The organism is Brevibacterium sp. HMSC08F02, assembly GCF_001807555.1.
GTDB lineage: Bacteria > Actinomycetota > Actinomycetes > Actinomycetales > Brevibacteriaceae > Brevibacterium > Brevibacterium ravenspurgense.
The window spans coordinates 67,392-120,209 of the sequence record NZ_KV789367.1; the positions used below are offsets into that span (position 1 = coordinate 67,392).

Genomic DNA, 52,818 nt, shown 5'->3' on the forward strand with positions numbered 1-52,818 from the left:
TGAGATGCGCCGCTTCTTGCGCACGGTCGCGTCGACCATTGAGATTGTGTATAAGAACGGTAGCCCATGGGCCGACTTTCCAAAACCCAAGGCGTTCCTAGAGAAGCTACAGAAGTTGCAGGGGGATTTTACTGGGGACGGCCGCTTCACTCCAGACGAATCAAAGGCACTTGAAGCGCTCTCGACATACGTGGATTCACTAGTAGACGCAAGATCAGCAAAGTACGCGCCCGCTGATTTCAGCCGAGCCGAGATCCAGGAACTCTTAGCGCGGGCTCGTTCGGCCCATAGTGCTTTCGGCGGGAGTGACAAGGATGCGCTACCCATTGATGCCGACGTGCCTCGTCCTTTCACTGGCGATCAGTTCATCCGAAGCCTGGAAGCACATGCAGAGCTGCTAGGCGTCACAGAGCATGTGGAGACGCTTCTCATGCGTGTTCGCACTTTGCTCGCAGATTCTAGGCTGCAGCCTGTCATCAGTGACCAGGAGAATGTCGGCCTTGATGAGTGGCTAAGTGAGTACATTGGCAACGCAGTCTCCCCCGGCATCACCGTTATTGACCTTTCGCTTGTGCCTACAGAAGTCGTCCATGTGGTTACGGCCGTTGTCGCACGCATGACGCTGGAAGCCCTACAACGATACAGGAAAGAAGAGGCAGGTAAGACACTTCCCACAGTTCTCGTGATGGAGGAAGCACACACCTTTATCAAGCGGTATCACTCTGACAGTGAGTCAAAGTCCGCTCAAGAAATTTGTTCGGGCACATTCGAAAAGATCGCCCGCGAGGGACGGAAGTTTGGACTGGGTCTGATCCTTTCGTCTCAGCGACCAAGCGAACTGTCCCCAACAGTCTTGTCCCAGTGCAATACGTTCTTGCTCCATCGATTGAGCAATCATAACGACCAAGATCTCGTGCAACGTCTGGTCCCTGACAATCTGCGCGCGCTCTTGCGGGATCTGCCGTCCCTGCCTTCTAGGAATGCGATTCTGCTCGGCTGGGCGTCGGAACTACCAATCGCAGTTGAAATGAGGAAGCTTGGGCCAGATCAGAGACCAAAATCAGATGACTCTGATTTCTGGGACGTATGGTCCGGCAAGAATGAGGCCGGAGAAGAGGTTGTTCGGGAGGTTGACTGGTCTGACGTCTCACGAGAATGGCAGCAGCATTCAAACGTTTCGGAGTAGTCCCAACCACCACGAACACCTACAGGCGATTCATATATCTTATGCGAACATTCTGAGTCTTACTGTGCCTGCCACGCTCAACCACTCAACCGTCACAAGTGCCTGATGTTGAAGCCGCGGTCGAAGACTATTACCGGCGCATCCAGATCCCTGAGCACACCGTCCAGGCATTGCGTAGCCTCATCACGGCGCAATTCTCACAGCTCCACGCCACCGTGAAGCAGGCACGTAACGCACACGTGCTCGAACGAGATGATCTCCAGGCGGAGCGTTCCAAACTTCTGCAACCCCACTATGCAGGAGCGGTGCCGCTTGATCTACTCAAGTCGGAGCAGGATCGCATCGGCAGACGGCTCGCGTTCCTTGAAGCTCAGATCGAAGCCGGTGACATGGAGTACGAACTGGCAAGTGCCCACCTCGATGACTGTCTCGCACTGGGCAGAGACTGCTACAAGCTGTGCATGAGCATCGATGACTCGCTGCGGCGCATCGCCAAACAGGCGTTCTTCGACAGGCTCTACCTCAGTGAGGAGGGCACCGTTATAGGTGAACCAGGGAACCGTTCAACGCGTTCTTCGACCCTGGTGTGCAGACGATAGCGGCCCGCCACGAGGGGCGGGCCGCTGAGTCGAGGTCTCAAACCGGTGATGTCGCCGTTTTGAACAACGACCTTCTGGTGAGCCACTCGCATATCCAAACCCACCCCACCCGCAAAGCCACACTCACCCCCATACCGCACCTCCACCTCGTCATCCTTCAGGACCGGCGCAGGGGGCATGCAGAATCAGCCCAGACTCCGGTAGTACGTTCTTCCAGGATCTTTTCGGCAGCGCACCACAACCAGCGCGTGGGCGCTGCCGCTGTCACTGGAAGGGAAGTTTTGACGTTCGTAGGCAGAGCCTGGCGCTACTGTGTTCGCAAGCCAGTAAAAACACTCATCATCTTTGCTGTTCTGGCCATCATGGCCACCGTGGTCATGGCCGCCAGTGCCGTCACCCGCTCAGCTGACCACGTGTCAGGCGAAATCGAAGCAAAGACTGGCCGCGGGTTCGTCCTGGAGAACAACCCCCAGCACAACCTCGGAACACCACGAGGCGCCGGCACCGTCAAACCCGCTGACATCGACAAACTCGCGGGGCTGGAGGGTGTCGAATCGCACGTGGCCCGCCAGAATGTCACCGCTGACCTCGTGGGTGCGAAAGTGCAGAAACTCGACCACGACGACTACGACAAACAACGCGAAGAACAATTCGGCAATGCCGTCAACGTGTGGGGTGTCAACAACAGCGAAATCGACAACAACTTCCGCAGCGGCACACTGAAACTCACCGAAGGCCGCCACCTGAAGTCCGATGACAAGAACAAAGCCGTCATTCACGAAGACCTCGCAAAAGCCAACAACCTCAGCGTTGGCAGCAAACTCACCCTGAAGGGCAACAAGTACGACGTCGACAACGAACGCCAGTCCACCGAAGAGGTCACAACCGAAATCGTGGGCCTCGTATCCGGCGACAACCCCCGCCCGGCAGCAACACGCAATGAGCTTTTCGCCAACACCGTGTTCACTGACCTTGAAACCACTCGCGCACTGTACAAGTTCACGCCGGACAACGAGATCTACCAGGACGCGAACTTCTTTATCAGCAAAGACGCCGACCTCGACCAGGTGACAGAAGCCGCCAAGAGCGAGGGCATCGACTGGCAGAATTACCAGATCTCGCCATCCGCCCAGTACCTTTCGGGCATCACCGGCGCTGTTGACGGCATCAAGAGCATCATGCGCAACACCACCGTTGCCGCCACCATTTTCGCCGCCGCGGTCGTCGCCCTGGTCCTGTTCCTGTGGTTGCGCGAACGCAACAGAGAAACCGGCACGCTGCTGTCCATCGGGGTGACCAAATCCAGCATCGCCGCGCAGTACTTCACCGAGATGATCCTGATCGCGGTACCGGCGTTCATCGCCGCCTACTTCGCCGCCGGCCGATTCGCCCAGTGGATGGGTGAGACCACCCTGGCCAGCGTCAACAAATCCGCCGCACAGGACATGGCCCAAGCCGGACAGTTCGGTGCCGACATGGAATCTTCCGCATCCGCCCAAACACTGGACAACCTGACAGTGGGCCTGACGTCAGGCTCGGTCATTCAGGCTGCGATTATCTGTGTTGCCGTCATCGCCATTGTCGTTGCCATCACCACGGTGCCGATGATGCGCAAGAGCCCCCGCGCGATCCTGGTGGACGCCGCATGACCAGCCCCTGGTCACGCGCAATCCGCTGCGTCACCCGCAAACCCGGCCGCACCCTGCTCATGACCCTCATCATGACCGTGGTCTTCACCGCCCTCGTCGCCCAATCCGGCGTCCGCTCCACCATGGCTGAGGTCAAAAACGCCATCAACACCAACGTCGGTGCCGGATTCACGGCAACCGGGTCGGCAGGTGAGACTGCTGACGAGGTGGAGTCCGGTTCGGCAGGTGACCCGGCACCTCGGGAGGATGGCCAGGTGACACCCGGTTCAGGTGAGACACCTGGGGCGGGCGGGAGCCCGGCTGTCCAGCCGGGCGGCACCTCGGGAGGTTCCGTTGGAATCGATCGGGAGGTGGCTGAGCGTTTGGCAGCCCTGCCCCAGGTGGCGCGGCACAGTCTTGAAGCGGCCGTCTTAGCCCGGCCCGAAGGTGCGCAGCCGGTGTTGGGCGCCAGTGGAGTTCAGCTGGACCCGCAGTTCGCAGGCGATGTCAGTGTGACCGGCACCAGCGATTCCTCGCTCAACCCGGCATTCCAGGGCAAGCTGTACCGGCTCGTCGAAGGGGAGCATGTAGGTGCGAAGGGTGGCGCGGATGGTGGTTCGCAGGCGATCATTCATCGCGAGTTCGCCGATCACAACAAGCTCGGGGTGGGGGACAGGCTCACGCTTACGCGCGATGGTGAAAAGGTCACGGTCACGATTGCCGGCATTCTCGACGGCAAAACCGACAACCCCACGGGTCTGCCATCCGGAGCATCTGAGAACCACGTTTTTGTGGATCTAGCATCTGCGCAGAGGCTCGGTGCGTCCCTGACCACGGGCCGTTATTTCATGCAGAACGCGCAGCAGCTGCCGGAAGCGCTCGAAGCTGCCAAAGGCATCGCACCGGAGCTGACGCTGGAGGACAACTCGGCACAGTTCGCCCCTGTTCTGCAGGCGATTACTGGTGTGGACCGACTGCTGGGAATCCTGCTGCTGGGCCTGTGCGTGGCCGGCGCGTGCGTGCTCACGCTGGTGAGCACTTTCTGGGCGCGCGAGCGGATTCACGAAATCGGCATCCTTTTGTCCCTGGGCAAAAGCAAAGGCAATGTGCTGTCGCAGTTCGCAATTGAAGCGGGCATTTTCGCCGGTGTCGCGGCAGTGATTGCCGCGGTTGTCGGAACGGTTCTTTCCTCCCGGTTGGGACAGGCGGTCTTCGCCCAGGTGGGTGGGGAGGCGCTGTCGTCGCTTCAGCCAAGCACCGGAGTCGGTGATGTTGTCCTGGCGTTGGTGCTGGGAGCCGTCATTGTGCTTATCGGAGTGTCCGTGGGAGTTCTGCCGCTTGTTATGCAGCGCCCCAAACGAATTCTTGCAAAACTCAGTTAGGAAACATCATGGCCATCATGCAGCTTGATCACGTCAATTTCAGCTATCCCAATTCTGCCAAGCGGGTGCTGAGCAATGTCACCTATGACTTTGAGGAGGGCACGTTCTACGCGATCGTCGGTTCGTCCGGTACGGGCAAAACCACCATGTTGAACCTGCTGGCGGGACTCGATGCACCCAGTCAGGGCACCGTCCGGTTTGACGGCGATGACATTGCCGAAACCGGGTACACCCGTCACCGCAAAGACCAGATTGCGCTGGTGTTCCAGAACTACAACCTCATCGACTATTTGACGCCTCTGGAGAACCTGCGCCTGGTCAACCCCAAGGCCAGCGTTGACGACCTCACCCGGTTGGGCATTGATGCCGCTGCTGCGAAGCGGAATGTGCTTGCGCTGTCCGGTGGTCAGCAGCAGCGAGTGGCCATTGGCCGCGCGCTGGTGTCCTCCGCACCGGTCATCTTGGCTGATGAGCCCACCGGCAACCTCGATGAGGAAACCGCCGAAGGGGTTATTGAGATCCTGCGGGACGCAGCCCATGAGCAGGGCAAATGCGTCATCGTCGTCACCCACTCGAAGCAGCTTGCACGAACCGCCGACGTCACGCTGCGCCTTGAACAGCGCAAACTGATCGAACGCAAAAAGGCCTAGACGGACGAGGTGGGTGGTGCCCGGGCGAGACAAAACAGGGGGCGGCACTTCTTGAGTGCCGCCCCCTGCCGGTTCGGTTTGCCGTTACTCAGCCAGTTCTTGCTGCTCCAACTGGCCAAGCGGGACACCTAATTCGGTTTTCCACTGCAGTTTGCCGTTGGCGGATGTGCCCATGAGGAACTTCGCATCGGGTGCGGGGGCCGGGGCTGCAGCGGCAGATGCCTTGTCGTCATCGGCCTTTTCAAAGATCCTGTACCCCAGCGACCCGATGGCGATAGTCGCATAGGCGATGAACTCCTCGAGGTCCGCCTTCTTTTCCTCCGTCACAGTGCCCGGTGACGGGTCATTGCTGTTGAGCGTGCGCACGCGGCCAGCCGCGAGTGCTCGGCTGTGGAAAGCATTCTCGAGGTACGAAATCTCTGTGGGGCCAAGCGAATCGTCCGACGTGACCAGCATGACCGCATGAGTGAAGTACTCGTTTTTCTCCTGCCGGAAATGCTCCATGACCCGGTCCCTGGCCGCTCTATTCGCGTAAGGCTTCGCCAACCATGGGGCGTTGGTTTACGACGAACGCAGGTCACTGGTGTTGTGATGTGGGCCGCTGGGCGATGACATCGAGCACCCGAGAGTGGGCGGCGATCCAGTCTGCCGCGCCGGGATTGATGTTGCGGGCGACGGTGTCGATTGCTGTCACGTAACTGGCAAGCCTGCGAACCTCCGCTTGTTGGTCAAGATCCGCGTTGATGAGGGGTTCTTGGTGGGAGGCGCGGTTACGAACGCAACGGATGAGCTCCACGTTAGTTTCGAAATCGGCTCGGCTACGGCCCGGGTAGTAGGGCATGCCTCCGTTGCGAAGGTCGGTGAGGACTTTCCACACGGTGGCTTCTAAGCGCTGGGTGAGTAGGAAGCGCCAGTTGTCGAGTGACAGGCTAGCCACAATCTGATCCGGGGTTGCTTTCAGTTTCGCGCGCTGGAGCCGTTTCTTGGCCTTATCGACGTTGTTCCGGAAACTACCGATCTGATATTTCGGCGAGTCCCACCAACACCGTATGCCAGCATCAGCGTTCAGTCGCACGTCAATGAAGTTTCGAAGTAATACCTCCACATGGCTGATGTCTTCCAAGAATGCTTTCGAGACGCGGGTATTCCACACGTACCACGCATCGACCGGCTCGATCCGGTAGCGGCTGAGCCTGGCGGATGAGAACCACTCCTGTAGCGTCTCACGGCTCACCGTAGGATCGTGGTAGGATTGACGCCGATAGGCCTCGGGAAGGTCAATGCCGCGAAACATCGGTACACCCCCGGGGTCATTGCTTTGCCCATGCCCTTCGCCGCGTGCCTGCGGGGCATCGTTGGATGGCATCATCCCGCCTCCTCCCTGTGCGCGCTCAGCCATGTTCGCGGGCAGGTGCAGCAATGAGATTCATCAACTGATTCTGCATACGAACCTCCAACGATCCTATGCTGGCCAGCACGCATACCTTTCTGTTTGGCCCCACCTCAACTCTGTTCGGCCCCACCTCAACTCGACCATTTTCGCTGGGTTGAGTTGAGTAAATCGAAAAGGTCATTGGCAACGAAACCGCGTTTGCCTTTGCCGATGCTGCGCCGATCAAGCACCCCGGTCTCGACAAGATGCTCAAGAGCATTCTGCGCCGAAGTGGAGCTTGTCCCGGTCAGCCGAGCAGCCACATCGACAGTCAGTGCCGGAAGCTTCGGCAGGACATCGAGGATTTTCCACACCGATGAATCGCTGCGCGGAATCCGCGTTCCGGTCCGCTCCGCATAGGCGGTGATGAGGGCGCGGCTATCGCGATCGAACTCATCAAGCTCATCCTTAAGGGCAGACGCCAGATCGACAGCCTCATCCGCCGCGGAAATGAAATGCCGAAGCCAGGCATTGATGCCGTCGCTGACGCTCAGTTCGCGGACTGGTTCAGCGCTCGTGGCAAGTTCGGCGCCATGTGGGATGCCGCGGAAAGCCATGAGTCCCGCGACGTATTCGTCTGACCGGGTCAGAAGAACCTGACTGATGGGCAGAACCGACCCCTCTGTCAGACCACCGCGAACAAACACCGTGTGAATGAGTGCTCGCCCAATGCGCCCATTGCCATCAGCAAACGGATGCAGCGTTTCGAACTGCGCGTGCACAAGGCCCGCCTGAATCAGGCATCCCGTCGCGGCCCCGCTCATGAACTCCACAAGATCCCCAACCGCGGGAGCCAGCGCCTGTTCAGTCGGAGGAATGAACTCCGCCTGGCCGGGGTGAATCTCACTTCCTCCCACCCAGTTCTGCCTGTCACGAATGCCCGGCGCGCTCAGGCTGGGCAACAGCTCTTTCTGCAGCTGTTCGATGTCGGCCCATGTGGTGCGCTCAGCCGTACCCAAACGTTCAACAGCGCTGGTCAGAGCGGCAATATTGTCGGCAACCTCAGCTGCTGTTGACGAATGTGCGGCAGAGCTTCCCAAGGATAATGCTTATCCTTGGACGAATCGTCGGATTGCTCAAGGATAAGCATTATCCTTCGGCGGTTTCCGTATTTGGCTAAGGCTACGGGCGAGCCTTGACTGGGCTCGGCTCCAGCGCACATTCCAACCGGTCGCTCGGCGCTTACCTGGGCATCCGCCTCGGCGACCGGCACCTCGACGACCGGCAGCCCGCCTCGGCGACCGGCACCTCGGCGACCCGCGCTCGCCCCAGTTTGAACAGGGAACGTCTTAGCTACGATGAGGGGCGTTGCCGTCCGGCAAGCCGTAGTCAAGGAGCACCATGATTCGTCGTCAGGCCCTGCGCGCCACCGCGGCCGTCGTCTTTGCCAGTTCGCTCGTTCTCACCGGGTGTGGAGGGTCCGGGGGCTCTGGCGATTCGGCCAACCCAGACAAGAGTGAGCCCAAGCTCGAATGGGGTTCCTGGCAGAGGCTCGATGCGGCGGCAACTGTCTTCGCTTCGAGTGATAACTTCGCGGTGCTCTATGACGGTGTCGCGCAGAAAATGCGCGCTTTCGACGGTGACGGCAAAGAGCTGTGGTCTAAACCAGCAGCCATCCCACCCACCGATGCCGGAATCACCGGCCCAGAGTCCTACATCAAGGGCGACACTTTCATCTACCAAGACCCACAAACCGGCAAAATCCACGGTCTCAACACGGCAGATGGTGAAGAACAGTGGACCTTCGACCCCGGTTCGCTGGGCAAATGCTCCGCCAAGGCGTACTGGCTTCTTGACGACAAACCCGTCACAGATTCCGACACGATCGTCCTTGCGCTCCAAGGACTTGGCCAGGACGCACAGCAGGTCGCCGCTTGCTCAGGTGAGTCACCGGCAGTCGTGGGCTTGCAGTCGCCAGATGGCACCTCGGGCGCTCAAGAGATCAAACCCAAGTGGCAGTCGCCCGCACTGCCCAAGGGCAGCCAGGTCAGCATGCCGACCGTCGACCCCAGCGGCCAATACCTGACGCATGTGGGCTCGGCACCTGACAAGCGAGTCCTGCAGAGGACCTCCCTGAAAGACGGCAAAGCCCAGGCGGCCGTTGTGACCAGGCTCGATGGCGGGGACACCAACCCCGATGCCATTGGCAACATCTACCGACTGTCCGCCGTTGACGCTGACAACTACGCGCTGGAGCGGGAAACCCCCGACCTGTCGACAACATCTGACATCTACACCGTCAAGGAATGGTCGGACGTCGATGATGCAAAGGACCCCGCCGTCACAATCAACACCGATGCCGATGGCGCCGACTGCATTGCCGGCGGCATGCGCGAACTCGGCGGTAAGAAGTACTGCTACTCCGCAACGGAAGAGGGCGCGGTCTTCGCAGAAGTCGGTGACAACCTCACCGGCGGCAAACTCGAAGGCGTGCAGCGCAAACCCGTGAGCGACGAATTCTCGCAGGGTCTGGCCGGCGCCGGACTGCCGTACGAAACGCCCGCCGGCATCACGAAGGACGGGAAGCTGTACGGGCTCGTGCCCAGCCCTGACAACACACTCGATGCGGTCTCCATGACCGATGGTGAGGTTCTCTGGTCAGCCCCCGCCGAGGCGGAAGCAAGTTCCGCTGCCCGCGACGCCGGGTACTTGGCGGGTGCGGACGCTGTTGTTTTCGCCCAGGATGATTCAGCTGTAGCCGTTGACGCCAGCACGGGTGAAGAACTGTGGCGCGAAGGCGTTGGCGCCGGTGAAGGTTCTGCTGGCGAGCTGCGACTGGGATGGCTGTCGATGACCGATTCAGCTGTGGCGCTGAAGATCGATGGTGGCGACAAACCGAACGGGCAGACGAAGTTCCGTGTGCTGAGGTCTGAGGAAGGGTGAGGCGCTCAGGTGCGGTGGGTCGAATGACGCGGCCGTGGGACCGGGGTGGTTTGGCCCCTTGGAGTCAGGCTACTGAAGGCTAGTTCTCTGACCTGAAATGCCGGTGGGGTATGCAGAAGTGCATACCCCACCGGCATTTTCTGTTGGACGTTTGGGCGGATGCGAGCCCGGTGTGTTGCTGGCTCCGTCAACGGGCCTTGTTGTCCTGTTTACTTGTCTGTCACTTTGGGTGTTTAATTTACCGAAAGCAACAGGGTCTACCCGCGTAGAATAGGAGCGCCAGATGGCCGAAAACCTCGCAGCTGATGCAGAGCTGAAGTCCAAAGAAGGGAGATCGAATTTCATAACCGCTGTCGTTTCTTCCTGGTTGGGAACGACGATGGAGTACGTTGACTTTGCGCTTTACGGCCTTGCGACTGCTTTGGTGTTCAACACCCTGTTCTTCCCCTCGGAGTCGCCGGCAGTGTCCCTGCTCGCGGGCTTCTCCACCTACGCGGTCGGTTTCTTCGCGCGGCCGTTGGGGGCGATTTTCTTCGGCCGCCTGGGTGACAAGAAGGGGCGGAAAGTCGTCCTGGTCGTGACCGTTGCGCTCATGGGCGGGGCCACTACCGCTATCGGCTTGCTGCCGACGTATGAGCAGATTGGTCTTGGCGCACCGCTTCTTCTCTTGTTGATGCGCGTCCTTCAAGGCTTTGGTGCTGGCGCTGAGCTGTCGGGCGCGGCGATCGTGCTGACTGAGTACGCCCCCGCGAAGAAGCGCGGGCTTGTTGCGTCGATTGTTGCCATTGGCTCGAACAGCGGTACGCTCCTCGCTTCAGGCGCTTGGCTCCTTGTAGTCCAGATGCCAGATGAAGCGCTTTACTCCTGGGGCTGGCGAATTCCATTCCTAGCCTCGATTCTCGTTGCTCTTGGTGCACTTCTGATTCGCCGCACTATGAAAGAAACTCCGGTTTTCGCTCAGCACAAGGAAGAGCTCGAACAGCGTACGCAGAAGGTTCAGTCGGTTGCCGAGGAAGGCAGCTTTTGGCAGCGGAACCGCGCTTTCTTCGTCATGCTCGGTCTTCGCATCGGTGAAAATGGGCCGTCATACATGGCGCAGGGATTCCTTGTCGGCTATGTCGCCAACATCCTTCTGATCGACAAATCTGTTTCAACGACGGCGGTGCTCATCGCTTCATTCCTCGGATTCGCCGTTATTCCGCTGTCAGGGTACCTATCCGATAAGTTCGGCCGTCGCATCGTGTACCGCTGGTTCTGCTTCGCACTCGTTTTGATGGCAGTCCCCGTCTTTTGGATCCTTGAACTTCGCGATCCCGTGGTGACCGTTATCGTCATTGTTGTTGCTATGTGCGTAGCCTCGTTGGGAATCTTTGGTGTGCAGGCTGCCTATGGCGTGGAACTGTTCGGCGCAAAGAACCGCTTTACCAAGATGGCGGTCGCGAAGGAACTGGGATCAATTCTGTCCGGCGGTACCGCCCCGGCAGTCGCGTCTGCTCTCTTGGCCATGGCTGGAGCTTGGTGGCCGCTCGCCATTTACTGGATGGTGATGGCCGGAATCGGTCTGGCTACGACTTTCGTGGCGCCGGAAACGCGCGGACGCGACCTCAACGATATTCGAGACGCAGTCTGAGTCTGTTAGCTATTGTTGGTGCCCATGCTGGGAAGCTGGGATTGCGAGGCCGAGTATGCATGACCGTGGGGGAAGAGTCACCCGCAAAGACGTGGCCCGTGTTGCGGGAACTTCCGTCGCTGTCGTCAGCTACGTAGTCAACAACGGCCCGCGCCCAGTTTCCAAAGCGCTGCGAGAACGCGTCATCGAAGCCATTAAGGAAACCGGCTATCGCCCCAATGGGGTGGCCAAAGCCTTGGCTTTGGGTACGACGGGCACAATTGGACTGCTTGTTCCCAACATCAAGAATCCGTACTTGTCTGAGCTGGCACACGCGGTGGGCAACGCGGCGCGGCAGCGGGGCTTGAACATTCTGCTGGGCGATTCTGCCGATGATCGCCAGCAGGAAGCCAGCCTTTTGGAAAACTTTGTTCTGAACCGGGTGGAGGGTCTTCTTTTCTACGGTGTCGATGGGTGCCCTCCGGAACTGGAGAAGTTAAGAGACACAACCCGCGTGCTGGTCTTTGACTCTTGGGATAGCCCGTCCTTCGCGCACTGCATGCGGTTGGATGAGGGTGCGGCGGCGTTCAAAGCGGTTGATCACCTTGCCGAACACGGTCGGCAAAGAATAGCGATGATCACCGGACCGCTTGACCAGCGCAATTCGCGAATTCGCATGCAGGGGTGGGCCGAAGCGCTCCGGGCCCGAGGGCTGCAGGAAGACTCAAACTTGTTGCAAAGTGCGCCTTATAGCCGTTCAGGTGGATATCAGGCGGGAGAAAAGCTGATTGAGTCTGCTGTGGATTTCGACGGGCTGTTTGCGGCAAACGAATCCCAGGCTGTTGGATTCCTTGCGGCGTGCTCTGAGGCTGGCGTTTCTGTGCCGAAAGATGTCGCAGTCGCAGCTTTAAACGGAACCTCGATGGGTTCATTCACGATCCCCTCTTTAACGACGTTTGAGCAGCGCGTTGCGGACAACGCGGAGAGCGCAGTCGAGTGTCTGCTCCAAGCGAAAGAGCCGCAGCTTCTGGCAGCCCAAGGGGACCTGATTCGGCGGTCTTCTTGCGGTTGCGAGAGCAGTTACGTGTAGCGGACATGATGGAACGGGAGAACAGTTCTTTGCGTTTGGTGATTGATACCGATCCCGGAAATGGGATTCCCGGTGCGAATACCGATGACGGAATCGCCATCGCTCTCGCTGCGTATTCGCAGTTGGTTGACCTCGTCGGGGTTTCGACTGTCAGTGGTAATACTTCCCGTGAAGAAGGCGCAGCGGCTGCATCATGGCTGCTGAAAGAACTCGCGGTGGACGCTCCGGTTGTGTGTGGGGAGCCCTATGTGAACGCGCGGCGAGTGCGCGAATGGGTAGAGGAAGCACAGCGTAAGCGAACCGGGGAACTCGCTCAGAAGCTGTGGGGGCCTGCACCGTTCGCCGTGAGTTCAGCGGATGCTTTCAACGAAGGGGCCGTCGATTGGCTAGCGCAGACGGTTTTGGCTGACCCTGGAGAAATTACGATTGCAGCGATTGGGCCGCTGTCCAATATTGCATTGATGCTGCGGAAGTATCCTGAAACAGCTGATGCCGTCCGAAGAATTGTCGTAATGGGCGGGGCCTTTGACGCAGATCGGTTCCCGGTTGATACCAACTTTTTCTTGGATCCGGAAGCCGCGGCTGCCGTGATTGCCAGCGGAGCGCCGATGACGCTCGTCCCGATGGATGTCACGACGACAACCATGCTTACGCACGACGACCTTGATGCTTTCGAACGTTTAGACAACTCCCTCACGCGGGCTTTAGTGCCCACGCTGCGCCCGTGGGTCAGCTTCTCATCTGAAACCCGAAACATTCCGGGAATGTGGGTACATGATGCACTGACGGTTGCAATGCTGATTGATCCGACGCTCGTCAGTTCGGAGCACGCAGAGGTCGGGGTTGTCGTCAGCGACGATCGGGAAAGCGGCCGAACCGTGCGTCTAGATGGCGAAACGCCGCAACCCCTCAGCGAATACGCGAGTATTCACCAAGGGGTTGTCGAGCTCGTGACCTCAGTAGATAACAGTCGGCTTTTAGCTCTTCTGCGGGAGAGCTTTCAGCGGCGGTTCTGAAGTTCCGCGCGAATGTCCTTGAGGATTCGGCACAAGCGCTGCAGCAGCTGGGCTACAACACCGAGACCGCCGACGACGACTGCTGAGCCCCACAGGGGAGCAGCCTGCAGGGGTTCGCTGGCTTCGCTGCTGATGACAAGTGCGATGACAACCATGAGTGCAGCAAGGATGTACAGGATGAATGCGAACATCGGTCGTCTGCTTTCGTGGTCGTATGCGACCAGGCGCGGTGCGGCGTCGATGTTGCCGTTGATGTGTGCGGCGTCAGGGGTGCCGTGCGACGAGTGCGAAGCCGATTCAGACAAAGCGGACCATTCTTTCTTATTCTGCCGAGGTGGCTGCCGGGACGAGAGTCGGGGAGCCCGTCGGGAATTACAGTGCCCAGCATGCAGGTGAGCGCTGTGTTGTTTGAGCGGGCTCATTGTACTCGAGCCCCGTCATGCCGGGCTTCGTTGGGCCTTGTCAGCGCGGGTGGGAGTGCATCGTTGCTGCGCCGGAGCGGCCAGCCCAGCCAGCTCAACTTGCCCACCTCGGGCGGCGCGGGCGCAGCCTGGCCCGACCTCCGCCTCGTCCGTTTACTCGCGCGTTCTCACGCAGTAGTGCAGATTTGCGGTTTAATGCAGCGCATTTGCGCGTGAGGTTGCATTAAAGCGTGAGGCTGGGCTTGTTGGGGTGGGTTCGCTACTGGTTTCCGCCTCGTTCGTTCGGTGGACAGTAGGCTCTACAGGCGCTGCCGACCTCCGCCTCGGCTGTTTGCTGGCGCGTTCTCACGCAGTAGTGCAGATTTGCGGTTTAATGCAGCGCATTAGCGCGTGAGGTTGCATTAAAGCGTGAATCTGGGGTGGCCGGAAGCCGCCGAGGTGTCTGGGGTGGTCGGAGGCCGCCGAGGTGCCTGGAGCGCTGATGCTGCATCCCACAAGTTGGGTCGATTCTTGTGTTTCAGCACACATGCGGTAGCGTGACTGCGGCCACTTTCACCAGGTGAAATACCAGTTTCAGACCATCCTGCTGCACACATGGACACACACAGAGAGGCTCAACGATGAGCGATAAGCTCAACCCCGCCGCCGGCCCCACCGCCGCCGGCCCCGCCGGTAACCCAGCCGGCGCCCAGCCCGGTAACCCAACAGGCACCTCGTCAGCTGCGAAAACCCCGGAAAACCCAGCCAAAGTTGCCTTTGCCAGCTTTGTCGGCACGGCGATCGAATGGTACGACTACTTCCTCTTCGGCACCGCGGCGGTGCTGGTGCTCAACGACCAGTTCTTCCCCAGCCTCAGCCCGGTGGCCAGCCAGATGAGTGCGTTGGCGACCTTCGCGGTGGCGTTCATCGCCCGGCCCGTGGGTGGTCTGGTGTTTGGGCACTTCGGCGACAGGATTGGGCGCAAGCAGATGCTCGTGCTGTCGCTGCTCATGATGGGCGGTGCGACGGTCGCGATCGGCCTGTTGCCCGGCTACACCACGATCGGCGTTGCCGCGCCCATCCTCCTGGTGATCCTGCGTCTGATCCAGGGCTTCGGTGTTGGCGGCGAATGGGGTGGTGCCGTCCTCATGGCCGTTGAACACGCGCCCAGGCACAAGCGGGCCTTCTATGGTTCATGGCCGCAGGCCGGTGTGCCCGCCGGTTCTCTGCTGAGTTCCGGCGCGTTCTTCCTGGTGCAGATGATGCCCGAAGAGCAGTTCCTCAGCTGGGGTTGGCGCATCCCGTTCCTCGTGTCCGCCCTGCTGGTGCTGGTCGGCTTCATCATCCGCCTGAAGCTCGAAGACTCCCCGGACATGCAGAAAATGCACGAGGACGAATCGCACGCTGTCGTCCCCGCCCTCGAAATGTTTCGCGACCACAAGCACTCGCTGCTCGTCGGCATTTTCACGCTGGTCGGTTCGAACACCCTGTTCTACCTGGTCACCGTGTACCTGCTGGCCCTTGCGCCGGCCGAAACCGACATGAGCCGCGGCACCGTGCTGCTGGCCATTGCGTTCGGTTCGCTGCTCGACATCATCGCCATTCCGCTGGTCGCTATTTTTGCTGATCAGCACGGCAAGAAGAAGATGCTCATCATCGGTTCGATCGTCACCGCAGCAGTTTCGGTTCCGATCTTCGGACTCATGATGACCGGCCAAACCTGGGCCGCCTACGTCGCGATGGTGCTGGCGTTCCCCATCGGGCACTCGTTTGTGTACGCGACATCCTCGGGCTTCATCGCCGAGCTGTTCGAACCCCGCGTCCGCTACACCGGCGCATCGATCAGCTACCAGCTGTGCGGGCTGATCTCGTCCGCCCCGGCACCGCTGATCTCCACCAGCCTGTACGCCGCCACCGGCAGTTGGATTCCCGTCGCCCTTTACATGGCCGCAGCACAGTTGATCGCTGCTGTCTTTATTGCCACAGCCAAACCCAAAGACGAGGTGAAGGCGTAGCGGGCCTGGGCCCTCCGCCTCGTCCGTTTTCTGGCGCGTTTTCACGCGGTAATGCAGACTCACGCTTTAATGCAGCGCATTTGCGCGTGAGGTTGCATTAAAGCGTGAGTCTGGGTTGGTTGGGGGCCGCCGAGGTGCCGGTTACCAAGTTCCCGACCCCCGCCCAGGTGCCGGTTGCCGAGGTGCCGGTTGCGGCACCTCGGCCCCGTTCCCCTTACAGTTTCTCGGCTGCGTCGACGAGGACGGAGCGGATGATCTGCTCCATTTCCGCGAAGTCCTCCGGCCCGCAGGTCAGCGGGGGAGCCAGCTGGATGACGGGTTCGCCGCGGTCGTCAGCTCGGCAGTAGAGGCCGCGTTCGTACAGCGCCGGTGACACGAAGCCGTTGAGTACGCGCTCGCACTCTTCTTCTGTGAACGTTTCCTTGGTGGCCTTGTCCTTGACCAGTTCGATGCCGAAGAAGTAGCCCTCACCTCGGACGTCGCCGACAATCGGCAGGTCCGTGAGCTTTTCCAGGGTGTTGCGGAAAGCCAGCGAGTTCGATGCCACGCGGTCGTTCAGCCCATCCTTTTCCATGACGTCGAGGTTGGCCAGCGCAACAGCGCAGGAAACGGGGTGACCGCCGAAGGTGTAGCCGTGGTAGAAGGTCTCCCCGCCCTTGCCGAAGGGTTCGAACAGGCGGTCCGAGGCGATCATCGCGCCCAGCGGGGCATAGCCCGAGGTGATGCCCTTGGCGGTGGTGATGATGTCCGGCACGTAGTCGAAGTCGTTGCAGGCGAACATTGATCCGATGCGGCCGAACGCGCAGATCGTTTCGTCTGAGACCAGCAGAACGTCGTGTTCATCGCAGATTTCGCGCACGCGTTCGAAGTAGCCCGGTGGTGGCGGGAAGCATCCGCCGGAGTTCTGCACCGGTTCGAGGAACACGGCGGCAACGGAGTCTGCGCCCTCGAATTCGATGACCTCTTCAATGCGGTCGGCGGCCCAACGGCCGAATGCCTTTTCGTCACCTGCGAAGCGCTCGTCAGCACGGTAGAAGTTGGTGTTCGGCACCTTGTGTGCACCGGGCACGAGCGGCGCGAACTGGTTGCGCAGATCCGGCAGCGACGTCACGCTCAGGGCCCCGTGCGGAGTGCCGTGGTAGGCCGTGGCACGCGAAATGATCTTGTGCTTGCCCGGCTTGCCGGTCAGGCGGAAGTAGTTTTTGGCGAGCTTCAGCGCGGACTCGACAGAGTCGCCACCACCCGAGGTGAAGAACACCCTGTTCAGATCACCCGGCGCGTAGGCGGCCAGGCGGGTAGCCAGTTCAATGGCCGGTTCGTGCGCGTAGGACCACAGGGGGAAGAAGCCGAGTTTCTTGGTCTGGTCGTAGGCGGCCTGGGCGAGCTCTTCGCGCCCATAGCCAACCTGCACGGTGAATAGGCCGGCCAGGCCGTCAATGAGCTTGTGTCCCTTGTCGTCCCACACGTGGTGGCCTTCGCCGTGGGTGATGACGGGGGTGCGGCCGCCGGTGAACAGGTGGTCGTGGCTGGCCATGTGCATCCACAGGTGATCGCGCAGGCCTGCTTGAAGGTCGATGTTCGACATTGGAATCCTTGCTTTCTTGCCTCGGGTTAGCGGGTTCGCTGACGAGGTGTCTGCTTCGGGTTTTGTGGGTGTTGTTTGGGTGGTGCGAGGTGCCGTCTGGCCCTGGTCGGTTCCTGGCATTAGCTGGTTCTAGGCGCTAGCGGGTGCCCCAGTTGTACTTCTGGTCCCAGAGTTTGAGGTACATCATCGTGTCGGTCGATTCGACGGTTTCGAATGAGCGCAGCTGTTGGAGGGTTTCCATCAGTTCGTCGTCATCGGCACACACGACTTCGATGAGGATGTCGTAGACCCCAGCGGTGACGACGGTGTAGTTGACCTGGGGGAGTTTGCTGAGTGCTTCGGCTGTGCCGGTGATGTCACTGTTGACTCGCACACCGATCATGGCCTGGCGGTTGAACCCAAGCTGCATGGGTGAGGTCACGGCGACGATCTGCATGACTCCCGCCGCGGTGAGCTTCGCCGCGCGCTGGCGGACAGCGGCTTCGGAAAGCCCAACTTCGCGGCCGATTTCTGCGTAGCTGCGGCGGCCGTCCTGCTGCAGGGCTTCGATGATTGCCTTCGACTTGCTGTCGAGTTCAGCATCCGGAACTGCGTCTTCAGCAGACATACTCAGCCTTTCCGTCGTAAATCGTTGTTTCAGCGTATCATGTGACGGAAATAGTTGGCTAGGCGCGTTTAGCTTCGGATTTCGTTGTTAGATGTGCTTCTGGTGGTGGGTGAGCTTCGCGCGGTCAGTCAGCAGGCGACCCAGCCGACCTCCACCTCGTCCCTTCACGGGCCCACCCGACCTCCCCCTCGTCCGTTCACGGGCCCCGTTCTCACGCGGAAATGCAGAGTCACGCTTTAATGCAGCGCATTACCGCGCAAATCTGCATTAAAGCGTGAGTCTGCACTGCCCGGAGGCCGCCGAGGTGCCGGGTCGGGCCTTGTGAGCGAGCTTGATGAGGGGTGCTGGTCTGCATTAAAGCGTGAGTCTGACCTCCAGAACCCCGCTCCAGCCCCTACTGTGCCCAGCGGTAGTCGAGCCGTTGCAACGCCCACGCCCAGTTGATGCGTTCCTGTTCCAAGCGCACATTGCGGCCCAGTCGATCCGACACCAAATCGTCGTACAGCGCTCGCTCCGTTGGGGTCAAATTCTCCAAATACGCATTTGTCGGCGCAGGCTCAGAACCCCACAATTTACGGTGCGCTTCCAGGGTGTCTTCATCCATCAACACTGCTTCAGCTCGCGGCAGTTGTGCCCGCACCCCGTGCAGAATGCTGAACCCGTGTGTATCCACATCGCCCCAATACAACACATCCGATCCCGCAAAAAATGCGAGTGTTTGGCTGCGCTGACTCTCAAAACCCTTGCCCCACACCACGGCCCCATCGGCGGGCACAGGAACCGTGAGGAACGTAATTTCGTTCTCCACAATCAGGACGATGTCCGGTACGAAACCAAACTCCGGCAACTGATCCGCCCGCAGCGTGAACTCATCCACGCCGGGCACCGGCGAACGCGCAGGGTCCACCCGCATGCGCACATACGCAGGCTTTGTCGCCAAACCCAACGCCTGCTCGAACTTGCCCTTCGCAGCAGCCACCCCGAGCATTTCCGCCAACGGTCGGCGGTTGGACTCCACGAACTTCGTATCGACCCCGGCCGCATCCACCTGCCGCAAATAGCGGCCTGAACCCTGCGCTGCATCCAACCACTCGTAGGCCGCCAACACCTGCGGCCACTCCGCTGCCAACCGCAGCGCCTCCAGTGGTCGGCGCAAAACCCAGTGCCAGGGAGCCTCCAACTGCCGCTTTTTCGTCACCGACAACAACTCATCAAAGGCGGCAACATCCCGGCCGACCGAAAGAAGCTTCCAAGCCTGATCGAACCGACTGATCACGGCCCGGTGAGGGACCGAGTTCGCACCTACCGCACCCCGACCCCCAACAGACTTGAGTTCGAGGTCGTAGTGAGCCCCACCTCGCGAATCGTGGGAAAGGTCAGAAGACCAGGCACGCCATTCATCCCAGCGGGAAGCGAGCTCAGCGGAAGTCGGCCCGCCCAGGGGCACCGTGATCACCGGGAATTCCTCACCCTGGGCGTAGGCGCGCAGCAGCGACCCGTCTTTCCAGCGGCGCTGCACCGCAGTGCGGATGTCTTGCGGGGATTTCCAAGCGCGGACTCGACTCACACCGATCCCCCGGGCTTCGAACCTCCGGGTTTCGAGCCGCCGGAGTCGGCTATGTTGTTGTAGTACTGCTCGATGGTCATGGTCAGCAGGCGAGAATTATTGCCGCCCACGTTGTCGACGAAGCCGATGCTCTTGACGTACGGGGCGATGATGTGGACCTTCTGCAACGGCGTGACAATCAGCAGCTGCAGGCCCAGTTTGCGGAACAGGTCCAAGGCGTAGCGGGTCGAGGAATCGGAACCGCGGCCAAAAGCCTCATCAATCACGGCAAAGCGGAAGTCCTTCGATTTCGCCGCACCCCACTTCAGGTCAAATTGGTAGGCAAGCGAAGCGGCGAGGATCGTGTACGCCAGCTTTTCCTTCTGCCCGCCGGACTTGCCGTCAGAATCGCGGAAGTGCTCCCACTCCTCATCAGTTTCACGATCACGCTCCGAAGCTGAGAACGTAAACCAATTGCGCACGTCGGTAACACGAGCAGTCCATGTCTTGTCGGCGTCTGTGTGCCCCTCGCGGCCCTTGAATCGCTCGATGATCGCCCGCACATCCTGGAAACGCTGCTCGGAGTACAGGGACGAATCGTCGTTGTCACTGACTTCGGCGGTAACATCACGCAGATCACTGCGGAACTTGCGCACATCCTGGTTAATGGTGGCGGACTTCTCCAGACGAATGTAGCGGCCCTCATTGAAGTCCACGGCTGACAGGGCCTCGTTGATCTTGCCGATCCGCACGTCGATTTCATCCGCCTGCCGGCGGAGCCAACTGGAAAAACCTGCAATTTCGCGAATCGCGTTGGTGTTCAGCTGTTCCTTAAACTCCGTTTTGAACCTCGGGAGATCGTCATTTTTCACTCGTGAGTGGAATTCGCGATAGGCATTGCGCGCGTGCACGCTGGCATCCATTTCCGTGGTTTCTGCAGGGAACTGTTCGCGCACATTGCCCATCTGCGTCAGCAGCGTTGTGGTGTGGCCGTTGATCTTCTCCTGCGCCGATTCGATCTCCTTCGCAATCGCACTGACTGTCGAGGCTTGGAGCTCGTCTGCCTGTTCAACGGACGCGATGCGCTTAGGTACGCGGGCTTGGAGGTCCTCGAAGGATTCTTGGGCTTTTTCGAAAGTGCCTGCCGCGAGGATTTCACGGTCACGTTCCAGCGCTGAACGTTCCTGTCCTAAGCGCACTTCGAGGGTCGTTGCCTTCCGGGCAACATTATCTAGCGCGTTCTCGTTTTCCTTAATCTGCTGTTCTACGGACTCAAAGCTGCGGGTGATCTCCGCCAGCTCCGAGGAACCGCTCTCCAGACGCTCAATCTCAGCTTCAGCAGATTGCAGACGAGCCCGAGCTGATTCCCAATCGACTTCATCCCATGAGTCAAAGTCCAGAACCGCACGCAGGGCTTCGGACTGGGCCTGGACTTCTGCCTGTCTGGCCACAAGCTGTTCCCGCTTCTCATTCAGCTTCGACTGGCGCTGGTACTGTTCTTGGATTTCACGAAGCAGGGCTTCTTTTTTGCGCTCACTGACCCGGCCCAAGACCCAACCGCGTGGATCGTCCACACGACGCCGGTCGTCTTTTTCGTGGCGGTCACGCGAACGCACTTGGCCCTCACGCGTGACCGCGCGTTGCGCACCGCGAAATTCCTCAACGGTGTCCGCACACAGGTGGTCAGCGCGGGACTCTACCTCGCTCTTCAAGTAGGCGCGGAAGGGTGAATCCTCGATCTCGATCGTGTCCGCAAGTCGCAGCCCAGCCGAAGGTTTGCGCTGCAGCGGCACGTGCCGATCCGGTACACGTTCATACACCAAACGCACACCCGTGGTGCGGCCACCGTGACCCGTGGTCTGCAGCCGGGTTCTGTTCACCCATTCGGCAACCGCGGCATAGTGTGCCTGCGGAACCAACATCGACAAGGCGAAGTTTCTAAGCACACGTTCAGCGGCGCCTCGCCATTCTTCGAACTCCTCGGCAACATCCAGAAGCTCACCCGCGAAGGGGAGCTCGTCTTCAGCAATTCCAGTGGCGGCACTGAGCTGTTCACGGATATCCAGCAGGTTGCTGGGCAGGTTGTTCCGGCGGGCGGCCAGACTTTTCAGTTCGCGTTTGGTTTCGCGTTCCTGCTCGGTGAGCAGCAGCTTTTCGGCTTCGATGGCCGAACGATTCTTATCAAGTTCGGTGGCCTCTGGCTCCAGCACCGCCAGTTGATCTTGAGCCTTGCCGGGAATCTGGTTGAAATCAGCCCGCGTTTTAACCTCAGCCAAGCCTGCATCATGCAGTTTTACCTGCAGGCGCTGGTTGCGAGCTTCGCGCTGCTCTTGCTGTTCACGGGCAGATGCAGCCTTGTGCCTCAGGGTCTCCAGGCGCTCGCCGCCGGCCGAGGCACGCGCCGCGATGAGATCGTCACGTTCCGTAGACAGCTTGTCACGGGTTTCACGCTTTGCCACCAACTGCTGGTTGACGGTAGTGAGATCAGTTTCCAGCTGCTCGATACTGGCAGTTCGCAGCGTCGCGCGTATGTCGGAAAAGAACATAGCCACAGCATCACGCTGCTTGGCCAGATTGTCCTTCTTGGCAATCACGGCATCGTACTTATCCGCGTTTTCTACCAGAGGGGTCAGCAGCTCCAACTGTTCCTGGGCTCGCTGCACGGCCTGGTAGGCATTTTCAAGATCATCGAAGTGGTCGATGATCTGCCTGATCCGACCACCAGCATCGGTGGGTTCGAGCATGTGAGTGCGCACAAACTCGTTGAGATCCCCCACGGCCTTCATTGACACCGTCTGCTGGAACAAGTCCATGGCCTGTTCTGACCGGATGCCCAGAAGCCTGCGCATGCGGCGGGCGTAGTTCGGGAAGGTGTCGTCAACAGCGACGTCCTTCTTCCGCAGCTTGCGCAGCAGGTTGTTGATATCGGTGCCGAAGCCTGAAAAGTCATCCAGGATGGTCAGCCGCTTGGGTGCAGAGAAGAACCGTCGCCACGGCTGGCCCGTTGAATCGCGCTGCTGGAACACCTGGGCCAGGGTCACAGTTTCGCCGTATCCCTCGTTGGTGAAGGTCCCCAGAATCACCGAATAGGCATTGTGGCCGCGCAGAGCCACCGGGCGGGATGTGCCGGTTTGTTCGTCGCGCTCAGATTTGTAGTGGCCCTCAACGTAGCTGCGCAAACTACGCTCACGCCTACCGGCACCTGCGGCCTTGTTGTATTCAATCGTGTGCGAAGGCAACAGCAAGGTGCTCACAGCATCGACAATCGTCGACTTTCCACTGCCGATATCACCTGTCAGCAGCGCCATTTCGCCATTCGGGTACAAGTAGCTGACGTGGTTGTCGAACGTACCCCAGTTGTACAGTTCAATCCGTTCAAGTCTGTAGCCCGGTTTGCCCGTCGCCTCAACTTCAACTGTGGAGAACAGACCTTCGCTCATTGCCCACCCTGGTTCAGTACGGACTTATATTCGTCCAGCTTCTGCGCAAAATCAGACAGCGTCTGCGCATCGACATAGGCTTTCAGAATTCGGCGGACTTCCCACACATCGTTTTCACCGCGCAATTTGCGCAGAAAACCGAGCTTCTCGATCCTGCCTATGCTCTGGTCGATGTTGTTGATGATCCGGGCTTCGTCAGAAGAGTCAGCTAGAAAGACCCGGAGCGAATCAACGATGTCATCCCGATCCACCGCCAGGCGGCCCTGATCGCCGTGGGATTCGAATTCCACCAAGCGTCTGCGCAGCAACACCAGCAGCAGGGAATCGTTGTAGGGAAGTTTGCGGCGTGTGATCAAACGGGGGAGTGGTTCTTCGCCCTCCCGTTCTTCCTGCATGCGCAAATAGGCGTAGCCCTCGTTTTCATCCACCACAACATCCAGGCCGATGGTGTTGAAATGATCGCGCACCGGGGCGGGGTTCTTAAGAAGGTCACGCCAGACGTCTTCTGCAGTTTCCTGGTACACCACACCGCGCATCAGGGCGATGATGCTGCGCGCCGCCGCTGTTTCCTCGGGAGTTCTCATGGCTGTAGTGTCCTCAAGATCTGGTTACCTTAATCTGAGCAAGCCGCACCTGGTACGTGAGTTCGTCATCCTGGGCTTCGATGGTCGATTCGACATCGTCGTTGATATCCACCTGAACATCCTCAGCCGGCAGGGACAGATAGCCGATGAGTTCGCTCACGCCCTGTTCTATCGGGTACATCTGCACAATGTCGTCCAGCAGCGCCGATTCGCCCTGTGGGATGATCGCGGCAAGCTGGCTCAAGAGTTTCGTCTGGTCAACAAAGACCTGTGATGTAAGCGCGGTGGTGTCGAGGTCTTCGGCCTCGCTGGGCTGCAGAAGGCTGTCGACCTCGGTGGTTGGACGCACGTCATACAGAGGGCGTTCCAACGGCAGCGCCACATCAACGCCCGGGACGTCGACTTCGATGCCGACGGGAGAGTCCTTCTTCGACGCTTGCGCGCGAACATCGACGGCATGGCGCTCGATGTCTTTTACCAGTTCCAGAACTCTGCGGTTTTCCACCCAGATTTGGTCATCCAGGAACCTGCGGAACTGTTCAGATATCTGGCGCACCGTCTGCTGAGTGCGCTCAGCGGCATCCGCCCAGTCGTGGTGGATAGTGCGTAACCGGCTGTCTGTCTGTATCTGAGCAAGTTCCGACACGCGGCCAAGCAGCTGCGACAGTTCTTCCTGTCTGGCCTCCGACAACAGCAGGTCATAAAATGCCTGGAAGCTGCGTCCCTGATCCGAACCATCGATATTGGCCCTGGTCGACACAAGTTCATCCAACAGTTCGCCGCGGCTGCCCTGCCACGTGGCGATCTTCTCTCGGGCACTCCGATCCAACGACCGGAAGTTTTCCTCCACCTGCCGAAAATCCGCCAACAGTTCCCTGGCGGTGGACGTAAACTGCTGATACCGATCCCTCAGCCTGGTGCCATCGAGCATGCCAAACTGCGGGTCCTGTTCAATCTGGCGAATCTCGCGATCAATTGAATCGCGGCGTCGCTTGAGTTCCGCAATACGTTCCTCAGGATCTTCTTCCGAACCCATCGAGATCTGCCGCAGCAGTTCTACAATCGTCTGCAGCCGCGACTCGGTGGCCACAAACGGGCGCACCTGCAGGCCGAGCACCCACGAATACGCCTTCTCCAGCGCAGGTGTGGCGTCGTAGTGAAGCTCGTCAGAATCCACCGGGTAGAACCTGCGCAGCCAACCAGAATCGTCCGCCGCCCAATCCTCTAAATAATCCGTAGGGTCCTTGGGGTACGGCGCAGGTTCGCCAAGGCTGACGGCCTGGTCATTCAGCCCGTAGAGCTCGTCATCCAGCGCACCCGCAAGTGTGCTGGCGGCCGTCGCGCCGTGGTTTTCCTCTATGAAATACCGACCCAAAAACGACAAAATCAAGGGCGCGTTCTGAGCGCGCAGCAGCTTCCACGCGGGGTTCAGACGGCGCAACCGGTCGATCTGTTCGGCATCCATGATGCTCCAAGGTTAGCCGGGAAATAAGGGGGATAACAGGGATGAGGTGGTGGCTACTTTTGGGGCGTCACCGGTCCGTTCTCACGCGGCCCGCCTCGGTCTCCTGCCTTCACGGGCCCGTTCTCACGCGGAAATGCAGATTCACGCTTTAATGCGCCGCATTACCGCGCAAATCTGCATTAAAGCGTGAGTCTGGGTTGCCCGGAAGCCGCCGAGGTGGGGAGAGCCGCAACGACCTCCCGTGCCCGACTGAGCGTGAACACGACCCTGCGTGAAAACGACTGCGCGCGAATACGATCAGCTCGTCTTCTTTGCCTCGATAACCCAATGGGAGCCATCGAAGCCGTCAACAATCATGCGGGCAGAAATGCCTCGGCCCTGGCCGGTCACAATCCAGTTCGGCTTCAACACACCGCGCGGCTGGCTGGTTTCAACATCGAACATGACGCCCAGCTTGTACCGCTTGCGCAGCGCGGCTCCAGCCAAATCCCGGGCCGCCTTCACGGCAGACTCGGGAGCAGGCTCGGCAAGCGGGCCTTCAGCTGGAACCTCTTCACCATCAGTGGGCACGTGCGTGATGAAGGACGAACCACCCATTGCATCAACAAACACATCAACAACACCCGCCGGCCCACGTTTGCGCTGGGCGGTAATCCGCACATGCCAAAACGGGTGATGCACCAGCCGGGCGGATGCCTGCCCGCCGCCCAATCTGCGGCGAACAACCTCCTCGGCCTCCGCGGCCAAAACCGACGGGGTCAGCCGGACTGCACGCAGCCCAGCTGACCCCGTCACCTGGTTCGGGTCAGTCACGCGAGGTGCCTTCCACCTCGTCAGCCTCCGTCACCTGCCCGCCGGCACCGCCGCCCGCGGGGCCCGCGCCAGCACCAGCCGAACCGGCACCGCCCGCGGCACCTGCCGAACTGGCATCAGCCTCATCCTCCACAGGAACCTGCGCGGCAAGACCGGGGTTCTGTCCCATGGCCAGGCGAGCCGGAATCGGCCCAACCTTCGCGGTTTCGTTCAGGGCGTCGACAATATGCTCAGGCACCGGGTTGGACTTCTGCGTGGCAAGTGACACCACAACAAGCGTCAGCGCAGAGACAACAACTGTTGCCATCGGGTCGATCGACGTCTTCTCCGTCAGACCGCCCAACTGCCACACAACGGGAACAACAGCGCCGACGATCATCGACGAAATAGCTCCAGCGGTGTTCGCCTTCTTCCACCACACGGCGGCAACATACGCCGGAACAAAAGACGTGCCGAGGATCGTGGTCGCGAAGATGACCAGGTCAGCCACACCGGGCGCACCCGTCACGGCAACAGCAAATCCGATCACAGCAAGAATCAGCACCGTGATGCGCGAAACCCACACGGCCTGGCGCTGTGAATTGCTGCGGCTGATGAAGCGCTGAAAAAGGTCGTGCGACGCGATCGTGCCGCTCTGCAGCAGAAGCGCATCCGCCGTCGACATAATCGCCGCCATAATCGCAGCCATCACGATGCCGACAGCGAAGTTCGGCAGCACCGCCTCCGCAATTCCGAACACGGCCAGTTCCGGGTCCGACAGGTTCGGCAGCAGCACCAGCGCCATAACACCGACAAGGTACGGGGCCGGCACGAACAGCAGGTTGAAGCCCGTGGAGTACAGCGCCGCAGTGCGTGCAACTGAGGGCTTCTTCATGGCCATGTGGCTGACGTTGACGTGCGGATAGCCCATGTAGCCAATCGAGAAGATCAGCAGCGCACCGATGATCACACCCCATTGGACTGACTCAAAACCATCAGGACCCCACATGGTCAGAAGGTTCGGGTTGATCTCGGCAACAGCGTTGTTGCCCGCGGTCAGACCGCCAACAGCCATGAGCGTGGCAATGAGAATCCACAGCATGCCGATCAGCATGATGATCGCCTGCGCGAAGTCCGAATACGCAACAGCCAGGTATCCGCCCAGGAACGTGTAGAGAACAATCACGCCGATCGCAATGAGCAGCGACCACTTGAAGTCAATGCCGGTGACCATCTCCAGTCCGCGCCCACCGGCAATGAACTGGGTCAGCACGTACAGGAACATGCACGCTAGCGCGATCGGTGCGGCCACCGCTCGCGTCCACGCCGACGGGTAGCGGTGCTCCAAATACTCAATTGAGGTGAGTGATCCGAGGATCTGCGACAGTTTGCGCATGCGCCTGCCCAGAATCGACAGGTTGAGCACACCACCGCCGATGTCACCCATCGCGTACCACATGCCGAAGTAGCCCTGCGTGTAGCCAAGCGACCCCGCGCCGAGGAACATGTAGCCCGACATCGATGACGACTGCAGCCTCAGAGCCGTGACCGCCGGACCCAGACTGCGCCCACCCAGCAGGAAGCCCTCTTCGCCGACCGAGCTGCGGCGCATGGTCCACACGCCGATCGCAATCATGGCGACAAAGTAGATGAGGAGGAATGTCAGTTCGATGCTCACAGCGCACCTCCTTCTTCAGGTGCTGCTGCCCCTGGTGTGCGGCCTGCCTGAGCTGACGAGGTGGAGCTCACCTGCCCCGCACCGGCACCGTTGGTGCCGGTTGGGGTTTCTTCTGCATCTTCGGCACCCCAGTGTGACGACGAAAAGAAGAAGATGAGCGTGTAGGCAATCCATCCCAGGGGGATGCCCACAATGATGAGCAGTGTTGCTGTGGGAAGTCCGAACATCGTGGCTCCTTACTCCGTGAACGTATCCGCGACATCGAGGGCACGGTCAATGGCATCCAGGCCCGCCGCAACGTCTTCGTCCGATGTGTTCAGCGGCGGCACCACGTGAATGCGGTTGAAGTTTGCGAACGGAAGAACACCGTACTCCTTGATCTTGGCGATCGTGGCGTTCATCGCTTCGCTCGTCGCACCGTAGGGTGCGAGCGGTTCGCGAGTTTCCTTGTTCTTGACCAGCTCAATCGCCCAGAAGCAGCCGCGGCCGCGCACATCACCGACCGACGGGTGGTTGGCGTGCATCTTCTCGAGCGCCGGGCGGATGATTTCATCGCCCAGGCGTGCGGCGTTTTCCACCATTTCCTCTTCGCGCATGGCCTTGATCGTCGCGGCCGCAGCCGCGGTCGCCAGCGGGTGGCCGGAGTAGGTGAGACCACCGGGGAAAACGCGGTCATCAAAGGTCTTCTTGATTTCGTTGGACATGATGACTCCGCCGAGCGGCACATAGCCGGAGTTCACACCCTTGGCGAAGGTGATGAGGTCCGGAACGACATTGAACTGCTCAAAAGCGAACCACGAACCGGAACGACCGAAGCCGGCCATCACCTCGTCGGCGATGTACATGATCCCGTACTTGCGGGTCAGCTCGCGCACACCTTCGAGGTACCCCGGAGGGGGAGCGTAGATGCCGGCGGTTCCGGGAATCGTCTCCAGAATCAGGGCAGCAATGTTCTGCGCGCCCTCGAGCACAATGACGTCTTCCAGGTGGCGCAGAGCGCGTTCGGTTTCATCCTGTTCGCTGTCCGTGCCGAAGTGCGAACGGTAGGTGTGCGGCGGGAAGAAGTGAACAACGCCCTCACCCGGGGTGTCATTGGGAATGCGGCGAGGGTCGCCCGTGAGGTTCACCGCCAGGCTCGTGGCACCGTGGAAGCTGCGGTAGGCCGACAGCACCTTCTGGCGTCCCGTGTGCAGGCGCGCCAGACGGACAGCGTTTTCGTTTGCATCCGCGCCGCCGTTGGTGAAGAACACGTAGTCCATGCCGTCTGGTGCCAGGCCGGTGATGAGCGCGGCAGCCTCAGAGCGCGGCTTGACGGCGTGGGCCGGAGCGATCGTTGCGATCGAATCAGCCTGGTCCTTAATGGCCTGAATGACCTTGGGGTGCTGATGCCCGATGTTCGTGTTGACCAGCTGCGATGAAAAGTCGAGGAACTTCCGCCCCTCGCCATCCCACACGTGCGAACCTTCGGCGCGCGTGATGGTCATCGGGTTGATCTGCGCCTGAGCTGACCACGAATGGAAAACATGCGCTCGGTCGAGTTCGTATGTGCGTGCAGCGTCATCGACGTCGATGTTCATAAGAGCCCCTTTGCTCACGGTGCCCCTCGCTGCTGCGATCCGATTCAGCGATGATCCAGCGGCTTTGCTGGACGCTGTTCTGAACGTGGCGTTGAACGCAGTTCGGAAGGGCGGCGGTTCGTCCTATCCGCGTCAGTATGTCTCAGCTGACCAGCCACGCCAAGGGCCATTCTGTAAAGTCAGCCCAAAGCTTTCTTTACACAGTGAAAGGCGATGTCTATGCAGGACATCAGTGCTGGTCAGCACACGGGCTCTGTTCCGGAAACCGACGGCCTGCGCGATCTGACCGTGAGGAACTTCCTGCAGCTTCCCCAAGTGAAACTCGGCAATCCCGTAGTTCTCGCAGGTGAAGAGCATCTCGACACCCCGGTCCGCTGGGTCCACATTGCTGAAACTGACGCAGTCACCGACCTGCTGGAAGGTGGCGAGATGCTGCTGTCGTCCTCGCCGGCCTTCCAACACTCCGTCGAGCACACCCGTGCTTTTCTCGACCAGGCGCGCAGGGCCGGGGCCGTGGGGTTCGCGGTTGAGGCAATTGACGAGGTGGGGCTCGCCAGCCCCCGCTCTCTTGAAGTACTCACTGAGGCCGGGAGGGGAGCGGGTATGCCCGTCGTAGCGCTCAGATCCCGCGTGCGGTTTGTGCGGATCACGCAGGAAGCCCACCGGGTGCTCATCGGCCAGCAGCTCAGCATTGTCGAACGCACCCGCGAACTCCACGAGGCCTTTACCGAACTGAGTCTGAGCGGTGCGGACGAAAGCGTGATCGTGCGCGAAGCCGCCAGGCGTTTGGGCACCCCGGTGGTGCTCGAAGACGCAGCTCACAGGATCCTCGCTCATGCTCCTGCCGATGCCCTTGCGGCAACAGAGAACTGGCCGCCGTCGGCTGCCCAGGCAGTCCCGGTGGGCGTCAAAGGCCGCAGGTGGGGTCGGGTGGTCGCCCCTTCGGCACGCGAAGACGACCCCTACGCGGCCGAGGTCCTGCAGCGGGCAAGCCAGGCCATCACGCTGGTGCGCGCACACTCACAGACCACATACGACCTGCGGATGCGCGCCAGCGACCACTTCGTGTCAGAACTTCCGCACATGAGCGAAGAACAGGCGCTCAGACGCGGCCGCGCAGCCGACCTGCACGGCCCGGGCGGGTTCATGGCAATAGGGGTCGAAATGTGCGGCGGCGGCTTTGCTGAGGACGACGGCGATGCAGCCAGCGGGAGCGTCACCAAAGACGAAGCGGCCGACTACCAGCTGCGCGAACGCGGCCTGCGTTTGGAACTCGTGGCCGCCGCCGAACGCTTGGGGCTGACTGCCGTGACATCCGCGTGGCGCACCGGAACAGTCGTCGCAATCCTGGGGCTTCCATCGAGTGTGGGTGGTTCGGCGGACGACCTCACCGCAGAACTCTGCCGCGACCTCACCGAGGCCATCCCCGAAACCATCACGGTCGGCGCAGGTCAGCTGAGCCAGACACTCGTCCCGGTTGCCGATGACATCCCCACCGCGGTCGAAGCCGCCCACGTGGCCGCGGGCATGTCCATTCGCCGCCAGCCCTTCTACAGGTTCTCCGATCTGCGGCTCAACGGGCTGATCGCCAGCCTGAGTGACGACCCGCGAATGAGCGCATTCGCCCACGCTGAACTGGGGCCGCTGCTGAATTCAGCCGAGCCCGACGCTTCTGGGAGCAGACAGCGGGAGGCGGGCGGCGCCTCGTCAGATGACCTCGAATTCCTGTGGGTCTACCTGCTGTGCGGCGGGCAGAAGGCTGCCGTGGCGCGGCAGCTGGGAATCAGCAGGCCGGCCGTTTACGCAAAAGCCGGGCGCATAGCATCGACACTGGGAGTGTCACTCGACGACCCAGAATCAGCGGCAGCGCTCCTGACCGCACTGCTGTGGCAGCGAAGCCGCAGCATGTGATGGCGGTAGGGGCGACTGAGTGCGTTGACGGCAGAGGGGCCGAGGACACCGGGCGGCTGGGTGCAGCCCGCAGCGAATGCAACAGCGAGCAGAAAGGACAAGCGTGGGACGGCAGCACAGAATCGACTGGGCGAAGCTTCGCAGGCGCGGCCGGCGTTACTGGGCGATTTCCACGCAGATTTCCCTGTACTTCGGGGTGCACACGCTGCTCATGACTGCCATCCCGCTGTCTATTTCCGACCCTGTCATCAGGCCTATTGCGCTCGCCCTGTACATGGGAGCGGGCATTGCCTTTGATTCCTTCGCCACTGCACTGTCCGCCAGGATCGGCAACCGGCGAGTCACCCGAATCGCCGGCGGCCTGGTCACAATTCTTGCGCTGTTCGCGGCCCTGGACGGTGTCCACGGATGGGCGTGGCTGGTATTGGCCACATTGTTCTCGGTTTGTTCGAGCCTGCTGTACATCCCCGGGATCGCCTACTTTTCGAACCTCCTGGGGCCGCGGCAGACGGACGGTCAGCGGATCAACGTCATCCTCCAACGAGGTGGAGCTCTCGGGTCCGCCCTCATCATCTCGGCGGTCTTGTCTCAGGACCTCGCGTGGATCATGTGGTGGTTCATGGTGGGGCTCGGTCTGCTCTTCGGGGCGCTGAGCTACCGATTCCCCCGGCCCGTGCGCACAGAAGAGGGCGCGTCCCTGAACCCGGTTGCCGCAATGGCGGCCTCAGTTTCAGCGACAGTGCATTCGCCGACGCTCATGTTGGCACTCGTGGTCTCCTGCAGCACACCGCTTATGTTCTTGCTGCACGGTTCTGTCCTGCCGGTGGAAAAAGCCAGCGCCGGAAGCACGGTCGGTGCGGCAATCGGTGTGGGCCTGGTGCTGCGCGAATTGCTGTCCGTTCTTTCTATAGCGTTCATTGCCCGCGGTGATTTTGTGCGCTGCAACGTTGAATTCATTGTGACGACCGCCATTGCCGGTATTGGCGGAGTTATGGCGGCCATCAGCAATCAGCCCTGGATGGTGGCGGTCGGCATTGCTCTGGGCGGACCGGTTGTGGCCAGCACAATCGTCGTCACGGTCCTCAACGTCAACCGCTCAGCCATCGGTTCGTTCCGTCCTTGGGCGCACTTCGGAGCGATGGGCATGTCCCAGCGGATCACCGGACTCGCCGTCCCCCTGGCATTCGGCGCCGCCTCTGGGGCCGGAGGTGCCGCCGTCACAATCACAGCGGGAGCCATGTTCGCAGCGGTAGCAGGCGGCGCCTCGCTCCTTTTGGCGATTGTCGTGCGGCAGGCCGGCGGACGCGCGCACGCGGGGTAAAGACGGGCTTAGGTCAGAAACAAGCCCGATAATGGAAGTGAGCAGGCGCAGGCAGCAGAAGAAAGGGAAGCCCATGCAGCTCGACGGTCAGAAAATCATTGTCACAGGAGGAGCCGCAGGAATCGGCGGAGCAATCAGCAGGCTCCTTGCAGAACGCGGCGCGAAAGTCGTCGCCGTCGACATCAACGAAGACGCAGGCCAGAAACTCCAAACTGAATTTGAGGGCAGCGTGCGCTTCCTGGCTGCCGATGTCAGCCTGCCGGAAACTGCAGAAAAGGCCGTCGGGCTCGCGGTAGAAGAGTTCGGCGGCCTGACCGGCCTGGTCAACAACGCCCACGCCTCCAAACAAGCGCCCTTTGCCGACCTTGGCGAAGACGAATGGAAGCTGTCCTTTGGTACGGGTTTCGAAGCAACCCGCAACTTCATGCTCGCCGCCTACCCCCACCTCAAGGGCGGCGGTTCGATCGTCAACTTCGGTTCCGGAGCAGCGATTGTCGGCCAGCCCACCCAGGCGGCCTACGCCTCGGCAAAAGAGGCGATTCGAGGACTCACGCGCGTTGTGGCCAACGAATGGGCGGCAGACAACATCCGCGTCAACATCGTCAGCCCCATGGCGTTGACCGAAGGTGTTGCAGCGTGGGCGAAAGCGTTCCCCGAAATGTACGAAGCCAGCCTGAAAAAGGTTCCGCTGGGCCGCTTCGGCGACCCCCACGACGACGTCGCACCAATCGTTGCGTTCCTCCTGTCGGACGACTCGAAGTACATGACGGGGCAGACGCTTATGGCCGACGGTGGAGCCAACAAACTGTACTGACACGCCCCGCCGGGCGGGGTGAACTGGGCTCGTGTCTTTGGCTGGAGAAGCTTGTGGTGTGGGGCCAGCTGGTCAGCCGTGAAGGCTGAATGCGGTCGGATGGTCGTGGAGGGAACCGAGTGTGGGTTTAAGGTAGGGCCAAGCCGAAATGGCTTGCCTACGCACACATAGGTCATCACAAAGGAGTGTTATGACTGCCGATCAGCTGCACTGGCTTTCCGTTCGCCAGCTCCTGTGCGGATTCCGCGCAGGTACGTTTACCCCGCTTGAGGTGCTCGACCATCTGGTTGAGCGAATCGAGGAGCTCGACAAAGCCACGGGCATTAACGCGATCGTCGACCTGCAGGTGGAATCCGCTCGCGAGCTCGCAGCGGAAGCCACGAGGTACTACCAGGACGGTGCGGGCGATTGCTGCGAAATCGGTTCTTCCTACCACGATGCTGAACGGCCGCTTTTGGGTGTGCCGTTCCTCGTCAAAGAACAGCACGACGTTGCGGGACTGTCAGCGACACGCGGCTCTCAAGCTCTGCAGGGAAGGGTTGCCGAAAAGGACGCGGAAATCGTTGCTCGGCTCAAACAAGCCGGAGCGATTCCCTTTGGACGAACCACCACGCCGGAAATGTCGTGCGCAACGTTCACCCACACTCGCGAATGGGGAGTCACCCGCAACCCGTACAACCCGAACAAGACCCCGGGCGGCTCCTCGGGAGGTTCCGGTGCGGCAGTTGCCGCAGGTTTCGCACCCTTTGCAACCGCGAGTGACATCGGCGGGTCCACCCGAATTCCCGCGGCTTTCTGCGGTCTGCCCGGGCTGAAGACCTCGCACGGGCGTACGCCCGGCGCAGTGCCCATGAACATCGACTGGTACCGCGGCGACCACATTCTGGCGCGGACCGTGTCGGACACCGCGCTGGTCTTCAACCAGATCATGGGGCCGTCAAAGCTCGATATGGCGACGATTCCCGTCAGCGGATCGTTTCCCGTGGAACATCACTTCGGGCAGTACAGCTACACCTCGGGGCAGGAGGTGCCTGCGGAGGCCGAGGTACACGACGTCGATCTGAGCGGCTGGAGGATCGGGGTCAGTGCTGACCTGGGCTGCTATGAGCTTGATGAATCCACACGCCTGGGTGTTGAACGAGTCGCTGAGGCATTGGAAGCGGCAGGTGCGCAGGTCGTGCCCGTTGATGTTCAGCTGAAGCTCGAGGATGTCACGCGGGCCTCGATGGCTCACTACGGCGGACTTCTGGCGCCCAATATTGAGCGGCAGGCCGGCGGCGACATCACGGTTCTTGAGCCCTACACGCAGGAGTTCGTCCGCAGGACCACGCGCTTTGCCGAGGAAACCTCGCTGCTGGAGGCTGCTCTCATCGAATCTGACATTCAGCAGAAGCTGCTGGCGGCACTCGACGAGGTTGACGTGCTCATCACGGCAACCTCGGCTGTTGAGGACCTCGATGCTGGGCAGGACTTCACCACCGGAATCGACCGGCCCGACGGTGAACACAGCTTCTACTGGGAAGCACACCAGGTGGTGCCGTTCAACATCGCTAACCGGATGCCCGCCATGTCAGTGCCCAGTGGCATCGGCTCGGCAGGAGTGCCCACCGGCGTGCAGATCGTCGGCATGCCCTACCGCGAAGCGACAGTGTTGCGAGTCGCCGCTGCTATCGAAGCGCTCATGCCGTTCCCCAGGCCCAAGGTTGGGTGAGGGATTCGGCTGGTTGGGCAGGAGGCTTCGGCTGGGTTCCTAGCTTCGTCGGTACTCCCCGGTTCTGCTGTCTAGGTGGAGTATTGAGGCGATCCGGCAGTTTTTGCCTTGCTTTGCACCTAATCAGCAGAGCGACCGATTAGGCATGAATACTGCTGGCGGTCAGGCCACAGTCGACCCTCGGAACACAGAATCGCAGGGTGTCCGACATATCGTTCGAAAAGCTTAGGCAGAATCCTTGAGATTCCGCGGTTCCCGGCTAGTGTGGCTAGTGCATCGGAAAAACTCCGGATGTTGCGTATCGAAGACGATGGGCAGTGTTCTGAGTCGGACCAATGCTTCCGGAGTACTTTCGAAGTCCCGGTGATATCTCCTTTCTGTGTGTGCTGTGGCCGGGTTCCATGTGGAACCCGGCCACTGCTTTGCCCACAAAACTCCGCGGCCGCACACCGGTTAGCAACAAAAACTCCCGTTAGCAGTGGTTGCTAAAGCGCAGGTTCCGTCTAAGGGGAGTCTTTGTGCGGCTAAGGCGCAGATTTCGTCTAACGGGTGTTTCTTTCACTTGCGGGTGTGGTGCAGGTATGTGGCGGCAGCCGGTTAGTCGCCTCGTCTAGCTGGTTCTGACGCACCCGCACACCGGTTAGCAATAAAAACTCCCGTTAGCAGTGGTTGCTAAAGCGCAGATTCCGGCTTAGGGGAGTCTTTGTGTGGTTAAGGCGCAGATTCCGTCTAACGGGTGTTTCTTTCGCTTGCGGGTGTGGTGTAGGTATGCGGCGGCAGCCGGTTAGTTGCCTCGTCTAGCTGGTTCTGACGCACCCGCACACTCGCCAGCGCCCGGACCCACACCTCGTACTCCCACCCCAAACACAGACGAGGCGGAACTCACCACAGGTGAGTTCCGCCTCGGGAAATCAGTCAGGCAGCAAGCCCTTCAGCTGTGCGGCCCCAACCAGGCCACCCGCCTAACGGGCCAAACATCCCAGCCGGGCCACGCTCCCTACCTCAGAACGAAGATCAGGCCTTGTTGTCTTCTTCGTCTTCTTCGATCAGGTCGTTGACAACAGCGGCGTCGCCTTCAGCAACGTGGCGTCCGTCCTGTTCGACAATCACTTCGCCGTCTTCGTTCAGCGGTGCAGGAACGTCTTCGACAACGGTGGTGGTGCGGTGCGAACCAACCGGCCGCGCGTCAGCGGGACGGTTGCCCGGCAGCGGTTCCGACCACGGGTCTTCAACCGGCTTGACCTTGGTCCAGACGTAGTAGCCGATCAGGCCAACACCGGTCAGAGCCAGCAGCCACACGATCCACATGCCGCGCTTGCCCTGAGCCTTGCGAGCTTCCTTCGCAGCCTGCTTCGAGGCCTTGCGCGAAGCCTTGGCGAGTTCGTCAGCGCGCTTAGCGGCGAGCTTCTTGAACTTCTTGACCTGGCCCTTCTTGCCCGTGACGCGCTCAATCAGTTCGTCAAGAGCCTTGGGGGTTTCAGCGTTGCGAATGGCCTTCGCTGCGTCCTTCGAACCAGCGGCAATCGTCTTGGCGTGGTCGGAAGCGCGTTCGCCGCCGCGAGCAACCAGGAGACCCTGGGCTTCGGCAGCCTTGGAGCGACCGTATTCAAGACCGTCTTCGATCTTGCCGAGGCCCTGCTCAGCCCAGTCTTCGAGCTGGGGGCGGACGTTGTCGGCAGTCTTCTGCAGGCGGTCTCCGGCTTCCTTCAGGGCGGGGCGTGCAGCCTCGGTGCCATCCTGAAGGAGCTGGCCGGCCTTTTCGGTCAGGTTGTGTACGGCGTTGTCGACGTTCTCGAGAAACGACTTCGGTGCGGACTTCTTCTTGAACATTTCACCCTCCTGGGATGTTCGCCCCTGCGCAGTGCAGGGCATATGTGTGCGCCATTCGTCCTCTCCATCGTACTGGTCGGCACTGACACGAGGGGACCCCAGGCGGCCGAAAAGTCAGATTCTGACGGTATTTCCACTAACAGCTGACCGCATTCCATACGTTTTCCACTGACATCGTAAGCTCCCAGCGGAACATCAGGGGCAAATAAGGTTCATGTCAGTGGTTCATGACAAACTGAAGCTATGAGTATTGCTACACAGCAGATTATCCTGCACACCAACAAGGGCGACATCAAACTTGACCTCTTCGGCAACCACGCTCCGAAGACGGTTGCCAACTTCGTTGAACTGGCCAAGGGCGAACGGGAATACAAGGACGACGCCGGCCGTTCCAACCCCACCCCGTACTACGACGGTCTGGGCTTCCACCGCATCATCTCGAACTTCATGATCCAGGGCGGCTGCCCGGTCGGCACCGGCACCGGCGGCCCCGGCTACATGTTTGACGACGAAATCCACCCCGAACTGCAGTTCACCAAGAAGGGCCTCCTGGCCATGGCGAACGCCGGTACCCGCGGCGGCCGCGGCACCAACGGCTCGCAGTTCTTCATCACCACCGCCGAAACCCCGTGGCTCAACGGCAAGCACACCATCTTCGGTGAAGTTGCCGACGCTGACTCGCTCGCGGTTGTCGAAAAGATCGAAGCCTCGCCCACCGGCGCCATGGACCGTCCGATCGAGGACGTCACCATCGAATCGGTCGAAGTTCTCTGATCTGAGCTTTTCGCAGCGCCGTAGCTTCTGCTGCGGCGCTGTTTCTTTCCCAGGGCCACACTCACCAGGCGCCGGTCGAGTCCCAGCCCCGGCCACCCGGGTGCCGGTCCTGAATTAGACCGCCGAGGTGCCGCCCCGTTTCCCCAGCCACCTCGCGGGTTCTGGTGTTGTGTAAGCCGGGCGGCACCTCGTCCTTTGAAGCCTGATCAGGGCGCCAAAGCTGCTCGGCTATCCTCGTGTGCATGAGCGAATCAGCAGGTGCGGCCCCCTTTTCGGAAGAACCCGACCCGAACAGTGCGCCTGCTCGGCAGGCGACCTCACGCGGCTCGGCAGTCGTGCTGACGCGGCCGTTCGTGACGTGGACGATCATCGCGATCACGTTCGTGTTCTTCCTGCTGCAGTTCCTGCCATCGCTCGACCTGCAGAGGCGTTTTGCTTTCGCTCCTATCCTTGCCCACGAAGAACCGTGGCGCGCACTGACTGCCGCACTCGTTCACGCGCAGCCCAACCCCAGCCACGTGCTGTTCAACATGCTGGGTCTGTTCTTCTTCGGGTCGTTTGTCGAACGCTCCATGGGACACGTGTTCATACTGGTCACCTACGTTGTGGGCGCATTCGGCGGGTCCGTTCTCACGCTGCTGTTGGCCGCACCCGGAACACCTGAGTTCAGCTCTGCGTACGTGGGCGCATCGGGTGCTGTGTTCGCCGTTGTGAGCACACTGCTGGCCCCCACCAGCAGGTTGGACCGGAACCTCATGGGCATCGTGCTGTTCCTGTGCCTCAACATGGCGCTCGTGACGATCGACTCGAACATCGCGTGGCAGGCGCACCTGGGCGGACTCGCCGTGGGATTTGTGCTGGGAATCGCCCGCGTTATGCCGCGCGGCGCCGGCATCCTTGCCAAACGCTATGTGCGCGGCGGCATCGGTGTGGAGCCCACACCCGTCGTCCCGGCAAGCAGCCCGGCCGCCCGAACCGCCTTCTGGGTGGCAGCTGTTCTGACGACGATTGTCCTCGTCGCCGCCTACACGGTTGTGTGACGCAGCGGGCTAGTGGCGTCTGGTGTAGCCGCCTGACGCAGCGGAAGCGTCTGGGGCGACCGTCCAGCGTGCGAAACCTTCCGCCGCGTCCGGCCGATTCTCCTAACTAGGTGTACTGATCGGGGGCATTGGTCGACAGAATCGGCCTATATTCGCGGGAAACGGCGCTTCTCGTCGAACGGTTCGACCTCGAACATGTCTACCCCGCGAGCTTTCAAACCTTCAAGCACGCGTTCGCTGACGATCCACGCATAGCTGTGAGCACCCTCTCGCCACGCGTACGAACTGATCTCGCTCGTCCCCTCAATATTCTCAGCGAATCCGACGTAACCGTCGACTCGTCCTTCGTTCAGGCTGTAAAGGTCGACGTCGAACGTCGAGCATCCCGTCACACCGAGTTCAGCCACTGCGTCGGCGAAGCGCTGGGACACAAGAGTCGGAGGACCGCCCCAGAGGATATCGCCCCGGCGCTTGCCGCGACTGTTCGTATTGCGCTCAAACCACACAGGAAACGGGATCTCGTCAAGCTTCCCGTCAGCTATGACATCGAACACCTCTCGCCCATCCTCAAGCGTCGGAGAACCCAGGTCCGGACGGCCCTCCCACGTCGTGCGAATCCAGAAGTCCCTCTGAGAACTCAGCGGCCAGATTTTATACCATGCAGTCACATCAGCTCTTTCATTCAGCACTGATAGTACTTTTTATAAGCATTGTGCATCTTGGTGCGCTTATCTAGAATGGCCGTTTTGTTTCTGTGTTTCTCGAAGTGGGCATCCAAGCGGGCCAGTTTTGCGCGCTAATGCAGATTCACGCGCTAATGCGCCGCAACACAGCGCAAATCCGCATTACCGCGTGAATCTGCACCAGAGGCATCAACGCTGGTGCCGCCCCAACCGACCGCCGAGTCAGGCCTGACTACGTCTCGTCGCTGACCAAGGGGTCGGACGGCCCGAAGATCTTCTGCGCAAACCGCAGGAAGAAGTTCGTCAGCGGGCCGATCAAGAACGCATACGCAAATGTGCCGATCCACAGCAGTCCGCCCAGCAGGACGCCCGTTACAAGAACCAAAACCTCAATAACCGAGCGCACCATCCACACGGGTTTGCCGGTCACGCGGGTCAGCCCGGTCATAAGGCCGTCACGCGGCCCGGGCCCGAAGTTCGGAATGATGTACAGAACCGTGGCAATCGCGTTGAGAACAATGCCGGAGATCATGAACAGGATCCGCATCCACATCTGCTCCGGATAGCCGATCAGCCACACAAAGAAGTCCAGCCACACGCCGATCAGCACGGCGTTGGCAAACGTGCCCAGCCCGGGCTTCTGCTTGAGCGGAATCCATGCCAGCAGAACGATGAGCGACATGATCACGATGATCGTGCCGATCGACAGCGGCACGTGGTGCGAAATGCCCTGGTGCAGAACGTCCCACGGCACAGGCCCTAGGTTGGACATCACCATGAGTCCCGACGACAGCCCGTAGAAGGCAAGCCCCACAAAGAGAGCCGTCAGCCTCCATCCGAGGGGTGCCTGAGCTAGGAGGCGAAAATCAGCGGCACCGCCGCGCTGGCCTGAACCGCCTGATCCGCCCTGGCCTCCGCCAGGACTCACCGCCATCTGGTGGACATCGCCAGGCCGACGACCATGATTCCGAAGCCTGCCAGCAGGTTCCAGTTACCCCACACCTTCACGGGGAACTCACCACCGGACAGGTAGAACACGATCAACCACAGCATGCCCAGGATGATGATGCCGAGCATGGTCGGCAGGAACCAGCGCGGGTTTGGGCGCACGCTGGTATCCGAGCTGCCGGACTGGTACTTGGTCTGCTTGCGCGCCGATGCGCGCTTTGCCGGGTTGCCCGACTTCGCGGAATTCTTCGACTTCTTGGCGGGCGCGGACTTGCGGTTCTTCTGCTTAGCGCCCGAGGTGCCGCTCTTGTCTGCGTCGTCGGTCTTCTTTGCCTTCTTGGAGCCCTTGCCAGCTGCCTTGCCAGAGCCCTTGTCAGCTGCCTTCGCGCTGTCTTCCGATTCTGCGCTGCTCGCGTCGAGTTCAGCCGATTCGACCGCTTCTTCAGCGTCGGCTTCGGCGGGCACCTGCGATGAGGTTGCCTTGAGGTTGTCTTCGCGCTTGCTTGACGAGGCCACAGTTCTCCTTCGGTTGGCCTTGTGCAGGCCAAACAACGGCATATCGGAATTCCTCAGGGTATGTTAGTCGTTTTTGGCTCGCATAGCACAAGAACGCCGGCTTGAGCCACTATGATGGCTCGAGGAAACAGCCGGATATCCCCGCTGGGATCGTTGGAAAGCTAAGAGGACACACGTGGATCAACCACTGACGCGCAAAGAACGCATCGCGCGTGAGCGGGCTGAAGCCCAGCGTGCCGAACAAGCCGAATCTGCCGGCGAAACCTACGCCGTGCACCCAGAGGGGTCGCAGCGGCCCAACCGCGAACCCAGCCGCGAAACAGAGGCCCCGGCAGAATCCACCTCGTACCCTGTGGCAGAAGATGACGGTGCCGCCACCTCGCCCATGCCGGCGGTGGGGGAGCGCCCCTACATCCGCCCGGCAGCTCGCGATGCCCGTCGTGCCTACGGCACCGGACCGCAGCACACCACCGCACCGAACCAGGGCCACAGCGCGCCGACCGGCTACAGCGCCCCCACCGGGCACGCTGAACCCGCACCAGCCCCACCGGCAAAACCCGCAAAGTCGGAACCTGAACCGCTCGGCTTTGTCCGCGGCACCATCCGCGGCTTCGGCGAACTGTGCATCACAGCCGGCCTCATCCTCATCCTGTTCGTGGTGTGGCAGCTGTGGTGGACCGACATCGAAGCGAACAAAGACAACCAGCACCTGGCAGGATCCCTTGCCGAAGAGTGGCGCGAAAACCCCCTCGACAAACTGCCCGAAGACCCCGACACCCCCGTACCCGCCGCGCTGCCGGCTGAGAACGAAGCCTTCGGCATCATGTACATCCCGCGGTTCGGCCCCAACTACTACCGCACCATTGCGGAAGGTGTGTCGCTGGAACCCGTGCTCAACCGCATGGGCATGGGCCATTACCCGTCGACTGCCAAACCCGGTGAGGTCGGCAACTTCGCCATGGCCGGCCACCGCGTGACCTACGGAAAGCCGCTCAACCTCATCGCCGAAATGCAGCCGGGCGACAGGATCTACATTCAGACGAAGGAAGGCGTGTACACCTACACCTTCCGCAACTACGACATCACCCTGCCCGACGCCACGGAAGTGCTCGCCCCCGTCCCGTCGGCCCCCGAATACAAGGGCAAGGACCGAATTTTGACGCTCACGGCGTGCAACCCCATGTTCTCCGCGCGCGAACGCTACATTGCCTACGCAACGCTCACCGACTGGTCGCCGACCGGCACGGACGTTCCCAAGGAACTTGCCGACCTTCCCGCCTTCGAGAAAGCCGGAGGGAAGTAAGCATGTATGAATTCATCTGGCGTCTGCTGCCGGGCAACTGGTTCGTCAAAACAATCATCAGCGCGCTGCTGATCGCGGTCATCGTGTTTGTGCTCATGCAGTACGTATTCCCCGTGATCGCGCCGTACATGCCGTTCAACGACGCCACAATCGAAGGCCGCGCTGCCCACGACGCCGTCAGCACGGTCGTCGACACCACGGCCAACACCACCATCCCGGGAGCAGACCTGTGATCGCTCGCATCCTCGTGATCGACAACTACGATTCCTTCGTCTACACCCTGGTCAGCTACGTACAGGAACTCGGCGCACAGACCGACGTCGTCCGCAATGACGACATCACCGCCGACCAGCTGGACGAACTCCTGCCCCAGTACGACGGTGTTCTCATCTCGCCGGGGCCGGGAACGCCGGCTGAAGCCGGCATCAGCGCCGACATCGCACGATGGGCCGCTCAGCACTCGCTGCCGTACTTCGGGGTGTGCCTGGGTCACCAGGTGCTGGGCGAGGTGTTTGGGGCCGTGGTCGACCGTTCACCGGTTCTCATGCACGGCAAAACCTCGAAGGTCGTCCACAACGGCGACTCGGTTTTCGCCGGCTGCCCTTCACCGCTGACGGCCACCCGCTACCACTCGCTGGCAATCGTGGACGACAGCCTCCCGCAGGACGTCTTCGAAGTCACCGCACAGACAGAAGACGGCGTCATCATGGGCATCCGCCACCGCAGTGCCCCGCTGCACGGCGTACAGTTCCACCCCGAAAGCGTTCTCACGCAGAGCGGCTACACGATGGTCGCGAACTTCTTGGCCGCCTGCGGTATGCGGCAGGCAATCACCGCCGCACACGGCCGCGCCCCGGTGGCGTCAGCCGCGGCGCTCAGCAGCTGAGCGCCGCAGCGGAATCACGAATCGTCATCTGCTCCCGGCAGAAGAGGCCATCCCTCGTCATCCGTGTTGTCATCTGCCGGCGTCGGCGTCGGAGTGGGCGTCGGCTTTTCCTTCGCCACCTTGATGGTGATCGTGGCGTGCTGTTCGGTTGACGAACCACCCTTGACCGACTGCGAGAACACCTTGCCTGCGTCGTGGTCGTTCGTTTCGACCTCTTCGGTGTTGCACTGCAGCTGGTGCTTTTCGCCGGTCAGGATTTCGCAGGCCTCATCAGCGGTCTTGCCGGTGACATCCGGAACATCGACCCGTCCGGAAGACAGAACCAGGTCAACAGCCGAACCCTTCTCGACCTTCGAATCCTTACCGGGCTTGGTCTTGAGCACCGTGCCCTTATCAACGTCAGGCGAGTTCTCCTCGGTGTTCGAACCGCCCTTCAGACCAGCCTCTTCCAGCGTCTGGCGAGCCAAAGACTCGGTCTGTCCCGAAACATCCGGAACTGTCACCTCGGCCGGCCCAACAGATACGAACACCGTGACATCCGAACCCACCTGGACAACAGAGCCGCCTTCGGGGTCAGTCTTGACGACATTGCCCTCATCGACATCGTCGTCGTTGACCTCTTCGGTCAGCCCGTTGAGGTTATTGTCCGCCAGCCACTTCAGCGCCTCTTCTTCAGAAACGTCCTTCAGGTCAGCAAGCTCGATCGTGGGCGGTTCCTGCGGTTTGGACAGCTGGTATACCCACAGGCCCAGCCCGCCCAAAACAAGGACGAGGATCGTCGCAAGAATCCACAGCCAGCTGCGCTTCTTCTTGTCCTTTTCCTCTTCTTCGTCGCGGTTGGGCAGGGTCGAAAAGCCCGAGGTGCTGCTCAGCTCATCATGTGGCCCCATGGTCTGCGGGCCGGTGCCCACGCCGACGGGAGCGACCATCTGCGTTGCTGCGGTCGCCGGGGCCGGGGTGTAGATCTGGGTTGCGTTCGGGTCGCCGCCGTCAATGCTCATGGGACGACCATCGCGGGCAGCCAGAACATCCTCGCGGAACGTGAACGCATCCTGGTAGCGCTCATCACGGCTCTTGCTCAGAGCGTGCAGCACCAGACGGTCCACCGACGGCGGAATGTTTGGGTTGATCTCCGAAGGCGGACGCGGGGTTTCGCCCACGTGCTGGTACGCCACGGCCAGCTGCGAATCACCCGTGAACGGCGGCTGGCCCGTCAGCAGTTCGTACAGCAGGCACGCCGTCGAATACAGGTCGGAGCGGGCATCGACAACCTCGCCTCGGGCCTGTTCGGGCGACAGGTACTGGGCGGTGCCGACAACAGACGAGGTCTGGGTCAGCGAACCCGTGTCCTCAAGTGCGCGCGCAATCCCGAAGTCCATGACCTTGATGTCGCCTTCGGGAGTGAGCATGACGTTGGCGGGTTTGATGTCGCGGTGGACAATCCCGTTGCGGTGGCTGTAGTCCAGCGGCGCCAGGACACCCGCAATGATGTCCAGCGATTCCTGCACCGTCAGCGGCCCGTGGGTTGAGAGAACCTCACGCAGAGTCTGGCCCTCCACGTACTCCATGACGATGAACGGCACCATGACTTCGCCGCCGCCGGACTCCACCACGGCCTCTTCGCCGGAGTCGTAGACGCTGACGATGCCGGGGTGGTTCAGCCGGGCAGCCGACTGGGCTTCGCGGTTGATGCGCTCGTGGAAGGAATTGTCACGGGCCAGGTCGCTGCGCAGCAGTTTGATTGCCACACGACGGCCGAGCCTGCGGTCAGTTCCCGCATGCACTTCGGCCATACCGCCGCGACCCAGGAGCTCCTTGATCTCATAACGGCCCAGAAGCAGACGTGAATCTGGCATCATTTACCTCCGCTGTTCGAGGCGGAGTCCCCGCCAGTCACTTTTCCGCCGCCCTGGCCGGAACCACCCTGTCCCGAATTGCCCTGGTCGGAACCGTTCTGGCCGCCTTGGCCTCCCTGGTCCTTGTTCTGTCCCGGAGCATTGCCGGAGTTTCCGCGGTCCTGACCCGGCGCATCGCCCGAATTTCCGGGGCTGTCATTGGATCCGCCGCCGTTGTCAGACCCGGAACCGCCGGAACCGTCCTGCTGGTTCGAGCCGCCCTGGTCGGATCCACCCTGGTCGGAACCGCCCTGGTTCGAGTCGCTGGGGCGCTTGCGCTCCTGCGGCTGCTGTTCCTGCTGCTCAGGCTGGCTGTCCTGGTTGTCAGCGGGGTCGTTCTGAGTTGGCTCAGAACCGCGCGAAACCACCAGTGTTACTCGCGAACCGGACGGGAAGCTGTAGCCGTTCTCACCGGACTGCACAGCCGTGACGGTGCCTTCTGGTTCGTCAGAGTATTCCAGGGTCTTTTCGGCCTTGAGGCCAATATCCCGCAGGTCAGCCTTTGCGTCGCGGTAGTCCTTGCCGACATAGTCGCTGGGGTTGATCTCGACCATTTCGGACTGTTCATCCGTGGTCTGATCGCCGAACAGCTGTTCACCGAACAGTGCCCACGCACCCCAGCCCAGCAGACCCAGAAGGGCAATCACAAGAATCGCGATCGCAGCTTTGGCGCCTGCGCCGCCCTTCTTGCGCTCTCCGGGTTCTTCGAGTTCTTCTGACGTCGGTTCGGGCCCGGCCAGGTATCCGCGCTGGATGCCGGCCGGCTGTGCGGCCGCCTGCTCCGAGGTGTGGTTCAGCACGGTCGTCGAAGCTTCGTCAGAGCCGATCACCTGTGTTGCGGCGGTCTGTCCGCCGGCATTCGGCGCCAGCTGGGGGATGGCGGCTTCCGCAGCCGCGATGTCGCCGTCCATCAGGGCACGCGCAGCCGTGGCCACAGATGCGCCGTCAGCCGGACGTTGCCCCGGCTTCTTGGCCAGCAGGCAGTCCACGAGCCTCTGCACGGGTGCCGAAACGGTTTCCGGCAGGGCGGGGTGCTTGCGGTTGACCTGCGCAATGGCGATCTCAACCTGGGTTTCGCCGATGAACGGACGGCGGCCCGCCAGCAGTTCGTACAGGATGATGCCGAGCGAATACAGGTCGGACTGGGGCACCGAGCCCTTGCCGGTGGCCTGTTCCGGAGCCAGGTACTGGGCGGTGCCCATCACCTGACCGGTGCGGGTCAGCGGAGCCTGGTCGGCCACGCGGGCAATGCCGAAGTCGGTGATCTTCACCCGGAAGTCCGGGGTGATGAGCAGGTTGCCCGGTTTGATGTCACGGTGCACCACACCGGCCTTGTGGGCGGCATCGAGTGCCTGGGCGGCCTGCGCGGTGATGTTGAGAGCATCGACTTCGCTCATAGCGCCGTCGCGTTCGATGATTGCCGACAGCGCTTCGCCGGGCACGTATTCCATAACCAAGTAGGGTGCGCCGGTTTCTTCGCCGTAGTCGTACACACCGGCAATGCCGGGGTCGGACACCGCGCCCATTGAGCGTGCTTCGGCCCGGAACCGAGCGAGGAAGCCCTCGTCGTCCCGGTATTCGTCCTTCATGATCTTCGCTGCGACAGGGCGGCCGAGAACGTTGTCGGTTCCCTTCCACACTTCGCCCATTCCGCCGACGGCGATGCGGGTGGTGAGTTCGTAGCGTCCGCCGAGCACCGTGCCTGCTTCTGGCTTCATCAGCTGATCACCGCCTCCATGATCTTCTTTGCTATCGGTCCCGCAGTGCGCCCGCCGGATGCTGCCGATCCTGCTGCACCGCCGTTCTCTACTACTACTGCCACGGCCACCTGGGGGTCGTCAGCCGGAGCAAACGATGTGTACCAGGCGTGGGGTGCCGCGCCTTTCGCATGCTGTGCCGTACCGGTCTTCGCAGCGACCTTGACACCCGGAATTGCTCCCGCCCCGCCGGTGCCGTCGGTGACGACCTTCTGCATCATCTGGTTGAGGTAGCCTGCCGACTCTTTGCTCATGGGCTTCGAGAAGGTCTTCGGCCGCGGGGTTTCCATTACCTCGAGCGTGCGGGCGTTCTTGACCTGCTTGACGAGGTTGGGCTGCATTTCCTTGCCGTCATTCGCGATTGCCGCGGCGACCATGGCCATCTGCATGGGCGTGGTGCGGACTTCGTACTGTCCAATGGACGACTGTGCCAGCTGCGGCGGGTTGAGATCTTCCGGGAACTGCGAAGCATCGACCTTGATGGGCGATTCGAAGCTTTCGCCGAAGCCGAACTTGGAGGCCGTTTCAGCCATCGCGTCTTCGCCGATGTCCATGCCGAGCTTGGCAAAGGTTGTGTTGCACGACTTCGCCAAAGCGTGTTCGAAGCTGGCCTTTCCACCGCTGCCGCAGGCTGCGCCGCCGGCATTGCCGATGGTTGCGCTGGTCTGCGGGAGGTCCAGGCGGGTTGGCGAATCCAGTTCGGTGTCCGGGGTGTAGTCGCCGTGTTCGAGTGCGGCTGCCGCGGTGACGAGCTTGAAAACAGAGCCGGGTGGGTACTGCTTGCCGCCGATCGCCTTGTTCACGGCAGGCTGACCGTCGGCCTTGAGGAGCTTGTCATAGGCCGACTGGGCTTTCTTCGTGTCGTGCGAAGCCAAGGGGTTTGGGTCCCAGCCGGGGGTCGACACCATCGCCAGGACGTGCCCGGTCTTCGGGTCAAGCGCAACAGCGGCACCGTTCTGTCCGCCAAGGGCATCCCACGCAGCTTTCTGTGCCTTGGGGTTGATGGTCAGCTCAATGGCTGCGCCCATGTTCTCCTGACCGGTCAGCCAGTTGGAGATCTGGTCGTAGAAGAAACGGTCGTCCAGGCCGGACAGCAGGCTGCCCTCGGTGCGTTCGATCCCAGTGGAGCCGCCGATAACTGAGTAGTAGCCCGTGACGCCCGCATACATTTCGGCAGGCAGGCCCTCTCCGCCGTACTGTCGCTGGTACTTGTACTGCGTATCAACGGGAACGGATTTGGCGACGGGTTCACCGTCGATGAGGATCGGTCCGCGCGGCCGCGAGAGCTGTTCGAGCAGCGTGCGGTTGTTCATCGGGTTGGTGCGCAGACTGTCAGCCGCAAGGAACTGCACCGTGCTGACCGAACCGAACAGCAGGGCAAACATCACAAGCCCCACGATGAATACGTGGCCCAACGATTTCTTCACTGCTGTTCACCTCCTGCCGGCTTCGGCGCGTAGCCGCTGGTGCTGGGGTTGTAGTCCGAAGTTGCGAAGTCGCCACTGTCAGCCTCGACATCGGCCTCGTCATCCGTGCGCACGGTGGGCGAGGTGTCTGTGACCGCCCGCAGCACGCCCGTCTGGAATTCCTCCTGTGGGCGTCTGGCGTTGTCGCTCATGCGCAGCAGCAACCCCAGAATGATCCAGTTGGCCACAAGAGAAGAACCACCGGCTGCCAAGAACGGGGTGGTCAGACCGGTCAGCGGGATGAGGCGGGTAACACCGCCGACGACGATGAACGTCTGGAAGGCCATGAGGAACGAAAGACCCAGAGCCAGCAGGGTGCCGAACTGGTCGCGCAGGCTGCCGGCGATCTTCACGCCGCGCTGGAACATGATGAGGTACAGCGTGAGGATTGCGAACAGGCCGATCATTCCGATCTCTTCGCCGAAGCTGGCGATGATGAAGTCGGAGTCCGAATAGGGGACGATCTGCGGGCGGCCCTCGCCGAATCCCTTGCCGAAAAGACCTCCGTTGGCCATGCCGAACATGCCCTGCACCAGCTGGTAGGAACCGCCGGGTTTGCGGTTGAACTCTTCCGGCGACAGCGCGTTGAGCCACGCGTCGACGCGCTGTGAGAAGTGCGCAAACAGGAAATACGCAGAGACTGCGGCCGCAGCGAACATGGACAGGCCCAAAAAGATCCACGTTTTGATGCCGGTTGCTACGTAGAGCATTGCAACGAACAGACCGAAGAACAGCAGTGCTGAACCCAGGTCGGTCTGGAAGACCATGACGGCAACCGCAATGATCCAGGCGATGATAAGCGGACCGGTATCGCGCAGCCTCGGCAGGCGCACCCCAAGGACTCGCGGACCGGCCAGGCGCAGCTGGTCGCGGTAGTTGACGAAATAGCCGGCGAAGAAGATCGCCAAGAAGATTTTGGCGATTTCACCCGGCTGGAAGCTGAAGGGGCCCAGGCCGATCCAGATGCGCGAACCGTTGATGGTCCGGCCCAATCCGGGCAGCAGGGGCAGCAGAAGGAAGAAAACACCGGCGAGAAACGCAATGTAGGGCCAGTTGCGCAGAATGCGGTGATCGCGCAGCACAAAGATGACCGCAGCGCACAGAATGACGCCCAGGCCCATCCAGATGAGCTGCGAATCCGCAGTCCTCGTGGATCCCTTGGCAACCCCGATCCGAAAGATCATCGCCAGGCCCAAGCCGTTGAGCATGACTGCGATCGGCAGCAGCACGGGGTCGGCGTACTTCGCTCGGAAGCGCAGCACGATGTTCATGCCGATGCCGAAAGCGGCGATCACGCCGGTGTAGCTGTACACGTTGGCGGGGATTTCACCGGAAGCTCCGATGCCGACAAGCGCATAGGAACCGCCGGCGACAATCACCGCGATGATGACAAGGAACAGCTCAACATTGCGGTACGTGCGCGGACCCTTGGCAGTCTCGACCTGATCGGCTTCCGTGCGGTAGTCGTCCAGGGTTGCGCGACTCACTGTCCGTCACCGCCCGGTGATTCTGAATCGCTGCTGGGGGCGGGGTCGGTTCCGTCGTTGACGCCGCCCTGGATGCCGTCACCGCTGCTGTCGCGGCTGGCTTCTTTCCGCAGGTTGTCGACGATGTTGTCAACGTCTTCCTTCGAGCCGGCAGGGATCGTCTGACCCAGGCGGTCCTGCGTGAAGCTCGACAGGCTGCTGACCTCGATGTCGGTCTGTTCCTGCAGGTGAGACAAACTGATGGGGCCCAGGTCCTGGGAAACACCCTGGTAGACGACAACGCGCCCGTTCTCTTCGGTCACGTAGTACTGGTTCTGAATGTAGCGCCACCCGAACAGGGCCGCACCAGCCAGAAGAGCAATCACGAGCACCGTGACAATCCAGCCGAAATAGCTGCGGCGGGGCACTTCTTCGTAGTCGTCGTCATCGTCGTCGTCGCGTGCCGCGGCAGCCCGCTTGGACGCCTTCTTGTCGGCCTTGCGCTGGGCTTTGCGCTCGGCGCGGGAGGGCTTCGGTTCCTCATCTGCGGCGGAAGCCGCGGAAGCAGCGGCGACGGGAGCGGCAGGTGCGGCTGCGGCGGCAGCCGGCTCCGCCTCGTCATCTTCTCCCGAGGTGGAGGTCGGCTGGGTGGCGGGCTCTGTATCCGCGGAAGTCGGCTGGGTGACCTCATCGGCGTCATCGGCGCCCGTGTCCTTGCCCATCGCGGCGATGTCGCCGGCGTGCATGATGTCAGTGTCAGCGGCAGGATCGTCGTTGACGACGTTCATCTGGCGGGTGGACTCAGCTGAACTGCCCAGAAGCGCGTAGTGCGGGTTGATGCGCACCGAACCGGCGTTCGAACCGGGATCTTCAGCGCGCGCGGGGTCAGCCTCAACAATGTCGGCGACGATGACCGTCACATTGTCCGCACCGCCGCCGTCCAAGGCGAGGTCCACCAGCTGGTCGCAGGCGTCATCGGGGTTTTCAACGGTTTCGAGAATCTGCTTTATGTCGCGAATATCCGCAAAGCCGGTCAGCCCGTCAGAGCACAGAAGCCAACGGTCGCCCAGCTGAGCGTTGCGGATCGACATGTCGAGCTCCGGTGTCGAACCGACATCCCCGAGCACCTTCATGACGACAGAACGCTGGGAGTGGTGCTCCGCCTCGTCCTCCGTGATGCGGCCCTCGTCCACGAGCATCTGCACAAACGTGTGGTCAGACGTCATCTGGGTCAGTTCGCCGTTGCGCAGCAGGTACGCGCGCGAATCGCCGATGTGAGCCAAGCACAGACGGCTGTCCTGGCGCATAAGCGCGGTCACGGTCGTGCCCATGCCGGCAAGTTCGGGGCGTTCGGCGACAGCGGCGTTGATCCGCTCGTTCGCTTCGAGAATCGCTGAGCGCAGCTCACCCAGCAGGTCAGGGCTGTGCTGCGGAGTGTCCAGGGCAGCCAGACGGCTGACCGTGATGGCCGAAGCCACGTCACCGCCAGCGTGACCGCCCATACCGTCGGCGATCAGCAGAAAGTTCGGGCCCACATAGCCGGAGTCCTGATTGTTCTGACGCACCAGACCAACATTGGAGCGGACGGCGGCGTTGAACATGATTTCGGGAAGTTCGTTCGTCATGCCTGCAGCTCCATAGTCGTGTTGCCGATTCGCACAGGTGTGAAAGCAGGCAGGGGCACAGCGCCGTGAAGCCTGCGATCGCCGACGAACGTTCCGTTGGTAGAACCGAGATCCTCGATGTACCACAGGCCCTCATCAGCGACAACGCGCGCGTGAACACCAGAGGCGAAATCATCGTGGAGGACAACGTCATTGCCGCCGGCACGCCCCATGGTCACTGGTTGGCCGCCCAGCGGGATGACTCTGCCCTGCAGTGCCCCGGATGTGAACACCACTTGGGCGTGATGGGCGGTTGTCACCTGGTCGCCGGGCTGAACAGAGCCGCCGGATGCGGTCGGAGCGGCAGCGGGCGTGCTCTGCGGGCGGCCGCGGTTGCCCTTGGAGCGTCCGTCCTTGCGACGGCGGACTTTAGTGCGCGGACCGAAGATGTCCTGACGCAGCACACCGGCGACGAGGAAGACGAAAATCCACAGCAGCGCGAAGAATGCGAGCCGCAGCACCATGACGGTGAGCTCTGTCATCAGCTCCCTGCTTCCGATCGATGGAACACAACCGTGCTGTCGCCGGCCTGCAGAACGGTTCCATCGGTCACATTGACTTTGGAGATGCGTTTGCCGTCCAAGAGGGTGCCGTTGGTTGAGCCCAGGTCAGAGGCCTGGGCGTGCGAACCGTCGACGGTCACCTCGAAATGGCGGCGGGAAACACCCGGGTCGTCGATGACGATGTCGGCACTGGAAGACGAACGGCCGAAAATTGTCGACCCCTGGCCCAGCCGGTAGCTGCGCGAACCAACCGACACTGTGAAGTGCGCGGCCGACTGTCGACGAGCGGGACGTGCGGGGTCCTGATGGTGTGGGGCGGAGTGTGCTTGTGCTGGGGGTGCCGGGGGTGCGGCGGCTGGGGGAGGCGTCGGGTTGGCTTCGCGGCGGCGGGACTGTTCGTAGGCTTCCGGCACGACGGGGTTGGCGCGGCTTGCCGGGTCGTAGCCGCCGCGATTGGCCGGCTGCGCGGCGGGGGAGCCATCGGGGCGCTCAGTTCCTGCGAGCACGCGGTAGACGCCGGTGTCGAGGTCTGATGCGACGGTCAGTTCCACCGTGACGGGGCCGACGAAGGTGTAGCCCTGCTCAACAGCGTGTTCGCCGACAACCTGACGGAGATCGGTTTTGAGCTCGTCGAAGATGGGGGTCAGTCGCTCGAAGTCGTTCGAGGACAGTTCCACGGTGTAGCTGTTGGCGGTGAGTGTGCGGCCGCGCGATACAACTGCGGCGCGTGCGTCGGCTTCTTTGCGAAGCGCTCCGGCGAGCTCAACAGGTTCGACCTGGGAGCGGAAGGCCTTGGCGAACGCGCCATTGACCACGCGTTCAATTCCGCGCTCAAAACGGTCGAGTATGCCCACGGTGCGCTCCACCCCCTTTCGACGATCAATCAATCAACTCACCATATTAACGGCCCGGGCCTTGGCTGGCCCTGAGAACCGCATATTCCGCCGACAGCGCGCGGCAGCGGCTGATTTGACACTAACGCGAAATCGCGCACGCGTGGGGGATATTGAGGGGATATTGATGGGGTTTGGGTGCTGTTGTTAGGTGGGTGTGGGTGGTGGGGTGGTTGGGGTGCGGGGCTGGTTGGGGTGCGGGGTGGCTGGGTGTGCTCGGCGGTTGTCTGTTTGCCGTTGCGCACACCCGTTAGGAAGGAATCCACGCTTTA

44 protein-coding genes (1 of these 44 cut by a window edge) are annotated in these 52,818 nt (G+C 61.2%); 19 read left to right on the top strand and 25 right to left on the bottom strand.

The window, feature by feature from the left end; genetic code table 11:
* The 5 genes from HMPREF3172_RS09720 to HMPREF3172_RS09740 all read left to right on the top strand — a co-directional run.
* Nucleotides 1–1,186, top strand: the 3' portion of a protein-coding gene (locus HMPREF3172_RS09720) for an ATP-binding protein (RefSeq protein ID WP_070517142.1). The gene continues 896 nt to the left of window position 1, outside the view; the window shows 1,186 of its 2,082 coding nt (coding positions 897–2,082); its start codon lies off the left edge, out of view; the stop codon is at nt 1,184–1,186.
* 98 nt (nt 1,187–1,284) lie between these two features.
* Entirely contained in the window at nt 1,285–1,785 is a 501-nt protein-coding gene (locus tag HMPREF3172_RS09725; RefSeq protein WP_070517144.1) for a hypothetical protein, read from the top strand.
* 281 nt (nt 1,786–2,066) lie between these two features.
* Nucleotides 2,067–3,434 carry an ABC transporter permease gene (locus tag HMPREF3172_RS09730; RefSeq protein WP_070517145.1) on the top strand — a complete coding sequence of 456 codons (1,368 nt, stop codon included), beginning with the start codon at nt 2,067–2,069 and terminating at the stop codon, nt 3,432–3,434.
* A complete protein-coding gene (locus HMPREF3172_RS09735) occupies nt 3,431–4,795 on the top strand; it encodes an ABC transporter permease (RefSeq protein WP_070517147.1) in 1,365 nt (454 codons plus the stop codon). Before HMPREF3172_RS09730 ends, HMPREF3172_RS09735 begins: the two co-directional genes overlap by 4 nt.
* Before the next feature lie 8 nt (nt 4,796–4,803).
* Nucleotides 4,804–5,445 (top strand): ABC transporter ATP-binding protein, encoded by a 642-nt coding sequence (locus tag HMPREF3172_RS09740; protein ID WP_070517149.1) that lies wholly within the window; start codon nt 4,804–4,806, stop codon nt 5,443–5,445.
* Nucleotides 5,446–5,529: 84 nt separating this feature from the next.
* On the opposite strand, the gene HMPREF3172_RS09745 is transcribed toward HMPREF3172_RS09740, so the two are convergent.
* The 3 genes from HMPREF3172_RS09745 to HMPREF3172_RS09755 all read right to left on the bottom strand — a co-directional run bounded on the left by HMPREF3172_RS09745 (nt 5,530) and on the right by HMPREF3172_RS09755 (nt 7,917).
* Complete coding sequence (locus tag HMPREF3172_RS09745) at nt 5,530–5,949, bottom strand: GIY-YIG nuclease family protein (protein WP_141741631.1); 420 nt, start codon at nt 5,947–5,949, stop codon at nt 5,530–5,532.
* Nucleotides 5,950–6,022: 73 nt separating this feature from the next.
* The gene (locus tag HMPREF3172_RS09750; RefSeq protein WP_070517153.1) at nt 6,023–6,814 is read right to left on the bottom strand and encodes a hypothetical protein; all 792 of its coding nucleotides are present in this window, start codon (nt 6,812–6,814) and stop codon (nt 6,023–6,025) included.
* Between the two features lie 155 nt (nt 6,815–6,969).
* Nucleotides 6,970–7,917 (bottom strand): Fic family protein, encoded by a 948-nt coding sequence (locus HMPREF3172_RS09755; RefSeq protein WP_070517155.1) that lies wholly within the window; start codon nt 7,915–7,917, stop codon nt 6,970–6,972.
* A 301-nt stretch (nt 7,918–8,218) separates the two neighbouring features.
* On the opposite strand from HMPREF3172_RS09755, the gene HMPREF3172_RS09760 reads away from it, so the two are divergent.
* From HMPREF3172_RS09760 to HMPREF3172_RS09775, 4 genes are all read left to right on the top strand, one after another.
* On the top strand, nt 8,219–9,760 hold the full coding sequence (locus tag HMPREF3172_RS09760) for an outer membrane protein assembly factor BamB family protein (RefSeq protein ID WP_070517157.1): 1,542 nt from the start codon (nt 8,219–8,221) through the stop codon (nt 9,758–9,760).
* Between the two features lie 283 nt (nt 9,761–10,043).
* Complete coding sequence (locus HMPREF3172_RS09765; protein ID WP_070428238.1) at nt 10,044–11,390, top strand: MFS transporter; 1,347 nt, start codon at nt 10,044–10,046, stop codon at nt 11,388–11,390.
* Nucleotides 11,391–11,481: 91 nt separating this feature from the next.
* Nucleotides 11,482–12,459: a LacI family DNA-binding transcriptional regulator gene (locus HMPREF3172_RS09770; RefSeq protein ID WP_176746149.1), complete on the top strand. Its 978-nt coding sequence runs from the start codon at nt 11,482–11,484 to the stop codon at nt 12,457–12,459.
* A gap of 8 nt (nt 12,460–12,467) precedes the next feature.
* Nucleotides 12,468–13,475 carry a nucleoside hydrolase gene (locus tag HMPREF3172_RS09775; RefSeq protein ID WP_176746150.1) on the top strand — a complete coding sequence of 336 codons (1,008 nt, stop codon included), beginning with the start codon at nt 12,468–12,470 and terminating at the stop codon, nt 13,473–13,475.
* Here the strand turns inward: HMPREF3172_RS09775 and HMPREF3172_RS09780 are convergent.
* On the bottom strand, nt 13,460–13,780 hold the full coding sequence (locus HMPREF3172_RS09780) for a hypothetical protein (RefSeq protein WP_070517163.1): 321 nt from the start codon (nt 13,778–13,780) through the stop codon (nt 13,460–13,462). The genes HMPREF3172_RS09775 and HMPREF3172_RS09780 overlap by 16 nt on opposite strands.
* Before the next feature lie 737 nt (nt 13,781–14,517).
* Here HMPREF3172_RS09780 and HMPREF3172_RS09785 point away from each other — a divergent pair.
* Complete coding sequence (locus HMPREF3172_RS09785) at nt 14,518–15,891, top strand: MFS transporter (RefSeq protein ID WP_083281524.1); 1,374 nt, start codon at nt 14,518–14,520, stop codon at nt 15,889–15,891.
* A gap of 214 nt (nt 15,892–16,105) precedes the next feature.
* Here HMPREF3172_RS09785 and HMPREF3172_RS09790 read toward each other — a convergent pair whose 3' ends face one another.
* The 10 genes from HMPREF3172_RS09790 to HMPREF3172_RS09835 all read right to left on the bottom strand — a co-directional run bounded on the left by HMPREF3172_RS09790 (nt 16,106) and on the right by HMPREF3172_RS09835 (nt 29,165).
* Complete coding sequence (locus HMPREF3172_RS09790; protein WP_070517165.1) at nt 16,106–17,476, bottom strand: aspartate aminotransferase family protein; 1,371 nt, start codon at nt 17,474–17,476, stop codon at nt 16,106–16,108.
* Nucleotides 17,477–17,612: 136 nt separating this feature from the next.
* Entirely contained in the window at nt 17,613–18,083 is a 471-nt protein-coding gene (locus HMPREF3172_RS09795; protein ID WP_019174091.1) for an Lrp/AsnC family transcriptional regulator, read from the bottom strand.
* A gap of 394 nt (nt 18,084–18,477) precedes the next feature.
* On the bottom strand, nt 18,478–19,650 hold the full coding sequence (locus HMPREF3172_RS09800; RefSeq protein WP_070517167.1) for a Wadjet anti-phage system protein JetD domain-containing protein: 1,173 nt from the start codon (nt 19,648–19,650) through the stop codon (nt 18,478–18,480).
* Nucleotides 19,647–23,069: an ATP-binding protein gene (locus HMPREF3172_RS09805; protein WP_070517169.1), complete on the bottom strand. Its 3,423-nt coding sequence runs from the start codon at nt 23,067–23,069 to the stop codon at nt 19,647–19,649. Before HMPREF3172_RS09805 ends, HMPREF3172_RS09800 begins: the two co-directional genes overlap by 4 nt.
* Entirely contained in the window at nt 23,066–23,653 is a 588-nt protein-coding gene (locus HMPREF3172_RS09810; RefSeq protein ID WP_062019893.1) for a DUF4194 domain-containing protein, read from the bottom strand. The genes HMPREF3172_RS09805 and HMPREF3172_RS09810 overlap by 4 nt, the downstream gene beginning before the upstream one ends.
* A gap of 13 nt (nt 23,654–23,666) precedes the next feature.
* A complete protein-coding gene (locus tag HMPREF3172_RS09815; protein WP_070517171.1) occupies nt 23,667–25,118 on the bottom strand; it encodes a DUF3375 domain-containing protein in 1,452 nt (483 codons plus the stop codon).
* 297 nt (nt 25,119–25,415) lie between these two features.
* Complete coding sequence (locus tag HMPREF3172_RS09820; RefSeq protein WP_070517173.1) at nt 25,416–25,931, bottom strand: hypothetical protein; 516 nt, start codon at nt 25,929–25,931, stop codon at nt 25,416–25,418.
* A complete protein-coding gene (locus HMPREF3172_RS09825; protein WP_070517175.1) occupies nt 25,924–27,588 on the bottom strand; it encodes a sodium/proline symporter in 1,665 nt (554 codons plus the stop codon). Before HMPREF3172_RS09825 ends, HMPREF3172_RS09820 begins: the two co-directional genes overlap by 8 nt.
* On the bottom strand, nt 27,585–27,815 hold the full coding sequence (locus tag HMPREF3172_RS09830; RefSeq protein WP_070517177.1) for a hypothetical protein: 231 nt from the start codon (nt 27,813–27,815) through the stop codon (nt 27,585–27,587). The genes HMPREF3172_RS09825 and HMPREF3172_RS09830 overlap by 4 nt, the downstream gene beginning before the upstream one ends.
* 9 nt (nt 27,816–27,824) lie before the next feature.
* Nucleotides 27,825–29,165, bottom strand: a complete 1,341-nt coding sequence (locus tag HMPREF3172_RS09835) for an aspartate aminotransferase family protein (protein WP_070517179.1) — start codon at nt 29,163–29,165, stop codon at nt 27,825–27,827.
* Nucleotides 29,166–29,384: 219 nt separating this feature from the next.
* Between HMPREF3172_RS09835 and HMPREF3172_RS09840 the strand changes: the two genes are divergently transcribed.
* From HMPREF3172_RS09840 to HMPREF3172_RS09855, 4 genes are all read left to right on the top strand, one after another.
* Entirely contained in the window at nt 29,385–31,076 is a 1,692-nt protein-coding gene (locus tag HMPREF3172_RS09840) for a PucR family transcriptional regulator (RefSeq protein ID WP_070517181.1), read from the top strand.
* Nucleotides 31,077–31,179: 103 nt separating this feature from the next.
* Nucleotides 31,180–32,397, top strand: coding sequence for an MFS transporter (locus tag HMPREF3172_RS09845; protein ID WP_070517183.1), 1,218 nt, complete (start codon nt 31,180–31,182; stop codon nt 32,395–32,397).
* 73 nt (nt 32,398–32,470) lie between these two features.
* Nucleotides 32,471–33,211: an SDR family NAD(P)-dependent oxidoreductase gene (locus HMPREF3172_RS09850; protein WP_062020011.1), complete on the top strand. Its 741-nt coding sequence runs from the start codon at nt 32,471–32,473 to the stop codon at nt 33,209–33,211.
* 190 nt (nt 33,212–33,401) lie between these two features.
* Nucleotides 33,402–34,922, top strand: a complete 1,521-nt coding sequence (locus tag HMPREF3172_RS09855; RefSeq protein ID WP_070517185.1) for an amidase — start codon at nt 33,402–33,404, stop codon at nt 34,920–34,922.
* 1,014 nt (nt 34,923–35,936) lie between these two features.
* Here HMPREF3172_RS09855 and HMPREF3172_RS09860 read toward each other — a convergent pair.
* Entirely contained in the window at nt 35,937–36,752 is an 816-nt protein-coding gene (locus HMPREF3172_RS09860) for a hypothetical protein (protein ID WP_070517187.1), read from the bottom strand.
* 243 nt (nt 36,753–36,995) lie between these two features.
* Between HMPREF3172_RS09860 and HMPREF3172_RS09865 the strand changes: the two genes are divergently transcribed.
* Nucleotides 36,996–37,526: a peptidylprolyl isomerase gene (locus HMPREF3172_RS09865; RefSeq protein ID WP_070517189.1), complete on the top strand. Its 531-nt coding sequence runs from the start codon at nt 36,996–36,998 to the stop codon at nt 37,524–37,526.
* Nucleotides 37,527–37,768: 242 nt separating this feature from the next.
* Complete coding sequence (locus HMPREF3172_RS09875; RefSeq protein WP_070517194.1) at nt 37,769–38,566, top strand: rhomboid family intramembrane serine protease; 798 nt, start codon at nt 37,769–37,771, stop codon at nt 38,564–38,566.
* A 146-nt stretch (nt 38,567–38,712) separates the two neighbouring features.
* On the opposite strand, the gene HMPREF3172_RS09880 is transcribed toward HMPREF3172_RS09875, so the two are convergent.
* The 3 genes from HMPREF3172_RS09880 to HMPREF3172_RS10335 form a co-directional block, all read right to left on the bottom strand.
* Nucleotides 38,713–39,234: a hypothetical protein gene (locus HMPREF3172_RS09880; protein WP_070517196.1), complete on the bottom strand. Its 522-nt coding sequence runs from the start codon at nt 39,232–39,234 to the stop codon at nt 38,713–38,715.
* Between the two features lie 247 nt (nt 39,235–39,481).
* Nucleotides 39,482–40,183 (bottom strand): membrane protein YczE, encoded by a 702-nt coding sequence (locus HMPREF3172_RS09885; RefSeq protein ID WP_256173428.1) that lies wholly within the window; start codon nt 40,181–40,183, stop codon nt 39,482–39,484.
* Nucleotides 40,174–40,713 carry a cell division protein CrgA gene (locus HMPREF3172_RS10335; RefSeq protein ID WP_256173429.1) on the bottom strand — a complete coding sequence of 180 codons (540 nt, stop codon included), beginning with the start codon at nt 40,711–40,713 and terminating at the stop codon, nt 40,174–40,176. The genes HMPREF3172_RS09885 and HMPREF3172_RS10335 overlap by 10 nt, the downstream gene beginning before the upstream one ends.
* A gap of 175 nt (nt 40,714–40,888) precedes the next feature.
* On the opposite strand from HMPREF3172_RS10335, the gene HMPREF3172_RS09895 reads away from it, so the two are divergent.
* From HMPREF3172_RS09895 to HMPREF3172_RS09905, 3 genes are read left to right on the top strand one after another with little or no spacing between them, the layout of a single operon-like run.
* Nucleotides 40,889–42,016 (top strand): class E sortase, encoded by a 1,128-nt coding sequence (locus HMPREF3172_RS09895; protein WP_070517201.1) that lies wholly within the window; start codon nt 40,889–40,891, stop codon nt 42,014–42,016.
* Between the two features lie 2 nt (nt 42,017–42,018).
* Nucleotides 42,019–42,249 carry a hypothetical protein gene (locus HMPREF3172_RS09900; RefSeq protein WP_061942304.1) on the top strand — a complete coding sequence of 77 codons (231 nt, stop codon included), beginning with the start codon at nt 42,019–42,021 and terminating at the stop codon, nt 42,247–42,249.
* Complete coding sequence (locus HMPREF3172_RS09905; protein WP_070517204.1) at nt 42,246–42,902, top strand: anthranilate synthase component II; 657 nt, start codon at nt 42,246–42,248, stop codon at nt 42,900–42,902. Before HMPREF3172_RS09900 ends, HMPREF3172_RS09905 begins: the two co-directional genes overlap by 4 nt.
* A 14-nt stretch (nt 42,903–42,916) precedes the next feature.
* Here the strand turns inward: HMPREF3172_RS09905 and pknB are convergent, their stop codons facing one another.
* The 7 genes from pknB to HMPREF3172_RS09940 are packed head-to-tail and all read right to left on the bottom strand — an operon-like array spanning nt 42,917 to nt 52,540.
* On the bottom strand, nt 42,917–44,758 hold the full coding sequence (pknB, locus tag HMPREF3172_RS09910; RefSeq protein ID WP_256173431.1) for a Stk1 family PASTA domain-containing Ser/Thr kinase: 1,842 nt from the start codon (nt 44,756–44,758) through the stop codon (nt 42,917–42,919).
* Nucleotides 44,758–46,515 carry a protein kinase domain-containing protein gene (locus HMPREF3172_RS09915; RefSeq protein ID WP_070517208.1) on the bottom strand — a complete coding sequence of 586 codons (1,758 nt, stop codon included), beginning with the start codon at nt 46,513–46,515 and terminating at the stop codon, nt 44,758–44,760. Before HMPREF3172_RS09915 ends, pknB begins: the two co-directional genes overlap by 1 nt.
* Nucleotides 46,515–47,981 (bottom strand): peptidoglycan D,D-transpeptidase FtsI family protein, encoded by a 1,467-nt coding sequence (locus HMPREF3172_RS09920; RefSeq protein ID WP_070517210.1) that lies wholly within the window; start codon nt 47,979–47,981, stop codon nt 46,515–46,517. Before HMPREF3172_RS09920 ends, HMPREF3172_RS09915 begins: the two co-directional genes overlap by 1 nt.
* A complete protein-coding gene (locus HMPREF3172_RS09925) occupies nt 47,978–49,507 on the bottom strand; it encodes an FtsW/RodA/SpoVE family cell cycle protein (RefSeq protein ID WP_070517213.1) in 1,530 nt (509 codons plus the stop codon). The genes HMPREF3172_RS09920 and HMPREF3172_RS09925 overlap by 4 nt, the downstream gene beginning before the upstream one ends.
* On the bottom strand, nt 49,504–51,111 hold the full coding sequence (locus HMPREF3172_RS09930) for a PP2C family protein-serine/threonine phosphatase (RefSeq protein ID WP_070517215.1): 1,608 nt from the start codon (nt 51,109–51,111) through the stop codon (nt 49,504–49,506). The genes HMPREF3172_RS09925 and HMPREF3172_RS09930 overlap by 4 nt, the downstream gene beginning before the upstream one ends.
* The gene (locus HMPREF3172_RS09935) at nt 51,108–51,632 is read right to left on the bottom strand and encodes an FHA domain-containing protein FhaB/FipA (protein WP_070517218.1); all 525 of its coding nucleotides are present in this window, start codon (nt 51,630–51,632) and stop codon (nt 51,108–51,110) included. The genes HMPREF3172_RS09930 and HMPREF3172_RS09935 overlap by 4 nt, the downstream gene beginning before the upstream one ends.
* Nucleotides 51,632–52,540, bottom strand: a complete 909-nt coding sequence (locus HMPREF3172_RS09940) for a DUF3662 and FHA domain-containing protein (RefSeq protein WP_256173432.1) — start codon at nt 52,538–52,540, stop codon at nt 51,632–51,634. Before HMPREF3172_RS09940 ends, HMPREF3172_RS09935 begins: the two co-directional genes overlap by 1 nt.
* Nucleotides 52,541–52,818: the final 278 nt, after the last annotated feature.

Coding starts and splice junctions, on each gene's coding strand:
- HMPREF3172_RS09765 (WP_070428238.1), top strand. CDS start 10,044: ATGGCCGAAAACCTCGCAGCTGATGCAGAGCTGAAGTCCAAAGAAGGG.
- HMPREF3172_RS09915 (WP_070517208.1), bottom strand. CDS start 46,515: ATGAAGCCAGAAGCAGGCACGGTGCTCGGCGGACGCTACGAACTCACC.
- HMPREF3172_RS09930 (WP_070517215.1), bottom strand. CDS start 51,111: ATGACGAACGAACTTCCCGAAATCATGTTCAACGCCGCCGTCCGCTCC.
- HMPREF3172_RS09810 (WP_062019893.1), bottom strand. CDS start 23,653: ATGAGAACTCCCGAGGAAACAGCGGCGGCGCGCAGCATCATCGCCCTG.
- HMPREF3172_RS09935 (WP_070517218.1), bottom strand. CDS start 51,632: ATGACAGAGCTCACCGTCATGGTGCTGCGGCTCGCATTCTTCGCGCTG.
- HMPREF3172_RS09885 (WP_256173428.1), bottom strand. CDS start 40,183: ATGGCGGTGAGTCCTGGCGGAGGCCAGGGCGGATCAGGCGGTTCAGGC.
- HMPREF3172_RS09900 (WP_061942304.1), top strand. CDS start 42,019: ATGTATGAATTCATCTGGCGTCTGCTGCCGGGCAACTGGTTCGTCAAA.
- HMPREF3172_RS09835 (WP_070517179.1), bottom strand. CDS start 29,165: ATGAACATCGACGTCGATGACGCTGCACGCACATACGAACTCGACCGA.
- HMPREF3172_RS09840 (WP_070517181.1), top strand. CDS start 29,385: ATGCAGGACATCAGTGCTGGTCAGCACACGGGCTCTGTTCCGGAAACC.
- HMPREF3172_RS09865 (WP_070517189.1), top strand. CDS start 36,996: ATGAGTATTGCTACACAGCAGATTATCCTGCACACCAACAAGGGCGAC.
- HMPREF3172_RS09745 (WP_141741631.1), bottom strand. CDS start 5,949: ATGGAGCATTTCCGGCAGGAGAAAAACGAGTACTTCACTCATGCGGTC.
- HMPREF3172_RS09850 (WP_062020011.1), top strand. CDS start 32,471: ATGCAGCTCGACGGTCAGAAAATCATTGTCACAGGAGGAGCCGCAGGA.
- HMPREF3172_RS09855 (WP_070517185.1), top strand. CDS start 33,402: ATGACTGCCGATCAGCTGCACTGGCTTTCCGTTCGCCAGCTCCTGTGC.
- HMPREF3172_RS09740 (WP_070517149.1), top strand. CDS start 4,804: ATGGCCATCATGCAGCTTGATCACGTCAATTTCAGCTATCCCAATTCT.
- HMPREF3172_RS09790 (WP_070517165.1), bottom strand. CDS start 17,476: ATGTCGAACATCGACCTTCAAGCAGGCCTGCGCGATCACCTGTGGATG.
- HMPREF3172_RS09760 (WP_070517157.1), top strand. CDS start 8,219: ATGATTCGTCGTCAGGCCCTGCGCGCCACCGCGGCCGTCGTCTTTGCC.
- HMPREF3172_RS09735 (WP_070517147.1), top strand. CDS start 3,431: ATGACCAGCCCCTGGTCACGCGCAATCCGCTGCGTCACCCGCAAACCC.
- HMPREF3172_RS09775 (WP_176746150.1), top strand. CDS start 12,468: ATGGAACGGGAGAACAGTTCTTTGCGTTTGGTGATTGATACCGATCCC.
- HMPREF3172_RS09830 (WP_070517177.1), bottom strand. CDS start 27,815: ATGTTCGGACTTCCCACAGCAACACTGCTCATCATTGTGGGCATCCCC.
- HMPREF3172_RS09795 (WP_019174091.1), bottom strand. CDS start 18,083: ATGTCTGCTGAAGACGCAGTTCCGGATGCTGAACTCGACAGCAAGTCG.
- HMPREF3172_RS09750 (WP_070517153.1), bottom strand. CDS start 6,814: ATGATGCCATCCAACGATGCCCCGCAGGCACGCGGCGAAGGGCATGGG.
- HMPREF3172_RS09805 (WP_070517169.1), bottom strand. CDS start 23,069: ATGAGCGAAGGTCTGTTCTCCACAGTTGAAGTTGAGGCGACGGGCAAA.
- HMPREF3172_RS09875 (WP_070517194.1), top strand. CDS start 37,769: ATGAGCGAATCAGCAGGTGCGGCCCCCTTTTCGGAAGAACCCGACCCG.
- HMPREF3172_RS09815 (WP_070517171.1), bottom strand. CDS start 25,118: ATGGATGCCGAACAGATCGACCGGTTGCGCCGTCTGAACCCCGCGTGG.
- pknB (WP_256173431.1), bottom strand. CDS start 44,758: ATGCCAGATTCACGTCTGCTTCTGGGCCGTTATGAGATCAAGGAGCTC.
- HMPREF3172_RS09860 (WP_070517187.1), bottom strand. CDS start 36,752: ATGTTCAAGAAGAAGTCCGCACCGAAGTCGTTTCTCGAGAACGTCGAC.
- HMPREF3172_RS09785 (WP_083281524.1), top strand. CDS start 14,518: ATGAGCGATAAGCTCAACCCCGCCGCCGGCCCCACCGCCGCCGGCCCC.